Raw genomic sequence first — 57290 nt, forward strand, 5'->3', positions numbered from 1 at the left:
AGTCCCGGACAACGGGCCAGGTCCTGGCCGACAGCACGGTCGACCTCGGCGCGATCCCCCTCGCGGAGGGTTCCACGGTCATCCGTGCCGAGGCCGTCGCCACCAGCGCGTCCGGTCAGGCAGCCCGGTGGACCGTCCAACAGGGCTTCACCAGGAGCGGGACGACTATCACCCCGTGGGCCCTTGCCGCCGGCCCCCTCGAAGCCTTCGGCTCCGCGGACGGGGCACCCCCACCCGGCTGGTGCGCCCCGACGATCGAGAATCCGAAAGACACCACAAACGCAGTCGTCCGGTCCAAGGCACCGGACGGCCAGAACCTCACCTTCACGGTACGGCTGCGCGCACTCGACGCCCTGACCACCGCCCCGTAGCCACACACGGATACCAGCCTGCGGCACCCCGGCAGTCAGCCGTTCCCGCAAGTGGCGAGGCCATTCGCACTGACCATAGCGCTTCAAGCGCCCAGGCTGGCGGAGGGGACTGGGAGACCTTCGGCCTGGAGTCCTTCACCGGCTACAGCGTCCGCAACCGCACCACCCGGACCGTTCCCACCCGCGGGCTGCAGAAGCGATTCAAACGCCTCGCGGACCGCCACGACGCCGGCGGACTCGTCTGCCGCCCCGACAGCCAGCTTCCCGACCGGATCCAGGAACTCACCGGCCACCACTGACACATGCCACCTGGTGGAGCGATTGCCGCCCTGCCGGGTCCGGCTGGCCACCCCTCAGCCAAGAAAAGAATGCTTCACCATGAAGCAGACAGGCCGCCGCAATGCCGACCAGAGGTCGAGGTTCAGCCGATTCGCCGGGAGCCTCCGCATGGCTCCGCATCGTCGGCCTCATCTTCTGGTGGATCCAGAACACGTAGTCCGACCATGTGGGCAAGGCCACGCCCTCAACGGGGGCGCGGCAGCAGGTGGCGGAAGGGCCGGGCTGCCGTGATTTTCACCGACGACTCCGGCCAGTAAGAGCGGGGCCAGAACATGTCTTGATCCAACGTGGCAGCGAGGAGAGGGACTATGTACGCGGCAGGGCGCCGGAGACTGCTCGGGGATGAAGTGATCGCATACATCGATCGCCGGGTAGCTGGCGCGGCCTCGGGATGCTCGCGGAGTTGGTCAAGGGCAGGCGGGATCAGCGATCCCCCGGCCGATCAACCTGGCAGACCGCCATGAATCGGATGCCCGGCGACTACGCCGAAGCTCTGGTCCGTCGGGGGTGCCGAAGCGGCAATGTCGCCGCCGGTGGCAGCGAGGAACTCGGCATCGAGGATGGTGCCGCGACCGGGCACACTCCGTCGCGAACTACGCAGAACCCAGAACAGGCCCCACCTCATCGACGGCTGCCTCACCGCCACCGGCCTCACTCCCGCTGTGCCTGCCGTGCGCCCGAGTCTCCGTACGGGACTGCCCGCACCTTCGCACGGGGCACCTGGCCGCATGGGTCGGCGGACCGCAGGTCTGGGGCGTCGCAGGAGTCGTCTACGACCTGAAGACGCTGCGACCCGTCGGGCCTGCCCGACGACCACCCCACGGCGGAGATCGCCTACGACGACCCCGCAGGCCCGCGCCCCCGTAGCGGACCTGCGGAAGAGCAGCGCCCCGCCCCCGAACTTCCGGGTGGCGGGGCGCTGTTGCGCGCTGCTTTAGAGGTCCAGTACCGCGCGGAGCGCCTGACCGACGCGCTCCATAGCCGCCGAATCGACGGTGCCCAGCAGTTTCGCGCCGTCGAACCGGGCAACCCTCAGTTGCTGGATGTTGACGGCGACCGCGGTGCTCGGCAGCAGCTCGTCGAGCACGACCGACATCGCGGTGTCCGGGAAGCGGCCGGAGGGGTGCAGCACGATCGCGAGGACCGCGCCGTACGACTGCTCCAGGCCGTCGAGCGACACGACGAGCACGTTGCGGCCGTCGCCGAGTGTCCAGATCTCCCCACGCTTCACAGAGTGTCGCCCTCGCCGCACAGGTCGTCGCCGAGCCCGAGCTCGGCGAGCTGCTGGGCAGCGTCGAGCACGGCCTGACGACGTGCGGCGCGAACGATGTACGCGTTCAGGGACAGGCCCGCCGCGGTCGCGCCGGCGCGAATCGACGGGTCGAGGTCATCGGGGATGCGGAGCGTCATCACAGCCATGCCACCACTTTAGCAACCGAATTCCGGTTGCATCAGATGGTTGCCGCTTCGCATGTACAAGCGAAGCGGCAACCACGGGATCACCACGGGGGCGCGTACGGCATGGACGTGCCGATCGGCAGCCGGTCCGAGGGCTCGGAGGCGCTGCGGTGCCCCACCCGTAGCCCGGGCTGCGGCCAGGCGTACAACCGCGTGGTGACCGAGGCGGAGCCCCCGAGGTCCACCGCTACCTGATATACCACCTGCCCGTCCGCGCGGTCTTGGCGAGCCGTGACGGTTGCCCAGCGCCACCGGCCACGGGAGCGAACGAGAAGCGCCGGCGGATCGGTCCTCGGCCATGTCCAGACATGTGGGGGAGGGCCGTCGGGGGCTTTCCCGTGATCGTGGACACCGGTTGTCATGCGGCGGTGGCCAGCGTATGCAGTTGCTCGATCTCCGGGACGGCTACGAGGAAGGCAGGCTGCCGGATGGCGAGGTGGCGCCGGTGTAGGCGATGCGGAGGTGGGTCAGCTCACCGGGCCAAGGTCGCCAAGGCCCTCGTCGGCCTGTTCGGTATCGACAACCTCGGCGAGGAATCCGTGGTCGCCACCCCGCACGCCCGCACCGGCGACCTCCTGGCCGCCCTGCACGCCCAGGCCCTCGAAGGCTCCCCACGCGTACCTCGCCGCTGACCCCGCACGGCGAGGCCGACAGGCGGTGTCGGAAGGCACCGTCTTCGCCGCGGCCGAGCAGATCGAGGAGTCGGGCGGCTGTGCACCATAGGACTCGCCGAGGAGCTGGTCGCCTGAGGGGATCGTCGCCGACTCCCTGTGGCCGCGCACCCTGCGCGAGGCTTTCCAACGGCAGACAGCGGTTCCGTACAGCCGCTTGCCCTGATGGGCTCTCCTCGTCATCCCAAGACCACGTCGCGCGGAGGCTTGGCGTCCAGGTATGCCGTGGTGTTCTCCATCGCGGCCGTGACGATCCGGGGCACGGTGTCGCGGGTGGCGCCCGCGATGTGCGGGGTGAGCACGACGTTGGGCGCGCGCAGCAGCCGAAGCTCCGGTCCCGGGGGCTCGGGGTCGAAGACGTCGAGGCCGGCGCCGGCGATCCGGCCGGCCTCCAGCGCCTCCGCGAGGGCCTCTTGGTCGACGAGGGCGCCCCTGGCCGTGTTGATCAGGAACGCGGTGGGCTTCAGCAGCGACAGCAGGTCGGCGTCGAGCAGCTGCCGGGTCTCCTCGGTGAGGGGGACGTGCAGCGACACCACGTCCGAGCTCCGCAGCAGTTCCTCGAGCGGCGCGCGGCGCGCGTCGTACCGCTCGGCTGCCTCGGCGTGCTCGCTGCGCGCCGTGTACAGCACCGTCATGTCGAACGCGGCGGCCAGCCGGGCCACCTCCTGGGCGACCACCCCGAAACCGACCAGGCCGAGAGTCCTGCCCGCGAGTCCGGTCAGCGACGGCCGCAGGCGGTCCATGGCCCAGTCGCCGGCGGCGAGCGCGGTATGGGCCGGGACGAGCTGCTTGGCGAGGGCGAGCAGGAGCGCGAGGGTGTGCTCGGCGACCTCCCGGTGCTCGGCGCCGGTGGAGCCGATGTTGCACACCGTCACCCCCCGGGCGCGTGCGGTGTCCAGGTCCACGTAGTCGAAGCCGTGGCTGGAGCACTGGACGAACTCCAGGTGCGGCGCGGCCTGGATGTCCGCCCCGGTGACCGGTGCGAGGGCGGTGACCAGGACCTGGGCGCGGGACAGCGCCTCCGGATCCTCGCCGGTGGTCTCCACCACCGTCACGTCGGCCCGGTCGGCGAAGGCTGCGGCGAAGGCGGCGCCGACCTGGCGTCCGCCGACGTGCGGCGGTACGACGACGAGGACGGTCTTGCGGTCGGTCATGGCTGGCTCCTGCGAAGGTTGGGTGGGCTGGGCTCGGTATCGGACTCGGCCGACCGTCACCAGGGGCTATCCCCGGCGCGGACCAGGACGCCAGGGGTGAGCTCGGCGGGCCGGGTCCAGCCGGACAGGGCCGGGCTGAGCCGAACTCGGCGAGCAGGCCGCGCAGTACGTGGCTGACGCCGGCCACACCGTCGAGGCCGTCCCTCCAGGCGTACGGGTGGCCGCAGCACACGGCGGGCGCCGCTGTGTCGCATGTGGGGGCCGTTCGCCAGCTCATTCGAACAGATCCGGATCGGTTCGCGAGATCTGTTCGAAGCGGTGGCGCCGCTCGGTGGCCGCATTGTCGAAGACCGGCGGCCGGGGGAAGATCAGGTCCGCTTCGGGGACGGGGGTCAGCCCGGTGGGCGGGATGCGCTCGGCGGTGGGGCGACCGGTGGGGGTGGCTGCGGCTGACAGGGTGCTTCTCCTTGGGGTAGGGGGAAGAGGCTCTGGGCCACACGCTCGCCATCGCTAGTGCAAGGTGTCGAACGCCATCGCGAACACGCCCCAGGCGTATCTGCGGGTCGCGCCCGGTTGGGTGTGTCGGGAGGCGGGTTGTGGGGGTGGGGGGTGGCGGGGTGTGTGTTGTGTGGTTGGGGGTGGTGGTGGCTGGTGGTGGCTGGTGGTGGCTTTGGGGGGGTGGGTTCAGCTGTTGGTCTGTGGGTTGGTCATGTTTGCTGGTGCTTTGACGTTGCGTCTGAGGATTTTGCCGGTGGGGGTTTTGGGCAGGTCCGGGACGATCCATATGTGTCGGGGGTATTTGTATGCTGCGGCCTGGGCTTTGATGTGCTCGCGTAGTTCCTCGGGGGTGGCGGTGGTGCCGTCTTTGAGTGCGACGGCGGCGCAGATCTCCTCGCCGAGTTCGGGGTGTGGGATGCCGATGACGGCGGCTTCGCGGACGGCGGGGTGGGTGTAGAGGAGTTCTTCGATCTCGCGTGGGTAGACGTTGTAGCCGCCGCGGATGATGAGGTCCTTTTTGCGGTCGACGATGTAGTAGTAGCCGTCCGTGTCGACCCGGGCCAGGTCGCCGGAGCGGAACCAGCCGTCGGTGTCGATCGCTTCGGCGGTGGCCTCGGGGCGGCCCCAGTAGCCTTTCATGATGTTGTGGCCGCGGATGGCGATCTCGCCGATGCCGTCTGCGAGGTCCAGCAGGGTCATCTCCACTCCGTCGACGGGCTGGCCGATCGACCCGGGCTTGCGGACCCGGTCGGGGTGGTTGAACGAGGCCACGGGCGAGGTTTCGGAGAGGCCGTAGCCTTCCACGATGATGCAGCCGAACTCGGCCTCGAAGGCGTGGAGTACCTCCACCGGCATCGCTGAGCCGCCGGAGACGCACAGCCGCAGGCTGTGCGTGTCGAACGTCGACCGTTCCGGGTGGCTCAGCAGTCCGACATACATCGTGGGCACGCCCTGGAAGATGCTGACCCGGTGGCGTTGGATCGTTTCGAGTACTGCGTGCGCGTCGAAGCGCGGCACCAGTGCCAGGCAGGCGCCGGCGGTGATCGAGGCGCTCAGGCCGCAGGTCTGGCCGAAGACGTGGAACAGCGGCAGCGCGCCGAGCACCGTGTCACCGGCGGTGAGGGAGAACAGGTCGATGGAGACCTTGGTGTTGCTGGTCAGGTTGGCGTGGGTCAGCTCGGCGCCTTTGGGGGTGCCGGTGGTGCCCGAGGTGTAGAGGATGACGGCGGTGTCCGACGCGTCGCGCTCCACGACCGCGGGCTGCGCGGTGGTGATGGCGAGCAGGGTCTCGAAATCGCCTGGTGTCACCAGCAGGCACTCGGTGCCCGCGGCCGCTGCGCCGGCCTGGGCGTCCTGGGCGAACCCGTGCCAGGCCAGCACCAGTTTCGCTTGCGAGTCACCCAGGTAGAACGCCACCTCACGTGCCTTGAGGAGCACGTTCATCGGTACCACCACGGCGCCGGCGCGCAGGATGCCGTAGTACACCGCGGCGAACTGCGGCACGTTGGGCAGCATGATGCCGACCCGGTCGCCGGGCTGCACGCCCCGGTCGCGCAGCAGTCCCGCCACGCGGGCACTGGCTTTGTCGAGCTGCGCATAGGTCAGCAGCGTGTCGCCGAGGCGGATCGCGGGGGCGTCGCCGTCGCGTGCCGCCGACGCGGCCAGGCTGTGCGCGAGGTTGGTCATGACCAGGTCTCCCTGTCGTTCGGGATGGCAATTCGGGATGGCAATTCGGGATCGGGATGGAATGGGAAGTTGGGAAGTGGTGGGGAGGTTTCAGTTCGCTGCGGGTGTGACAGCGGCGGTGGTGGTGGTGCGCAGTTCGTAGGGGGCGGGGTCGGGTTCAGTTCGTTGCGGGTGTGACGGCGGTGGTGGTGGTGCGTAGTTGGTAGGGGGCGGGGTCGAAGCGTCGGGTCAGGCGGCGGTACTTCCAGGTCGTGTCGGGCCAGTTGCCCCAGGCCACGCCGTCTGTGCCCTGGTAGAAGCTCTGGCAGCCGCCGACCGACCAGACCGTGCGCGCCAGCTTTGCTGTTTGCTGCCCGACGTAGGCGCGCTGTTCCGCGGCGCGGACCTCGATGCTGGTGATGCCGCGTGCGCGCATCAGGCGCAGCGCGTCCATGGCATACGCCACCTGGCACTCTTCCTGGAACACGTGGGAGTTGTGGCCGGTCGCGCTGCCGGGGCCGCCGAGGCGGAACAGGTTGGGGAAGTTGGTCACGGTGACGCCGAGGTAGGTGTGCGGGTTGCCGTTCCAGCACTCGGCCAGGGTCCGTCCGTCGCGTCCGCGCAGGTGTTGCGCGATCGGCGGGTCGCTGACGTGGAACCCGGTGCCGAAGACGATCACGTCGGCGGGGTGCTCGCGGCCGTCGGTGGTGACCACCGAGTCCGCCCGTACCTCGCGGATGCCGGCACTGACCACCTCGACATTGGGTGCCGACAGGGCCGGATACCAGTTGTTGGATATCAGGATGCGTTTGCAGCCCAGCTCCCAGTCCGGGGTCAGCCGCTTGCGCAGTGCCGGGTCGGGCACCTGGCGGCGCAGCTGCCACAGTGCGGCCCTGGTCGCGGTCCGCCGTACCCGCGGCGACACCATGATTTTCCACATCACCAGCTCACGCATCCAGTACTGCCGGCGGCGCACCAGCCGCTGCAGCCAGGGCACCACCGCGTAGAGCCGCCGCTCGATCCGGGTTGTCGCACGGTCCATCCGCGGGGTGACCCACGGCGCCGTCCGCTGCACCACCGTCATCCGCCCGACGACCGGCTGGATCGCGGGCACGAACTGGATCGCCGAGGCACCGGTACCGACGACCACCACGGTGCGGCCGGCCAGATCGAGGTCATGGTTCCAGCGGGCCGAGTGGAACACCTCACCGGCGAAACCGTCCAGGCCCGGCAACTGCGGGAGCGAGGGCTCGGCGATGGGGCCACTGCCGTCGATGAGCACATCAGCGGTCAGCGGTCCGGCGCTGGTCTCGATCCGCCAGCGCTGCGCGGTGTCGTCCCAGGCTGCCTCCAGCAGGCGGCAGCCGAAGCGGATGTGGGGGAGCAGCCGGTGCTTGCGGGCGACCCGGTGCAGGTAGTCGCGGATCTCGGACTGCGGGGAGAAGGCGCGGGTCCAGCGCGGGTTGGGTGCGAAGGACAGCGAGTACAGGTTCGACGGGATGTCGCAGGCGCAGCCCGGGTAGGTGTTGTCCCGCCAGACGCCGCCCACCTCCTGCTCGCGTTCCAGTACGGCGAAGTCTTCCCCCTGGTGTTTGAGCGCGTGGGCCGCGGCCAGCCCGCCGAATCCGGCCCCGACAACGACAACGCGCAGATGCTGCGGCTCGAACTCAGCGGTCATGCGTGCCAGCCCCTCTAGAAAAGCTAACGTGATTCGCGTTAACCTCCCATTCATGGCAGCAGTCGTCAAGAGCCCAGAACCCGAACCGTCCAGCCCCGAACCGTCCAGCCCCGAACCGTCCAGCCCCGAACCGTCCAGCCCCGGGCCGGACCCGGCCGGACCCGGCCGCCCGCGCCGCCGGCAGCCGGTCCAGGCCCGCAGCCGCGAGACCGTCGAGCGGATCCTCGACGCCGCAGCCGCCCTCCTGGAGGAGGGCGGCGTCGACGCCGTCACCACCCGTGCCATCGCCGAGCGCGCCGGTATCACCGCACCGTCGCTCTACCGCTTCTTCGCCGACCGTGACCAGGTCCTCGACGCGCTGATGGAACAGCACCTCGAACGGCTCAGCGCCTTCCTCGCCGGGGCGGAGGAGAGCTGGTCGCCCGCGTCACTGACACAGCTCGTGGGACGCGAGCTCGACTCCTTCGCCGCCTACTTCCAGGCGAATCCCAACGCCGCCCGGCTGTGGTTCGACGGGCGGGTCTCACCCACCGTGCGGGCCGAGGTCCGGCGCTACCACCACCGCACCGCCGAACACCTGCACAGCCTGGCCGTCACGGCCGGCCTGACCACCCCACAGACCGAACTGCTCCCCTTCGTCATGACGGTCGAACTCGGCGACCGAACCCTGGACCTCGCCTTCCGCGAGCGCCGCGACCCCGACCCCGACGTAATCCGCCACGGCCGGATCGCACTCACCGCCTACCTGGAGGCCGCACTACCGCAATAGCACCCACCACCCGACACAAACACCGCACAGCAACCACCGCACCATCGGCACCATCGGCACCACCGCACCATCGGCACCACCGGACTCGGCGGCACCGGTCACCGGAGACGAGTGGCCGGCGGCGCCGGTGCCGTCACCGGTCCCAGACAGATCCGGCCGCATGGCCGCGCTGTTGGTGGACCCGGCGAACTCTCGGTGTGCCACAGCACACCCCAGAAGCCCAAGTATGTGCGTACGGCCATTCCCTCCGGCGCACCACCGCCCTACGTTGGTCGCCCAACGCCACGACGCAGCGCCGGACAGAGCGCGCGCTCCGGCCGGCGGCCCCCCGAACGGCCACACCCTCACTCCCCACCGACCAGGAACGGAACCATGTCCATGTACGAGATCACCTTTCCCAGCGGCAAAGACCACTGCTCCGCCTGGCATCTCCCGGGGACCGGTGACGCGTTCGCCGGCGCAGGCGGACGGCCGTGCGTCGTCATGGCGCCCAGCTTCGGGGGCACCCGCGACGGCGGCCTCCAGGCTTACGCCGAGGGCCTCGCGACTGCCGGCCTTGACGTCGTGCTCTTCGACTACCGTGGATTCGGCGGTTCGACCGGAACCCCACGACAGGACGTCTCCTTCCTGCGCCAGCGGCAGGACTATCACGCAGCCATCACCGCGGCTCGTCGGCTGCCGGGCATCGACCCAGCCCGGATCGTGCTCTGGGGCAATTCCTACGCGGGCGGCCACGTCGTCGCGGTCGCTGCCCGGGACCAGCACGTGGCGGCAGTCATCTCGATGACGCCGGCGATGGACGGCATCACCGTCGTCCGGCAACTGGCACGCAACGGCGGCCCGTTGCACCTGATCAGGGCCACCGTCAACGGTCTCCGTGATGCACTGAGGGCCGTCACCGGCCGCACCCCTCTCCTCGTTCCGGTGGGCGGAGAGCCCGGCTCGAACGCCATCATGGTCAAGCGAGGGCTCCTGCCGGCCTACCGCGCCGTCGCCGGCCCGGCCTGGCGCAACGAGGTATGCGCACGCACAGCACTCCAAGTGGCGTTCAACCGACCGATCAAGTTCGCCTCCCGTGTCTCCTGCCCGCTGCTCATCCAGGCCGGGACCCACGACCAACTCGTGCCACCGGCGCCCGCACGCCGGGCCGCCGCGAAGGCGGGCAGCCGGGCCCAGCTGGTGGAGTACCCCATCGACCATCTCGACGTCTACACCGGCCCGGCGCAGGCACACGCGCTGGCCGATCAGCTCACATTCCTGCGCCACACCCTCGCACCGAGCCCCACTCGCCACCAGACGTCTGCCCCCCGTCACAAAGAACCCTGATCCCGGACTCATCACCCGAGCGCAGTCGCGGAAGCCGGGCGCGCCTGCCCCCACCGCATCAGCCATCGCCTTCGACTGGAGCCACCCATGAAACTCAAGAACCTCAACGGCAAGGTCGTCCTCATCACCGGCGCCGGCAGCGGCATCGGCCGCGCCACCGCCCTGCTCAGCGCCCAGCGCGGCGCCATACTCGTCCTCTGCGACCGCGACGAAGCCGGACTCAACGAGACCGCGGCGGCTGCCCGCGCCCTCGGCAGCGAGGTGTTCGCGCAGACGGTCGATGTCGCCGACCCTGCGGCCATGGACGAATTCGCCGACGCCGTTCACGCCCGGTTCGACACCGTCGACGTACTCATCAACAACGCCGGCATCGGCGTCTGGTGCGGTCTCCTCGACACCCGGCCCGAGGACTGGGACCGGCAGCTGGCGGTCAACGTCAAGGGCGTCGTGCACGGCTGCGAACGCTTCCTCCCCCGGATGATCGAGCGCGGTCGCGGCGGCCACGTCGTCAACGTCTCCTCGGCGGCCGGCTACATGGCCGCCCCCTCCATGTCCTCCTACTCCGTCACCAAGTTCGCGGTCTTCGGGCTCTCCCAGGTCCTGCGCATGGAGATGCGCCCCCACAAGATCGGCGTCACCGCCTCCTGCCCGGGGCCGACCAACACGCCGATCATCCGCACAGGCCCGGTCCGCGGGGCAAACGCCGAGGAGCGGGCAGACAACGTCCTCAGCTTCTTCCAGAGGACCGGCGCCCGACCCGAGAAGGTCGCCAAGACCATCCTGCGCGCCGTCGCTCGCAACCGTGCCGTCGCCCCCGCCGGCTTCGAGGCCCACGCCCTGTACTACGCGAGCCGTATCTCCCCGCCCGTCGGACGTTGGATCGCCGTACGCTGGGCCGTCATGGCCAACAAGGGATGAATGCTTCGTCGAGAGCGCGTGTCCCACCGTCCGCGTGCACGACCAGGAACCGGAGCCAGCCATGAAAGTCAGAAACCTCAACAACCATGTCGTCCTCGTCACCGGCACCGACCCCGACGGACGGTCCACCCGGGCTCAGAAAATGTACGAGCGTCGCGGCTACCCGCCCCAGCATGTCGCGCTGAACGTCCTGCGTGCGGTGGGGCGCAACCGCACCGTCGCGCCCGAGGCCCAACTCATGTACGGGCTCACCTGCATCTCCTCGCCCCCCGCCCGCCGGTTCGGCTGATCATGATGAACGCGAAGCCGAATTTCGGCGATTTCCAGCTTGAGGTCTACATGCGCGGCCTGTCGGGTGTGCGCGAGAACCTGCCGTTCACCTATGCGGAGCTCGAGGCCCGCGCTCACGCTGCGCTCCCGCCGGACATCGTGTCCTATGTCGCGGGCGGGGCCGGTAACGAGTACACCCAGGACGCCAACGTCACCGCGTTCGACCGCTGGGGCCTGATCCCGCGGATGCTGAGCGGCGCCGCCCAGCGCGACCTCTCGATCGACCTCTTCGGGATGTCATTGCCGACACCGCTCCTGCTGGCTCCGGTCGGGGTCATCGGCCTGTGCGCGCAGGACGGCCACGGCGACCTCGCGACCGCGCGCGCCGCGGCGAAGTCGGGCGTGCCGATGATCGCCTCGACACTCTCGGTCGACCCGCTTAAGGACGTCGCCGCGCAGCTCGGTGACACGCCCGGGTTCTTCCAGCTCTACACCCCCAAGGACCGCGAGGTCGCGCAGTCGTTGGTGTCGCGCGCCGAGGCGGCCGGCTTCAAGGGCATCGTCGTCACCCTCGACACCTGGCAGCTGGGCTGGCGCCCGCGCGACCTGGGAATCGGCAACTTCCCGCAGCTGCAAGGCCACTGCCTGGCCAACTACTTCTCCGATCCGGTGTTCCGGGCCAAGCTCGCCAAGCCCCCGGAGGAGGATGTGCGGGCCGCGGCGCTCGTATGGGCCTCGGAATTCGCCGACCCGACACTCAGCTGGGACGACCTGGCATGGCTGCGGTCGATGACCACGCTGCCGCTGCTGCTCAAGGGCATCTGCCACCCCGACGACGCACGGCGCGCGATCGACGGCGGCGTCGACGGCATCTACGTCTCCAACCACGGCGGCCGCCAGGCGAACGGCGGCATCCCCGCGATCGAGCTGCTCCCCGCCGTGGCGGAGGCCGCAGGCAGCACCCCGGTCATCTTCGACTCCGGTGTGCGCAGCGGGGAACACATCGTCAAGGCCCTCGCTCTGGGCGCGACGGCCGTCGCGGTCGGCCGCCCCTACGCATACGGGCTCGCGCTCGGCGGCGACGACGGCATCGTGCACGTCCTGAAATCGCTGCTGGCCGAAGCGGACCTGCTGATGGCCATCGACGGCTACCGGTCGATCGCCGACCTGGGCCCTGACGCGCTGCTCAGGCGGGTCTGAACCACGCAGCCGAACCCTCACCCCGGGCGCCGACCAGCGCCCAGGGCGAGTCCTTCGTCAGCAGTTCGCACGGAGCCGATGCCAACCTCCCCTGGTCGACGGCACATTGACTGCCCCGGAGGTGTCGGTACGAAGACAGCGGTGTCGGTACGAAGACAGCGGTGTCGGTACGAAGACAGCGGTGTCGGTACGAAGACAGCGGTGTCGGTACGAAGACAGCGGTGTCGGTACGAAGACAGCGGTGTCGGTACGAAGACAGCGGTGTCGGTACGAAGACAGCGGTGTCGGTACGAAGACAGCGGAGCCTCGGTCCCCAGATCGCGCGGACCAGCACGCCCGCCGCGCAGCCACCGCCGTCGCGCCGCCGACCAGGTCCCAGGCGCGAGTCCTTGCCGCCATGGCCGACCCCGGCGCGCTCAGCCGGTGGGCGGTCCGAGGCGGCGCCTGAGCTCGAGCGCCAACTCGACTGCGAGCCGTCGCTCACCCGGCTGGTAGCCGAGCAGCTCGGTCGCCCGCGCGATGCGCTTGAGGATCGTGTTCCGGTGGGTGTACAGGCGGGCGGCGGCACGCGGCGCGTTCTCGGCCTCCTCGAGATAGACGCGGAGCGTCTCGCGCAGTCGCGCCGCCGCAGAGTCCTCCTCGGCAAGCGGCCCGAGTGTGGTCGCGACGAACTCGGCGGCATGGCGTGGATCCTGCGCGGCAAGCACGGTGACTTCGAGCTCCCGGTAGGACGCGAGCCGTTCGCTGTCGGGGTTGCCGAGGAGCAGACGGTGCACGGTCAGAGCAGCCTCGTGGCTGGCACGAAAGCCGGCGATGCCATGACCGGTGGGGCCGATCGCGGCCCGCAGGCCGTCATGCGTCCGATCCATCGCCGAGCGCAGCTCCTCGATGGGTGGTTCGTCGTCGATACTCATCCAGGCCCACAGCGTGGTTGTGCCCGCCGGAAGCGTCAGGGGCTTGCGTGCGCCTGCAGCACGGGCGAGCACCGACGCTGCCGACTCCAACGCTCCGTGCGGCGCGCCGGGCGACTCGGCCCAGACGACGACTGCAGTGTGGCTCCGGTCGAGCGCGTAAGCCATCCGCTGACCGGCGACCGCAGGGTCGACGGGCGCGCCGTCGAGGATCAGCCGGACGGTCTCGGTGCGCCTGGCGAGCGCGCCGCCGATGATCTCCTCGCGCTCGCGCTGGGCCTCGGCGAGCGTGATACGGAGCGTCTGGTCGACGTAGCGGAAGGCGAGCGAGAGCGAGAGTTCGGTGACGCCGATCAGTTCGGGCCCGGGACCGACGACCTCGTACGCGCAGGCCATCCAATGTTCGAGCGCGACCTGCTGGCCGCGCCGAGCGCTCTCGTAGATCGCGTCGAGGGCGATACCCCGACGCGCGATCGTGCGGGCGCCGTCGAGTGCTTCGGGTGGGATCCCGATCGGCAGGGGTGACTCCGCGTCCCGCGCATAGCTGAGGAATCGTTGCAGGTGGCTGCGGTGGTTGGCGGTCAGTTCGGCCACGATCGCGGCGTCGGCCCCGAACGCCGGGACCGCCTCGATCGCGGCAGCATCCATCTCGGCAACGGTCTCGTCGAACTCGAGGGCCAGGCGATCCGCGATCACGGCGACAAGCTCGAAGGTCCGCGTGGTCGGCTTCAACGTCCTCATGCGTGCAGTGTGCCGTCGCACACCATCACCCCACAAGCCAGGGCATGCGACGCATCCTGGTGGCAGCGGTGATCGGTTCCACTCGATCGTGCCGCGCTCGTCGCGTCAGGTTCCAGGGGCGATCCTGCCGTAGGCGGACTGGGTACTGCTGGTGGCCGTCCACCATTGCACGAGCCTTACCGTGCGGCAGCTTGTGCTGCTCTGTGGCTGTTCACCTGCGGCTGCGTTCCGGTCACCCAGGGGCTGCGGCCTCTCCAGGCCATCGATCAGGCCCGTCGGCTCCGCCGCTGCCGTAACGAAGGCGCGGCGGAATTCGGGCCCGCGCTCCTCGACCCCCAGCTCCTCGGCCGGCGGTGCGGTCGATCGCCTGTCACTCCGCAGCTCGCCGGCCAGGCTCCAGCCGGTCGAGCAAGGTGTGGAAAGCGGCCTCTGCCCGGTCCCAATCCGCGCCACGGCCCGTCCGCGGCCAGCGGGCGGGGCAAGAGGTCGAGCAGCCATCGGAGCAGGCCGCTGCGGTCATCGTGTGGGCGCTGACGGGCCGTCCTCAGGCGCAGTCGTGTGCCCGGCATGCGTTGCGTGACCGATTTCGACGTGCGGCTTCAGACCGGAGCGCAACACGCGGCCGAGCGCAATGGACAGTGCGATGCGCAGCAGGCGTCCGCTGCCAACTACCTTTGGCCGGAAGCGGATCGTCCAGGTGAGCTCAGTCTCCTCTCCATCGGCGCGAAGTGAGATCTCGCCCTGGTGACAGATGAACGGCGATCCATTGATCACCCGGTACCGATATGTGGTCGGTGGCTCGAAGGTCACGACCTGTTCTGTCGTTGTTGTCCCGGGCAGCTTCAGCAGCCGTTGCGATCCGCGGCCGTCTCGACCGGGCGTGCCGTCGACGATGCGTCGCGCAGAGCCGATGCCGAGCCAGCTGGCCATGTTGTCGTGGTCGGTGATGACGTCCCAGGTGGCACCGACGGGTGCGGCGATGCGCACCGTCTGCTCGATGGCGTGGGTGTCGGCCTTCGGTCGCCGGTCGGCCCGCTTCGCGGTGAATCCCCAGTGCTTGTCGGACTTCGCCGACATCCACATCAGCTCGACGGAGAACTGCTGAGGATCATTGACGTAGACGACGCCGGCGCCGGGCAGGTGACGCGGCTTGGTGTTCGGCACCGCTCCGGCACGGCGTGCCCGTTGGTACAGGTCGTCGTGGTCGCGTCGCGAGCGCGCGCCGAAGGCCATGTTGAGTATGCCTTGATCAGAGATCCGGTGATCCGCCGGGCGGTCCCGCCCGACCGGATCGAGGTACTGGACGACCTCCACCAGGAAGTCGCCGGCGAGGTACACGGCGCTGCGGGTCTGCGCGCCTGGCAGGCCCCACAACGACTCGTGCTCGGGTGTGCGCAGCGCGTCGGTCGAGCGGGCGAGGCCAAGTCCGTCGAAGAACGCGGCCGAGCGGGCGAGATCCGGCACCGACAGGGTGACCGACCGCAGCGCGACCGAACACGTCGCCCGGGCAGCACTCCGTGCGGCACCGCCCAGCGGGTCGTCCTCCATGATCTCGACGAAAACGCCGTCGGGGTTGCGCACGCAGGCTCGTCGCGCACCGGGTGGGCCGACCGGGGCGGTGATTGGCGGTGAGGCGAGCCGCGCCAGCCGAAGCAGGGTCTCGTCGAAGTCGGCGACCCAGACACCGATGCGCGAGTACCCGATGTCATTCGGCGTCCGGTCGGGCGGCATCAGCCGCGCCAGCGGGCGCTCGAACTGGAACATCTCAAGCTGAAACCACTCGTTGCGATCGACCAGCCACCGGCAGGTCGAGGCGACGCGCGGCAGGCCCTGCACCGCCGACGCCAGCGGGCCGCGCATCACCGCTCGCGCCCCACCTGCCGGCCAGAAGCCGAGCCCTTCGCGGAACCACCGCTCGGTGCGCGCGAGGTCGATGACGGAGAAGGCCACCTGACACAGCGATGGGTGTTCGGAGGTGGGACGGTACGAGGTCGGAAGTGTGGTCGACATGCTGCTCTCCCTGCTGAGATCGCGAAGTGTCTAGCGGGGGTGCGACGTTGGTGTGGACACGGCCAGGCCACCGAAGCCGGTCCCGACAATCACGACACCGAGGTGCGGTGGCTCGAACCGACCAGGCACGTCTGACACCCTTGAAAAACGAACGCGAGTTGCGTTAGGTTTTCAGTTATGCCAAGATCCGTCAAGAGCAGTCAGGTCGCCGGTTCGCCCCGACCAGGAGTGGACGGGGCCGGGGCCGATCGGCCGCGGCGACGGGAGCCCGTGCAGACCCGCAGCCGCGAGACCGTCAAACGCATCCTGGACGCGGCGGCCGGGCTCATCGACGAGGGCGGCGTCGATGCCGTGACCACCCGTGTCATCGCCGATCGCGCCGGCATCACCGCAGCGTCGCTCTACCGCTTCTTCGCCGACCGTGAGCAGATCCTCGACGCGCTGGTCGAGCGCCACCTGGAACGGCTCACGGCCCACGTGGCCGCGGTTGAGGCGGACTGGGCGCCGACGTCAGTCGCGGAATTCGTCGAGCGCGAAATCGACGCCTACGCCGACTACTACCGCGACCACCCCAACGGCGCCCGGCTGTGGCTGGGCGGAAGGGTGTCGCCGACCGTGCGTGCCGAGGTACTGCGCTACCACCGCAGCACCGCCGAGCGCTTGCATGGCTTGGCCGTCGCAGCCGGACTGATCGCGCCGCAGACCGACCTGCTCGTATTCGTGGTGGCGGTCGAACTCGCGGACCGGGCTCTCGAACTCGCGTTCCGGGAGCGTACCGACCCTGACCCCGACGTGATCGCCTACGGCCGAGTCGCGCTGATCGCCTACCTCGAGGCCACGCTGCGGCAATAACCCCCCATTCCCGCCCACGGCCCGGCGTCGCAAGCATCGACGTCTGCCCACATCGAGCAGGAAGCCAACCATGCACGAGATCACTTTCGCCAGCGGCAGCGATCGCTGCGCCGCCTGGCATCTCCCCGCCGGAAGCGACGCCTTCGACGGGCCGGGCGGACGTCCGTTGTGCCGTTATCGCGCCGGGCTTTCTCGGCCACCCGTGACAACAGCTTGCTCGGCTATGCCGAGGAGTTCGCAGCAGCCGGCATCGATGTCCTGCTCTTCGACTACCGCGGGTGCGGCGAGTCCGGTGGGCTCCCCCGTCAGCTCATGTCGGTGCGGCGTCAGCGGGAAGACCTGCAGGCTGCGATCGCAGCATTACGCCGGCTACCAGGCGTCGATGCCGAGCGGATCGTGCCCTCGGGATTCTCATACCCGGGCGGGCACGTGGTCGCGGTTGCCGCCCAGGACCGACGCGTCGCGGCGACGATCTCGGTGACACCCGCGATGGACCGCATCCCGGTGCTGCTGCTGCAGCTCGCCCGTACCGCCGGCTTGCGTCATATCGCTCGTTCGCCGGCACACGGACTGCGCGATGGGCTACGCGCACGGACCGGCCGCCCGCCGTACGTCGTGGCAGTGGTGGCGGACCGGGCTCGCGTGCGATCTTCGCGAGGGAGGGCGGCGAGCACCTGTACAGCGCGGGCGCGGGGCCGAGCCGGCGCAACGAGCTATGCGCGCGCATGGCACTCCATACGGGGTTCGATCGGCCGATCAGGTTCGCGTCGTGCCTTGCCTGCCCGCTGCTCGTCCAGGTCGCACCGTGCGACACCATCGCCCCGGCCGCCACGGCCCGCCGTGCGGCCGCGACGGCGGGTGCGCACGCCGAGCTGCGGGAGTACCCGCTCGACCCTAGGGATGTCCACCTCGGCACCGCGCAACAGCAGAGAGCCGCCGATCAGCCGGAGTTCCTGCGCCACGTTCTCTGACGGGTCCGCGACCGCCCCAGCGCGGAGACGCCATCAGGCAGCCGATGGACACCGAACTGCGCCGCGTCACACGGCCCCATTTCAAACAACGTCCGGCACAACGGAAGCGGAGTGAGTACCTTGTCGAAGCGAGCGCAGCGAATCCTGATCTGGTGGGCCGTGACCCTCCTGCTCATCTACTCCCTGAACCTCGGGCTCCTGTTCAACATGATCCCGCCGCCGAGGGCCACACTCTCGATTGAGCAGATCTCGGACTGGTACGCACACCGGCACACCCGCATCCGCCTGGGCGCGGTGATCGCCTCATGGACCAGCGCGTTCCTGCTGCCGCTGTCGGTGGTGATCGCGGTGCAGCTCGGCCGGCTCGAGGGCGGTCGCCGGGTTTGGTCGATAGCGGCGGGCGCCAGCGGCGTCATGTCCTCGATCTTCATGGTGCTGCCGCCCATCTTCTGGGGAGTCGCCGCGTACACGCCGTCGCGCGATCCACAGGCCACCGCCCTGATGCACGAACTGGGCATGCTGACCCTGGCGACGACGGTCCAGTACTTCATCTTCATGTTCGTTGCGGTCGCCGTGTTCTGCCTCCGCACACCGACGATGCCACACTCCCCATTCCCTCGCTGGTTCGGCTATTTCACCGCTTGGGTAGCCGTGATGTTCGAGGCCGGCCCCATCGCCTTCCTGACCAGAACCGGGCCATTCGCGTGGGACGGCCTGCTGGTCTTCTGGGCACCGCTCGCTCTCATCGTCACGTGGGTTTCAGTCATGGTCTTCCTGCTGTTCAACGCGATCAAGCATCAGGAAGACGACGACGAGGCGACCACGACCGCGCCGATCCTCGCCGCGACGGCCTGATCTTGCGGGCACAGATGGCGACCACGACAGACGTTCCCGCCGAGCCGCCACCGCGGGCCTCGTCCGCACGGCACATTCCCGGCGAGACCGGTCTCTGGATCATGCTGCTCGGCGACATGACAGTCTTCGCGGTCTTGTTCCTCGCGTACCTGCAGCAGCGCGGCCAGCATCCTGCTCTGTTCGCAGCCTCGCAGAGCACCCTCAACGGTAATCTCGCCACGATCAACACCCTTGTGCTGCTGTCCAGTTCCGTCCTCGTCGTCCTTGCGACCCGTGTCGTGCGCACCCCACAGCGCCGCTACGCACCGTGGCTCCTCGTCGGTGCGATCGCGCTCGGACTGGCCTTCGTCGGAATCAAGGCGATCGAGTATCACCACCTGTTCAGTGCCGGCATCACGTCGCACATGAACTCCTTCTTCGTGCACTACTTCACGCTGACCGGCCTGCATCTCGCGCACCTGTGCGCGGGGCTGATCCTGCTCGCGGTGCTGCTGACACTGTCGAGAAAGCACGAGCTCACCACCGCTCAATACAAGCTTTTCGAAGGCGGCGCATGCTTTTGGCACATGCTCGACCTGCTCTGGCTCATCATCTTCCCGCTCGTATTCCTGGTGAGGTGAGTGACAATCGTGTTGCTGCGGACGAAAGCCACCGTTGTATGGGCAGTCCTGGTCGCGCTCACGACGCTGTCCTGGATGCTGGGTACGACGCACGGATTTGGCACTGGCGGCCATCGACCCGCGAGCGTCGTCATTCTCGTCTTCGCGCTCTTCAAGGCCAGGCTCGTCGGTCTCCATTTCATGGACCTACGACGTGCTCCGACTGTACTTCGTGCCCTGTTTGAGGCTTGGTGCGCCGCAGTCTGCGCAGCGACCATCGGCCTGTTCCTCTTCGCATAACCGAGCGTCTTCAAGATGGCCACCGATCGGGTGACGGCCGCCGGACGTGACAGACGAGGCCCTCGGGCTGTTGAACGAGATGTCTCACGTCTCAAGTCACCAGCCAGGGGGCCTCAATGGTCGTCTGTCCTGCCACACTCGACCTCCCGCACGCCCTCGTGGAGTGGGTCACGATGCTCATGCATGTACTCGGAGATCGCCGCCAGGTTCGGGATCGGCGAGGGCGGCACCACTGAGTGTCGGGTCGGTGAACGCCCAGGCCCACACGAGTGCCTCGCGGGCGTCACCCGCGACACCGTGCCCCGGATCGCCACGGCCGCGATGGAGAGCACCACGGCATACCTGGACGGCAATCCTCCGCGCGACGTGACCTGCGGGGCGATTCGGCGCCCGGGCGGGCCATCGCATCCGAGGCCCGGTCGGTCCAGCAGCATGGGCCGGCGCACCGCACGGTGTGCCCGCCCATGCTGTGGGCAGATGGGACCGTCCCCTTCACCGCATCACGGAACACCTCACCGAGCTGACTGGCGATCAGGCCGGGTCGACGAAGATGTCGAGTGCGAGCTCGCCGCTGAAGCCGTCGGGGGTGTAGACGGACAGGTCGGTGACACCCTCGGCGGCCAGCACCTCGTCGTCGATGTACAGGTTGCCGGTGGACTCCCGGGCGTTGCGGGTGAGGATGGCGTACGCGGCATCGGCCATGATCTGGGGACTGCGGGCTTGCCCGGCGCCGCCGACCACGTTGCGTACGGCGGCTGTGTCGATCAGGGTTCGCGGCCACAACGAGTTGGCGGCGATGCCGTCGGCGGCGAGTTCCTCGGCGAGCCCGATGGTGCACAGGCTCATGCCGTACTTCGACAGCGTGTAACCGAGATGCTTCCCCACCCAGTACGGCGCGAGGTTCAACGGCGGGGAGAGCGTGAGGATGTGTGGGTTGTCCGCCTCGCGCAGGTGCGGGACCGCGGTCTTGCTCAGCAGGAACGTGCCACGCGTGTTGATGTCCTGCATCAGGTCGTACCGCTTCATCTCCAGCTGCTCCGACGGCGACAGGTCGATCGCGCTGGCGTTGTTCACCACGATGTCGATGCCGCCGAAGGCCCTGACCGCCTCATCGACGGCGGTGCGCACATCCTCCTCGTTGCGGACGTCGCCGACGACGGCCAGTCCCTTGCCGCCCGCGCGCTCAACCTCTTCGACCGCCGTGTACACCGTGCCTTCGAGCTTCGGGTGCGGCTCCGCGGTCTTGGCGAGCATCACCACGTTCGCACCGTCGCGGGCCGCGCGCAGGGCGATGGCGAGTCCGATGCCGCGGCTGCCTCCCGACATCAAGATGGTCCTGCCGACCAGCGTCTGTGTCATGGTCGAACCTCCAAAATCAATTGGGGAGCTAATGATATGCATTGCTAATGATATAGTCTACGCATGACTTTGACTCCCACACGCCAGAGCGACCGGCTCTACCACGAGCTCCTCGCCCCTGAAGAGACGCAGTCCGTTCGTGCCGCCGTGCGCCGGATCGCGGAGCGCGAAGTGGCTCCGCACGCCGCGGCGATCGCGGGAGGCGACGAGCGCACGGACGGTTTTCCCCGGCAGGTGTTCGAGGCGCTTGCACAGGCAGGGGTCTTCCGGATCCCCTTCCCCGGCGACGTCGGCGGCGACGGGCTGATCCATCCGGCGACCGCCACCGCTGCGGCTATCGAAGAACTGGCCTACTACTCCAGCAGCGTCGCGGCCGTCTTCGACGTGCACTGCATCCTGGCGGGCAACGCGCTCAACCAGGGCACCGAAGCACAGCGCAAGCGATGGCTGCCCAAGGTGGTCGACGGAACGCTGGTCGGCGCGTTCGCCACCACCGAGCCGGATGCTTCCAGCGACCTGTCTCCGCAGGCGGTTCAGACCGAGGCCATACGTACCGAGGCTGGCTGGGTACTGAACGGCCACAAGCGGTGGATCTCCAACGCTCCGGTCGCCGGGTTCGTGGTGGTTCTCGCCCGGACCGGCACGCGGCTGAGCATGTTCATCGTCGACACGGCACTTCCGGGCGTGGAAGTCGGTCTCGCCGACCGCAAGATGGGCAACCGCGGCCAGCTCACCGCGGACATCCGCTTCACGAATGTGCACCTGTCCGACGACGATCTCCTCGGTGGCGCCGAGGGACACGGACTGCGCCACGCGCTGTCCACTCTGACCTACGGCAGGATCGGCATCGCGGCCGCCGGAGTCGGCATGGCACAGGCCGCCTTCGACCTCACCGTGGCCCATCTGTCGACGCGACACGCCTTCGGCAAGCCGGTGGCCGCCAACCAGCACTGGCAGTTCCTGCTTGCCGAACGGGCCACCGAGATCGACAACGCCCGCACCCTCTACACCAAGGCCGCCCAGCGCCTGGATGCCGGCAACCCGTCTCCGGAGCCCGAGGCCGCGATGGCGAAGTACTACGCCACCAAGCTGTCGGTGGACATGGCGCGCGATGCCGTCCAGGCTTTCGGCGGTCTCGGCTTCGCCCGCGAACTGGGCGCCGACGGCAGCCCCGGTCCCGTCGAGGCGATCTACCGGGACAGCAAGATCGGTGAGATCTACGAAGGGACCAACGAAATCCAGAAGTGGGTCATCGCCCGCCAGATCTTCGGCCGCGACGTCATCGGCTGAACAGCCCGCAGCATCGCTGTGGACGTCACGTGTGAACGATGTGGTTCCTGCGGGCCGGGCAGATCGCGTATGCCCAGCCGGCGTCGCGGTCTGGTGGCACCCCGGACATCGCGGTCTGGTGGCACCCCGGACGTCGCTGCACACCCGCTCGCCGGCCGGGCGCACCGCGGGATGGAGAATGCGTTCCCGGTACGATGGACCACATCGTATGCACAGCTAATTATGGGTGGGGTGAACGATGTCCGAGGCGCCGCTGGTCCCCGGGACTGTGGCCGAGCACACGATCTGCCTGTTGACCAAGATCGGGCAGGTGGCATTCCGGATTGCCGACGACGGCCTCGGTGATCTCGGGCTGCGGGTGCGCCACTACAGCGTGCTGCAGGCGTTGGCCGACAACGGCTCCATGTCGCAGCTGGCACTCGGCACGTACCTGCGCATCGACCCGGCCACCATGGTCACCAGTCTGGACGACCTGGAGCGGGCTGGATACGCCGTACGGGAGAGGGATGCCCGCGACCGGCGCCGGTACGTGGTGAGGACCACGGACGCCGGCCGCGAGATCCTTGCCGGCGCCAACCGAAGGCTCATCAGTCTCGATTCGGACGTCCTGGCCGACCTGAGTGCCGCCGACCGCCAGGCGTTGCATCGGATGATGAACGAGCTGGCGTCCGGCCCCACTCTCCCCCCTATGTTCGACGCTGTCCGCGACCAGGCCGGGGCAGGGAAGATGCAGGGCGCTGGTTCACGGGTGGGGCCCTCGGAGGACAGCTAGGAGCGCGGCCGGTGAGGGCAGGCGCAGACGGTCTGTGCGGCTGCTGAACAGGTGCGCGCGACGGCGGCAGACAGCGGCCCCGAGGTCGTCCGTCCACCGACCCGGGGCGCATTCGCCGACTGGAGTGGGTGTGGTCGGCTGTCCTGAGCGGCGCTTGGTGGCTGTCTGCGGTGGAATGGGGCTGTTGGCCTCGCTGCCTGGGGCGGCGGGGGGAAGCGGCCTGGAGGAGTCGATCATGAACGCGCGACCGGGCAGCTCTGAGCTCCGTGGGTGGTCTGCGGCGGGTGGTGCACGGGTTGTGCTGGATGGGCGGGGTGTTATCGCCGAGTGGAGTGTGCAGGCGCAGGAGCTGCTTGGCTATCCGGCGGATGAGGTCGTGGGCCGTCCTGTGACGGCGCTGCTGTCTGCCGGGGAGCGGTCGGCGTCCGCGGGCCTTATCCGGGAGGTGCCGGGCCCTGGTGAACGGTTGGCTGCCCGGCATCGGGACGGGCGCCTCCTTGATGTCCGGGTGCAGGTGCGTCTCCTGGTGGCAGAGGGCACTGTGGGCTGGGCAGTGGTTCTGAAGGCCGTGGACGGCACCGATGAGCAGGTGCTTGATACGGCGCTGCTGAGGGCGCTGCTGACCGAGTCCCCGCTGGGTGTGCAGGTCCTCGACCCCGGGCTGCGGGTTCTGCGGCTGACTCTTGCCGGGCCGGGGGCACAGGGGGCGGTGGGCCAGGAGGCCATCGGGCGCCTCGCTCGTGAGGTGGCACCGGGCGTGATCGATGACGCTGCGGAGCGCGTCATCCGGTCGGTGCTGGAGACCGGTGAGCCGGTGACCGACTACGAACACATCGGCCGCCCCCCGTCCGATCCTGATCACGATCACGTGTACTCGGTGACGCTGCTGCCGCTGAAGGATGAGAACGGAAGCGTTCTGGGGGTGTGCCTCACGTCGGAGGACGTGTCCGAGCGGCACCGGGCACAGATGCGCCTGGCTCTGCTGGTGGAGGCGGGCACCCGGATCGGTACGACGCTGGACGTGATGACGACGGCGAAGGAGCTGGCCGTGGTCTCGGTGCCGGGCCTTGCCGATGTCGTGGCGGTCGACGTCCTGGACGATGTGCTCCACGGTGAGGCGTCCCCGCCCGGGCCGGTGAGCGCCGAGGCGCTCGTGCGCCGCGCCGCATTCCATGCTGCCGAAGGGCTGGACGTCCAGCCGGTATACGCTCCGGACGAACTGGTCCCGACCTACCCGCCGTTCTTCACCGCGTGCCTGACAGACCTGCGGCCCCGCCTGCTGCGCGACCTCAAAGCCGACCGCCAGTGGTCCACCCTTGAGCCTCACCGGGCCGAACTCGTGCGCAGGGCCGGCACCCACTCCATGATGGTCGTACCACTCACCGCCCGCGGTGTGATGCTCGGCATCGCCAGCTTCTACCGGACCACCAGGACCACCGATCCCTTCGAGGAGGACGACCTCACCCTCGCCACCGAACTCGCCGCCCGGGCGGCCGTCTGCATCGACAATGCGCGGCAGTACACACGCGAGCGAAGCGCCGCACTCATCCTGCAGCGCAGCCTGCTGCCGCGGCGCGTCCCGGCCCAGAACGCGGTGGAGGTGGCCTGGCGCCACGAGCCCTCCCGCAACGTCGGGGACTGGTTCGATGTCATCCCGCTCTCCGGCGCGCGGGTAGCACTCGTGGTGGGCCGCCTGGTCGGGCAGAGCATGCAGGCAGCGGCGGAAATGGGCCGGCTGCGCAGCGCCATCAACACCCTGGCCGCACAGGACCTGGCCCCCGACGAACTCCTCGCCCAGCTCAACGACCTGGTGACCGGCCAGGCCGATGCCCGGCCTCCCGACGACACCCCGGCAGGGACACCTCTGGCAGGAGCCACCTGCCTCTACGCGGTCTACGACCCCATCTCCCGACGCTGCACCTTCGCCCGGGCCGGCGGCCTGGCACCCGTGATCATCAAGCCCGACGGCACGGTGGAACTGCCCGACGTCCCGTCCGGCCCACCACTGGGCAGCGGCCGTCCGCCCTACACGACCCTCGAAGTGGAACTACCGCAGGCAAGCGCCATCGTCCTGTCCACCAGCAGCCTCGTCCAACACGGAGACCCGCAGACCGTGCCGGCCGGCCTGCAGCAGATCCTGGCCAACCCCCACCGGCCCATGGAAGACACCTGCGACGCCCTGGTCCGCGCACAGCAGGACAACGGGCAGGACAGCATCACCCTGCTGCTGGCACGCACCAAAGACCTCGGCGAAGACCAAGTCGCGGCCTGGACCCTGCCAAACGACCCCGCAGTCGTCACCACCGCCCGCACGCTGACCCGCCGGCAACTCGCCAACTGGAGCCTGCAAGAACTGGAGCCCACCACCGAACTGATCGTCAGCGAACTGGTCACCAACGCCATCCGCTACGCCGACGGCCCCATCCACCTACGCCTCGTCCGCGACCTCACCCTCATCTGCGAAGTCACCGACAACAGCAGCACCGCCCCACACCTGCGCCACGCGTACGACACCGACGAAGGCGGCCGGGGTCTCTTCCTCATCGCCCAGCTCACTCGCCGCTGGGGCACCCGATACGCCGCACGAGGCAAGACCATCTGGGCCGAACAGACCCTCCCCCCGACCAAACACGATGAAGCCCAAGCCGCTTGATCACCCGCGAGTTCCGTCCAGCTGGCCACGCGGGACCAGGACGCCCCGGGATCCTGCTGTCGTCGGCAGTGTCATTGCGCACAGCTCAAGCAATTGGACGGCGGCACCCCTGTTGCCATGGGCTGGTCAGTCCGCGCCCCAGATGTCCTCCAAGAAGCGGTTCGCCTGGCGCAGTCCGGTGAACCAGGCATCTGCGTCGCCGGCCGATGTGCCGGTGCGGCTGGCGAAGATGCCGGTGAGGGCACGCCGTACCTCGGGCGCCATCCTGGTGGCGTCGCCGCAGACGGGGACCACGGCCTGATCCTGCAGCAACGTGCGGGACCTGGCGCCCGGCCATAGGTACCACTGGTGGGGCGGTACTGGCCTTCGCCGCCCCCGCCGTCGTCAAACCTCACGCCTGCCAACCGGTTGACGCTCGCGGCGGGTCGCGGATCCTGCTCAAGTGCAACTGGGATGATCCGCCCATGCCGCCGAGGACACGCACCCCTGAAGGCTCGACCAAGGCGCGACTCGTTCTGCTGACACTCGCGGCCGGTCAGTTCCTGATGGCGCTCGACAGTTCTGTCATGAACGTATCCATCGCGACAGTGGCCGACGACCTGGACACCACGGTGACGGGCATCCAGGGCGCCATCACGGCCTACACCCTCGTGATGGCAATGTTCATGATCCCCGGCGGCAAAGTCGGGGCGCTGATCGGCCGCAAACGCGCGTTCATGGTCGGCTGCGTCATCTATGGCTGTGGCTCCCTCACCACTGCCCTGGCACCCAACCTGCCCGTGCTGCTGCTCGGCTGGTCGTTCCTCGAGGGCGTCGGGGCGTCGCTCATCCTGCCTGCGATCGTGGCGCTCGTGGCCGGCAACTTCCCCGCTGAACGCCGTCCCGCCGCCTACGGACTCGTCGCCGCAGCGGGGGCCGTGGCGATCGCGCTCGGGCCGCTCATCGGGGGTGTGGCGACGACCTACTTCTCCTGGCGGTGGGTCTTCGCCGGTGAAGTTCTGGTGGTGCTCGGCATCCTGGTTCTCGCCCGCCGCATCGTTTCCGTGCCGATCGGCGAACGCCCGCGCATCGATCTCGTCGGCGTCATCCTCTCTGCCCTTGGACTCGGGATCTTCGTCTACGCGGTACTCCGCTCGGACGAATGGGGTTGGTTCCGGCCCAAGCCCGACGCGCCGTCATGGCTAGGGATTTCACTGGTCGTGTGGCTGATGCTGGCGGGTCTGCTTCTGATCTGGCTCTTCCTCCGCTGGGAAGCCCACCTCGTGGAACGGCGCAGGGAGCCACTCGTAGACCCCGCCATGCTGGAGAACAAGCAGCTCACCGGCGGCCTGACGATGTTCTTCTTCCAGTACCTCGTGCAGATGGGCGTGTTCTTCGTCGTACCGCTGTACCTGTCGGTCGCCCTGGGACTGTCCGCACTCAAGACCGGTGCCCGCCTCCTGCCGCTTTCGCTGACGCTGCTCGCGGCCGCGATCCTGATCCCACGCTTCCTCCCGGACATCTCACCACGGCGGGTGGTGCGGCTCGGGATCCTCGCACTGCTCACAGGGGCGGTGGTCCTGATGGCCGCGCTCGACGCGAACGCCGGTGCGGAAATCGTCACCATCCCCCTTCTGTTGATTGGCCTCGGTGTGGGCGCACTGGCCTCCCAGCTTGGGTCGGTCACTGTGTCCGCAGTGCCGGAGAAACAGAGCGCAGAAGTCGGCGGCGTCCAGAACGCCGTCACCAACCTCGGTGCCTCGATCGGTACGGCACTCGCCGGGTCGATCATGATCGCGACGCTCACGTCCTCGTTCCTCACCAGCGTCGAACAGAATCCGGCGGTCCCGGCCGACGTCAAGAGCCAGGCGACCGTGCAACTCCAAAGCGGCGTGCCTTTCTTGTCGGATGCCCAGCTCAAAGCCGCCCTCGATGAAGCGGGCATCAGCGCCGAGGTGACCCAGGCCGCGCTCGACGCGAACGTCGAAGCCCGGCTCGACGGACTGCGTGCCGCACTCGCCATCCTCGCCCTCACCGCTCTCCTCGCCATGTTCTTCACGCACCGGATCCCGACGACCCAGCCCCGTTCGACCGAGGCGTAGTCACGGATGGCCAAGTCAAGTGCCGGACGTATGCGCCAAAGCGTGGCACCGGCTGCGCCGACGGACGCCGCACGTTCCCGAACCGAAAAGCTCAGTAGTGCCGTCCTGCCAAAGGCTCGCTACGCGCGGACGTGGTGCTGAGCGCACCGGAGGACGAGCTGCCGGTGCTGTTCCATTTGTCCACGGACAGTGGGACGTCCGGGTGAGCGGACAGCCCGTACTTCAAGGCCATTGACATCGGAGGCACATCTGCCCCGACGAGGTGTGTGGTGCCGTTGCCCGCCCGCACCTGCGTCGGGAGTGCGCCCCAATGCCGACGGAATACGGTGCTGAAGTGTCGGGCGTCTGAATAGCCGCAGGAGCGGGCGATTGCCGCGACGGACAGCGAGCGCAGGGCGGGATCAGCCAGACGCTGCGCGGCGACGCCGAGCCGATAGCGGGTCAGGTAGGCGTTGATCGTAAATCCGGCCGCCTGGTGAAACAGCCGTGCCGCGTGACGTTCGCTTAGATGGACCTGGGCGGCGACGTCTCGCACCCGCACCGGGCGGTCGAAGTTGTCGTCGAGGTAGCGGGTCATCCTTGCCACGGCCGCCGCCGCGCGTCCGCCTGGTGGTGGGACCGGGTGCGGGGCGGCGGAGTGGTCGGCAATGGCGCGGGCGCTGCCGAGTATCAGTGCCGAGCCGAGGGCGGTCAGCAGGTCGGTGCTGCCGGGTCCCTGTGTCGCGGCCTCCTCGGCGAGTGTCGCCAGCAGTCGGGGGAGGGGGGTTGCGGCGGCTGGGACGACTTGGCGCGGGCCGGTCGCGAAGGCGTCCAGCAGGGCGAGGGTGTCGGAGGAATCTGGTCTGGTGCCGCGTGGACCGCGTTCGGGGACCATCGTCCAGGACCAGAAGACGATGCCGAGCGGGTCGAGGGCGTCGGTGGTGATCTCGTGGATGTCGCCGGGGCGGGCCACGAACAGCTCGCCGGTCCCGACCGGGTACTCCTGCACCGCGGTCCGGAATGTTCCGCGCCCGGTGTAGGCGTAGCAGAGCTCGTAGTAGGAGTGGCTGTGCCAGTAGTTGCGCCATGGCTCGGGCGGGTAGAAGCCCCAGTCGAGGAACTCGATGCGCTGTCCGGCCAAGGTGACACCCAGCCGCACGGTGTTGAGCAGGGGAATGGTGGCGCCCGCCCGGGCCAGTTCGGTCACCTTGGCTCGTCCGTCCCGTCTGTCCTGCGCGCGCTGGGGTCGATCCCGCGCAGCATCATGCCCTGGCCGAGGGACCAGGTGTGCTCGTCTGCGGTGGGCCGGTCCTGCGGATCGCGGAACTGTACCAGCCAGGTGGTGCGGGCCTCGGAGGAGGTGTTCAGCCCCGAGCCGTGCACGGTGAGGTAGGTGAAGAACAGGACGTCTCCGGCTTCGGCCGGGCATGCCTGGGCGTCCTGAATCCGCCAGGTGTCGGGTGGCAGGTGCCAGCTGCCGCCCTCGATGTGGGGCAGCGGTCCGTTGCGGTGGCTGCCGGGGACGGCCCGGATGCAGCCGTTTTCCTCTGGAGCGTCGTCGAAGTGGAAGACCGCGGCGGCGACGGTGTGCTTGGCGTGCGGAAAGAAGGGGTGGTCCTGGTGCAGGGGGAACGGCGAGCCGGTCTCCGGCGGTTTGATGAACATCTTGGTGTGGTGCAGTTGGACGTTGGGCCCGCCGAGCAGCGCCGCCGCGACATCGGTGAACCGGGGGTCGACCAGCAGCCGGGCGAATGCGGCCGAGTGGAACTGGGTGTCGTGGGCGTGCTTGAGGGCAGTTCGTGCGGCGGGCGTGCCCGCGATGGCGCGCGCACTGGCCCAGGTCGCGTCGACATCGGAGTTGAGGCGGGCGGCAAGAGCATGGCACTCCTCCCGCATCGCCCGCGCCTCCTGCTTGCTGATCAGGTTCTTGACGAGGAGGAAGCCGTTCTCGTGGTACGTAGCGAGGTCGTCTGGGCTAAGGGGTTCGGTCATGGCCTCGACGGTAGGCGCGGGGGACGGGCCGGGCCGAGGGGCGATGCGGACAGACCGGTGGGCTATCCGGACATTGGCACCCGCCCGAACGGTCCCCAGGCGGCCGAGTCGCCTGTCCCGTCGAGGTACCGCTCCCGACGAGCTTCTCCAACTGCTTGATGTGCGGGGTGGTGACCCTCACGCAGCCCTCGTCATCGGGCGCTCGATGATCCGGCCCAGAGGGTGCCACTCGCCCTGGGCTAGGACCGAGGCTCGACCGATCGACGCTGCACCACCTGCCCCCGCAGGAGGCCTTCTGCGACGAGCTGCTCGCCGAACTGCTGACCGTCGATGGTGACGATGACGTGGCCGTGGTGGCCGTGCGGCTGCCCGCCGCTCCCTGACGCCCGCGCCGTCGCCGTGGCCCGGCCCGGGGGTCAGGCCCGGGGAACCGGCGTCGGCGTCACGGTCGCCGTGAACGCGCAGGCCTCGTTCTGCACCGCCGTGACGCGCACCAGTGCCGTACCAGGGCCGTCGTCCACGGGTCCGCGGCCGTCGCCGGGCAGGCCGCCGTCGCCGCGGCCGGACTCCACACCGGAGGGCCCGACGTGGATCCAGCAGGGCGCGTCGAGTTCCACGTACTGGGCGAACTCAGCCTCCATGGCCGTGGCGATCACCGGCCGTGGGTGGGCCTGGGCGTGGGTGGCCTGTCGGGCCGCTTCGAGCAGGAGCATGCCCGGGGCGTGGTCGACCGGGTGGTCGAAGAGCGCCGGATGGGTGAGGTCGACGCGCAGCTGATGGAGTGCGGGGGAGTTGGTCGGGGACAGCACGACGTTCGCGAACCCGGTCCGGGCGACCGAGGCCGGCGCGGTCGGCGGGGCGAGGGGGATGGCGCGCCGGTAGGCCTCGTCGATGTCGGCGTAGGGGCCGCGCAGCCGTGGGTAGACGGCCGGCGGCAGGTCGGCGAAGCGGGTGAACGCGGTGCCCAGCGGGCGGTCGTCGACGGACAGGTCGACCCGCATGTCGACGGAGACCAGCCGGCCGGCGCGACGGACCACATCCGGGCAGGTGACCCGCATTTCCACCTCGGCCGGGGCGTCCGACACCGCCAGCGCGGCCGCGTCGATCTCGTACCGGAAGCGGCTCCACACCTGCCGGTGGCCGAAGGGGACGCCGTAGGCGACGTGGCTCAGCAGCGGCACGCTCTGGCGGACCGACTCCGCCACGAGCATCGGGTTGTGGAACCCTCCCACCGGCCCGTAGAAGGGGTGGGTGGTCGGCCACCGGGCGGTGACGCGGTGGCGGTCCGGTCCGGCGGGGCTCCAGCCGGTCAGCAGGACCTCGGACTGCGCCGACTTGTGCACGTACTCGCGAGGAACCGCGGTGGCGAACGAGGTGTGTGTCGCCGGGTTCGAGGCGGTGATCGACATGTGGAATCCCCCAAGGAAGTGTGTGCTGTGCACCGTTGTGACGTGCGTACAGGTGTTCGTCCCTCGAAGAAAATAAAGAGTGCTCGTTTTGTTTTAGGCTTTCTTGCAGCAAAGGAACAGTCAGCGATGAGTAAAACGCTGAGGAGAAAGTACGAAGGGTCCGTTCATCGCGGGCAAGTGGGAGGCGGCGTTCCGATGCGGCTGGCCTGGTGGCGATCAGGCGGGTAGCGTAGGGAACGTTCTGTTTCTTTGGGGGTTCCGATGGCTCAGCGGCCGAAGCAAGAGCGTGCTGTCCAGACCCGTGAGTCGCTGCTCCGCGCGGCTGCGGAAATCTTCGACGAGGTGGGCTTCGCCGGCGCCAGCATCAGCCGCATCCTCAAGAAGGCCGGACTGACCGCCGGGGCCCTCTACTTCCACTTCGACTCGAAGGAGGAACTGGCGCGCGCGGTCATGAACGCGCAGCCCCAGTCGATCATCCCGTGGCTGGAGTCCGAGGGACTGCAGCGGCTCGTCGACATCACCATGGTCTGGGCGTACCAGCTCCGGGTGGACCCGCTTCTGCGGGCAGGCGTGCGCCTCACCGGCGAGCAGGGCTCGTTCGGCGTGAAGGACGCCACTCCGTACCACGAGTGGAGCCAGATCATGACCGAGTGCCTCGAATCGGCCCGCGCGAAGGGCGAGTTGCAGGCCGGCGTCGAGCCCGCCGAGCTGGCCGAGTTCGTGGTCGAGGCGTGCACCGGCATGCAGATGTACTCGGCCGTCGCCAGCGAGGCGCGGGCGGACCTCGCCGGCCGCGCGGTACGGATGTGGCGGTTGCTGCTGCCCGGGGTCGCAGTCCCGGCCGTCGTCGCCCGCACCGAGGTGAACCCGGACCGGATCCGGGACCTGCTCCGGGCGGCGAGCACCGCGGCCGCCGCCGCGAACGGGAAGGTCCCGGAGGGCGTCGAAGAGTCCGCAGGCGGGGAGAGCACCGGCGCGGCCGGCTGAGGCCGTGCTTCCAGTACCGCGGCCGAGCCCGCGGTCTCACCGAGGGGGATCACATGAGTCAGGGTCTGGCGCATCTGCGCCTGGGCGCGGTGAACATCGACGGCGTCATGCTGAACGACACCTTCAGTCCGGTCCTCCACCACTTCCTGGTGAGCCGCGGCTGCGTGTACACCGCCGAGCTGGAGCGCACGATCTTCTCCCAGCCCCGCGCGGTCGCGGGGCGGCTGCTCGCCGAGGCGGGGGGTGGCTCGATGAGCGGCGAGGAAGCGCTGGAGGCGTACTTCGAGGAACGGGCGCGGTATCTGAGGACCCGTCCGGTGCGGGTGAACGAGGGCGCTGTCGCCCTCGTGGGGCTGCTGCGCGGCCTGGGGTTGCGCACCGTCTGTTACGGCGGTCTGGGCAAGGACCACTTCGACGCCTTCCTCGGCGAGCACGCGGCACTGTTCGACGCGCCCGGCTACATCTGCACCGATTCCTTCCGGCCGGGCCTGCACGAGATTGCCACCGAGTACTTCGGGGTCGAGCACGACGAGGTTCTGATCGTCGACGACGTCGCCCGGGTCGCCGAGGAGGCGCGGCTGCTCGGCATGCCGTTCGTCGGCCACCCGAGCCGCTTCGAGCACAGCTTCCAGCGGCAGTTGATGCGCGAGGCCGGGGTGCGTCACCTGGTGGATTCGCTGCACGCGATCGACGAGGACCTGCTGCGGACGCTCGACAGCGAGGCGGCGGCCGGCACGGCTTGGGCCGCCTGACGGCCGGCACCGCGTTCCACGAGGCACACGGCGAGGTCCGTGCCCGCGCGGGGCGCGGACCTCGCGCGCAGGCAACCGACTTCACGACGGCAAGGGGGCACAGTGGGCATGAGTGGTGCAGGGCGGCTGCTGGACGGCAAGGTGGCCATGATCACCGGGGCGTCCAGCGGCATCGGGGCGGCGGCCGCCCGGCTGTTCGCCGAGGAGGGGGCCGCGGTGGTGGTCGTCGCCCGGCGCAAGGACAGGCTGGACGACCTCGTCGCGGAAATCCGCGCAGGCGGGGGGCGGGCCGTCGCGGCGGCCGGCGACGTGACGGACCCGGACGACGCCGAACGGGCGGTGGCGGTCGCCGTCGACGCCTTCGGCACCCTGAACGCGGCGTTCAACAACGCCGGTTACGCCACCGCGGGGACGCCGCTGCACGAGATCGACGACGCGACGTACGAGCGCACCGTCGACGTCAATCTGCGCGGCGTATGGAACTGTCTGCGGCACCAGATACCGGCGATGCTCGCGGGTTCGGGGGGCTCTGTGGTGAACACGTCCAGCGTGGCCGGGATGAAGGCCACCGGCGCCTCGGCCGCTTATGTCGCCGCCAAGCACGCGGTGATCGGACTGACCAGGGCGGCCGCGCTGGACTACGGGCAGCGGGGCGTCCGCTGCAACGCGCTGGTCGTGGGCAGCACTCGCACCGAGATGATGGAGGGCGTGCTGCAGGCGTGCCCGGAGCTCGAGGAGGTCTTCATGGCCGACTCGGTGCAGCGGCGGATCTCCGCGCCGGCCGAGGTGGCCCAGGCCGCGGCCTGGCTGTGCAGCGACCGTTCCTCGTTCGTCACCGGCACGGCGATGGCCGTCGACGGCGGTTCGACCGCGGTGTAGCCGTGCGACGCCGTGCGCCTGTGGCCGGGCCGCCCAGCCGGGCCAGGCGTACGGGCTGGCACCCGCACCCTCGGATCCCGAAGAGTCCCTGTCTCGGGGATGGCAGCGCCCCCTTCCCGTGAAAGAATAGCGAACGATCGCTTTTCTTTCTGCGGAAAAAGTGGGGATGTCTCCGGCAGGCCCACACGGCCCGGCCGGGGCTCGGCCCCCGAGGGAGGAACGAGGAGATGGTTGTCCAGGAGAGGGCGGTGCGCACACGCAGAGGGCTCGTCCAGGCCGCCGCCCTGGAGATCGACCGGGTCGGCTACGAAGGAGCCCGGCTGTCCCGGATCTGCGCGTCGGCATCCGTCTCGATGGGGGCGCTGACCTTTCACTTCCCGTCCAAGGCCGCCCTGGCGGACGCGCTCCAGGAGGAGGGCCGGGCGATCGCCCGGACGCTCGTGGGCCGGGTCCTGGAGTCGCGCGAGCCCACGCTGCGCGCGGTGGCCGAGCTCACTGTCGGGCTCGCCGGACTGCTGGAGGAGAGCGTCGTCGCCCGCTCGGCCGCGCGGCTCGCCAGGGAGCGGCCGGAGGAGCCGGACCGGTGGACGCAGGTCTGGCTGCCGGCCGTGCAGGACCTGCTGGAACGCGCCCGCGAGGGTGGCCGGCCACGGCTCGCGGTCCGCCCCGAGGCGGTGACCGCCCTCGTCAGGTACCTGCTGACGGGCGCTGAGGCGCAGATACGCGGCGCGGGAGCGCCGGTGGTCGGTGCGGGTGCCGGGAAGGTGGCCGACCAGGTGGAGGGGATCTGGCGGCTGGTCCTCGACGGCGCGGCGACTCAGGGCGGCTGACCCGGCTCTCGATCGTTCTGTTTCAGCAAGAAACGACCCAGCCTAGAAAAACATAGCGAGTATTCGGTATGGTTTCCTGGTGTGAGGGCGCGCACCGCCCTCGCATCGCGTATCGACAGATACGCGTCAATCGAGGCAGGGGGAGCGTGAGATGCCAGCAGTCGTGAGCGCCGTCGGCCGGCCCGCCGAGGCGGCGGTGGACGTCGCAGTCGTGGGCGCGGGACCCGCCGGGCTGTACGCCGCGTACTACGCCGGGTTCCGCGGCCTGTCGGCGGTGGTCGTCGACGCGCTCGACGAGCCCGGCGGCCAGGTGTCCGCTCTCTATCCGGAGAAGCTGCTGTACGACGTGGCCGGCCACCCCGCCGTCAAGGGGCGGCAGTTGATCGACAACCTGCTGGAGCAGGCCGCCCCGTTCGGTACGCGGTACCTGCTCGGCCGGACGGTGGTCGGCCTCGCCCGCCGAACCGGAGGCTGGACCCTGAGCACCGACGACGGCGGCAGAGTGGACGCCGGAGCCGTGGTGGTCGCCGCCGGGCTCGGCAGGTTCGTGCCCCGCAGGCTGCCCTGCTCGGTGCCGTACGAGGGCAGGGGCGTCGCCTACCACGTCCCGCGCCCGGAGGCGCACGCAGGACGGGACGTGGTCGTGGTCGGCGGCGGCGACAGTGCCGTCGACTGGGCACTGGCCCTGGCCCCGCTGGCCCGCAGCACGACCCTCGTCCACCGGCGCGGCACCTTCCGCGCCCACGAGTACAGCGTGCGGCAGCTGTACGCCTCCGCCGTCCGAGTCGTCACCGAGGCCGAGGTGGTCGCCTGCCACGGTACCCAGCGGCTCGAACGGGTCGAGATCCGGCGAGGCGACGAGGCGTTCACGCTGCCGGCGCAGGCGCTGGTCGCCGCCCTCGGCTTCACCTCCGGCCTCGGTCCCGTCGCCGAGTGGGGAATCGACCTGGAGCACCGCAGGATCCGGGTCGACCGGTCCATGAGCACCAACCTGTCCGGCGTCCACGCGGTCGGCGACGTGTGCGCCTACCCGGGCCGCGTCCCGCTGATCACCGTCGGCTTCGGCGAGGCCGGCAACGCCGTGAACCACGCGGCCGTGGCCCTGCGCCCCGGCGTACGGCTCGCGCCCGAGCACTCCTCCGACGCGTTCCCCGGTGCGCGCGACCTCGCAGCCGTCCCGTCCGCGTCGGCCGCGTAGCACCGGCGCCTCGGTCACCGCATCGCGTCCCGCGCGCCGGGATGTCCGACCCGCCTCAAGGGGGCCGCACAGCAATGCCGCTCAACAAGCTCACCCTCATGCCCGACAGGGTGGAGATCCTGCTGCCCGAGGGCTCCTGCCTCACGGACATCGAGTACGAGAGGCCGGAACAGCTGATCCCGTTCGGCTGCCGCTCAGGGGCCTGCGGCGCCTGCGTCATCGAAGTCCTCGACGGCTCCGCGTCGCTCGGGGAGGCCGATCCCGACGAGACGGACTTCCTCGAGGACCTCGGCAGGGCCGACGGGAACCACCGGCTCGCCTGCCAGTGCCGCCTCCTGGGCGCCGCGACCGTCCGCGTGGCACAGCAGTGAGCGCGGGCCGGCACGACACCGCCTCGCCCCACCACCTCCGTCGAGGAATCCCCTGCACCAGCACACCGTGATCCCCGGCGTCGTGGACGGCACGGTCACGTCCTCCGTGGACGCCGACGGCACCGTCTCGTTCCGGATCGCGATCCGCGAGACCGGCCTGCGGCCCGAGAAGGCCGACCACATCGAGGTCGTCCTCACCCGGCAGGACGCCCGTGCCCTCATGTCGGCCCCCGACCGGTCCGCGCCCGTCGCCTGCTCCGTCGGTGTCCGGCTGAACAGCGCGCCCTTCCCCACTCTCTCCTCCCTCTAGGAGCCCCGATGGCACTGCTCGACCAGCAAGGCACCTTGGCCCCGCCCGCCGCCGCGGCCCGTGATCCGCGCGAGTCCATGACCGTGCTCCCGGGATTCCTCCAGTTCCCGCTGACGATCCTCACGGGCAAGGCACTGCCCGGCCAGCGGTCCCCGGGCTGGACGCCCACCTTCCACCTGGTGACGGCCACGACGTCGATGGTCGCCGGTGTCCTCGTCAGCACGCTGGCCTACGTCCTCGGCGGGCCGTTCCTGCTGCTGCTCGCGGCCGGCTGGGCGGTGACGCTGCACGGGATGCGCAACCTGCGGATGATGATCTACCACCAGTGCTCGCACCGGAACATGTACCGCCGCCGCAAGCCGGACCGGGCCATAGGCCACGCCGTGTCCAGCCTCCTGATCATCCAGAACTTGCAGCGCTACAGCCGCGAGCACGTCAGCGACCACCACGCGCTCGACCACATGACGCTGAAGGACCCCACGGTCCAGGCCTTCCTGGTCAGCCTGGGCCTGCACCCGGGCATGCCCCGCCGCCGGATGTGGCGCCGGCTCCTCGGCAAACTGGTATCCCCGCGCTTCCACTTCGCCTTCGCCGTCTCCCGTGTGCGCTCCTTCTGGAGCGAGTCGGCGCGCACCGAGAAGGTGGCGGCCCTCACCCTCTACGGCACACTCGCCCTCGTCACGGCGGCGACCGGCACCTGGCCGGCCCTGCTCGTCGTCTGGTTCGTGCCGCTCGTCCCGCTGTTCCAGGTCAGCAACACCCTGAGGCTGTGCGTCAAGCACACCTTCCCCGAGCCCGGCCTCGAGGACCGGCGCAGCCGGGCATACTTCGCCTCGCTGACCATCGCCATCTTCCTCGGCGACCCGACCCCCGCGCCGCAGATGCCCGCCGGGCGCCGCGCCCTGGCGTGGACGCGCTGGACCCTGCGGCTGCTGTTCCTGCACGCCCCGTCCCGCTACCTCGTGCTGACCGGCGACACCGTGGTCCACGACTTCCACCACCGTCACCCGCGCGCCGTCGACTGGCCGAACTACGTCTTCGCCCGCCAGGAGGACGCCGCACGCCTCGCGCCGGGGCAGCCGCCCTACCACGAGGTCTGGGGTCTGGTGTCCGCGATCAGCCACGTATTCGACTCGCTCGCCGCCGCCGACCCCGAGGAGTTCGACGTCGACCGGCTGAGGTCCGTGAGCAAGCGGGAGCTCTTCGCCGCCTTCGACGACTGACCGCACAGCCACCCGCACCCCACCAACGACCCCGAACCAGGAAGCTCGATGCGTACTCCGCCGAACCAGCACTCCGCACCTCGTACGGTCGTCCTCGGCGTGGCGGCCAGCGACAGCCACGCGGTCGCCAACCACCTCATCGCCCACTCCCTGCGCGGCCTCGGCTACCACGTCGTCAACCTCGGCACCTGCACGGCCGTCGAGGAGTTCGCCGAGGCCTGCGAGCAGTACCCGCACGCCGAGGCCGTCGTCATCGGCAGCCTCAACGGCCATGTCCACGAGGACCTGCGCGGACTCGACCAGGCCAAGCGGTCGGGCCGGATCACCTGCCCGGTCGTCGTCGGCGGCAACCTCTCCGTGGGCAGCCACAAGGACGCCTCGGCCCACGACCGCCTGTACGCCGCCGGAGTGGACCACATCCTGTCCGACGCCGCCGAACTGCCCCGCCTGCTCGACCGGTTGCGGATCGCCCGCCGCGGTGCCCGGCTCACCGACCTGGCGGCGTCATGAGCGTCACGTCCGTCCCGTCCGCCGGCGCGACCTCGCTGCCCACGCCGTCCCAGTCCGCCGCGTACATCGCCGCACTCGGCAAGCCCACCGCCGCCGAGATCCTCCAGGACTGCAAGGACCGGGGCCGGGTGGCCCTGCAGCCGCGCTGCGGCGTCGGCGGCCACGAGGAGATGAAGCGGCTTCTGACGACCTTGGAGGAGGAAGCCCGCCCCGACATCCTGACGCTGACCATCGACTCCCACACCCGCCTCAAGCGGTTCGGCGAGGCCCGCCGCACCCTGCACCTGCGGCCGGCCGACCTCAACGGCTACCCGCTGGTCGCCCACGGCTGGCAGCGCGGCCGTGAACTGAACGAACTGGTCGACGCGCCGCTGGAGATCCGGCACGGATCCCCCGACGCCCGCCTCCTCTTCGACGTCTCCGTCGCCTCCGGCATCACCTCGTTCGAGGGCGGCGGCATCTCGTACAACCTGCCCTACTCCAAGGCCGTGCCGCTCGCCGAGTCCCTGACGGCCTGGCAGGACGTGGACCGCGCCTGCGGCGAACTCGCCGAGCACGGGGTGATCGTCGACCGGGAGCTGTTCGGCACCCTGACCGCGGTGCTCGTGCCGCCGTCGATCAGCCTCGCCGTCAGCGTGCTGGAGGCGGTGCTCGCCACCCGGGCCGGTGTCCGCTGCGTGTCCGTGGCCTACCCGCAGGGCGGGCACCTCGTCCAGGACGTCGCGGCCCTGCGCAGCATCCCGGTCCTCGCCGAGCGCTACCTCCCGGCCGGCGTCCAGGTCCACGCGGTGCTGCACGAGTTCATGGGTGTCTTCCCCCGCAAGCGCGACAACGCCGAGGACCTCATCCTCTACGGGGCGCTGGCGGCCCGGCTCGGCGGGGCCTCCAAGCTGATCACCAAGACGTACCAGGAGGCGTACGGCATCCCCGACACCGCGGCCAACGTGGCCGGTCTGCGGCTGGCCGGCCGGGCCAACTCGCCGCTGCTGGACTTCGTCACCGTCGACGACGGCCAGGTCACCGAGGAGCAGGGGTGGATCCTCGACGAGGTCGCCGATCTCGTCGAGCCGCTGCTGCAGCGCCCCGATCTGATCGAGGCGGTCGTCGAGGCGTTCGCCGAGGGGCGGCTGGACATACCGTTCAGCGCCAGCCGTTCCGCCCGCTCCGACGTCATCCCGCGGCGCGACGCCACCGGTGCCATCCGCTACCGGACCGTCGGCGCCCTGCCGTTCGCCCCGGCCCGGCTGCGCCGCAACGAGGAGTTGCTGCACGCCGTGGACGGCCCCGGCGAACCGGGCATCGACACCCTGATGGCGGGCCTCACCGGCGACATCAACTACTTCCGCGGGCTCTTCCGCGAGTCCGAGCCGCACGCCGGCGCCCACGGACCCGAGCGGTCCCGGAACGCGACGGCCGCCACCCCCACCGCACCCGGCGAATCGAGGAACTGATGCGTGCCCTGCAGGTGACCCGCCCCGGCGGACCCGACGCCCTCGCCGTCACCGACCTGCCCCGTCCCGAGCCCGCGCCCGGCCAGGTCGTGGTCCGCAACGAGGCCGTCGGCCTCAACTTCATCGACGTCTACTTCCGCGACGGCACCTACCCGACGGCCTGCCCGTTCGTCCCCGGCCAGGAGGCCGCCGGAGTGGTCACCGCCGTGGGCTACGGCGTCACGGACTTCGCCCCGGGCGACCGGGTCGCGTACGCCACCCAGCTCGGCGCCTACGCCGAGTACACCGCCGTCCCGGAGCCCAAGCTGGTGCCCGTTCCCGACAGCGTCACTCTGCCCGACGCGGCAGCGGTCCTGCTCCAGGGGCTCGCCGCGCTGTACCTCAGCGGTACCACGCACCCTGTGGCGGTCGGCGAAACCGTGGTGGTGCTGGCCGCCGCCGGGGGGCTGGGGCAGCTCCTGGTGCGGCTGGCCGCACACCGCGGCGCGCGGGTCATCGCCGTCGCCTCCACCACGGAGAAGCGAGAGGCGGCCCTGGCCGCGGGCGCCCACCACGCCCTGCCCTACGGGGACTTCTCGGCCGGGGTGCGCGAACTCACCGGCGGCGAGGGCGCGCACGCGGTCTACGACTCGGTGGGCGCGGCCACGTTCGAGGAGAGCGTCAGGGCACTGCGCCGCCGGGGCACCCTCGCCGTGTGCGGGCTGTCCAGCGGCCCGGTCCCGCCGGTCGACGTCGAACTGCTTCGCACGGCGGGCTCCCTGTACCTGACCCGGCCCACCCTCGCCGACCACGTCCCGGACGCGGCCTCGCTCAGGGCGGCGGCCGCCGAGCTCTTCGCGCACGTCGCCGACGGCGTGGTCCGTCCCGGCGCCGGCGAACGGCTGCCGCTGGCCGAGGCGGCGCGGGCCCACACCCTGCTGGAGAGCCGGGCCACCACCGGCAAGGTCCTCCTCACGCCGTGACGCACCGACCGGACCCCGCCACCAGCCGTACCCCGAGCCGTACCCACAGCCGCTCCCGAAGCGGAGGAAGGACGACATCATGAGCGTCGACTTAGGCACCGAGGTGACCGCGGCCCCGTCCGGCGGCACCGCCCGCCGGGGCATCGGGGCGGTCCCGGCGCCGATGCTGATGCTGGTCGGGATGGTGAGCACCCAGCTCGGGGCCGCCTTCGCCAAGCAACTGTTCGGCACCGTGGGACCCGCCGCTATGACCGTGCTACGGCTCGGCTTCGCCGCAGTGGTGCTGCTGCTGTTCTGGCGGCCGTCGCCGCGCCTGGACCGGCGCACGGCGAGTGCGGTCGCCGTCCTCGGCATCGCCATCGCCGGCATGAATCTGTGCTTCTACCTGGCCATGGCCCGGATGCCTGTCGGGGTCGCGCTGACCGTCGGGATGGCGGGGCCCCTCACCGTCGCGGCCCTGTCCTCACGTCGGGCCCGCGACCGGCTGTGGGCGGTGCTCGCCGGGTGCGGCATCGCACTCCTCGGCTGGCAGGGCGGCGCCGCCGGGATCACCGGGCTGCTCATCGCCCTGGCCTGCGCGGTGTTCTGGGGCGCGTACGTGCCGCTGTCGGCCAGGGTCGGCGCGCTGCTGCCCGGCGGGGACGGACTCGCGCTCGCGATGGCCTTCGGCACGCTGTGCGTGCTGCCGGCCGGGCTGTCCGAGGGCGGCTCCGCGCTGGCCGACCCAGCGGTGCTCGCCTTCGGCTTCGGCGTCGCGATGCTGTCGTCCCTGGTGCCGTACACCTGCGAGATGGAGACGCTGCGCCGGGTTTCCGCGCTCGTCTTCGGGGTGCTGCTCAGCCTGGAACCGGCGATCGGCGCCCTGGTCGCCCTGCTCGTCCTGCACGAGACCATCTCGCCGCTGCAGACGCTGGGCCTCGCGGCCGTCGTCGTCGCGTCGATCGGCGTCATCCGCGGCACGCGCGGCGCCCCTCGGGACGCCACTTCACGAGACATACCGGACTCACGAGAGCAAGGACTCCGCCAATGATCGACACGGGCAGGAACGCGGCGCTGGCCGGCCGGCCTGAAGGCCTCGAACAGCTGAGGACGCTGGTGGACTCCGCGCTCGGCGCGCTCCACGACGCCTCTCTGAAGCGGGGCGGGCCGGTCGCGGCCGGCGGCCCCGGGGCGGCGGCCGACGCGATGGGCCGGTTCCTCGACGGGGGAGCGTTCCTGGCCGAGAGCCCGAGCGCCCGGCGCGTAACCGAGCTGTTCGAGGCGTACGCCGCCGGGGCGGCCGACCTCGCACACCCGGCCGCCGTGTCCCGCATGCAGTGCGCGCCCACGGCCGCCTCCGTCGCCGCCGAGCTGCTCGCCGCCGCCCTCAACCAGTCCCTGCACTCCTGGGAGAGCGGTCCCTTCGCCCTGCAGCTGGAGCGGCGGCTGATCGCGGAGATGGCGTCGTGGGCCGGCTTCGGCGCCGGGGCCTCGGGCACCCTCACACCGGGCGGCAGCATCTCCAACCTGATGGGCCTGCTGGTCGCCAGGGAGCACGCGCTGCGGGAGAGCGGCGAGGTGTCCCGCTCGGGCCTGCCGGGTCTGCGGGTCGGGCCGAGGATCCTGTGCTCGGCGGCCGCCCACTTCTCCGTGGCCCGCGCGGCCGGCTTCCTCGGGCTCGGCCAGGACGCCGTGGTGCCCGTGCCGGTGGACGACCTCGGCCGGATGCGGGTGGCCGAAGCGCGCCGCGTCCTCGACCGGTTCGGCCCCGACGAGCTCCCGCTGGCCCTGGTCGCGACGGCGGGCACGACGGACCGCGGTTCCTTCGACCCGTTGCCCGAGCTGGCCGACCTGGCCGCCGAGCGGGACGTGTGGCTTCACGTCGACGCGGCGTACGGCATCGGAGCGCTGTTCTCCCCCTCGCTCGCCCCGCTCCTCACCGGGCTGGACCGCGCCGACTCCGTCGCCTTCGACCTGCACAAGTTCGGCTGGACACCGGCCTCGTCGAGCGTGCTCCTGGTCCGCGACGAGCAGCACCTGCGGTGCCTGGACCAGCAGGCCGTGTACCTCAACCCGGCGGACGACGAGGCGGCCGGTTTCACCGCGCTGCTGGGCACCTCGATGCAGACCACGCGTCGCTCGGACGCCTTCAAGATAGCCGCGTCCCTGCTGACGCTGGGCCGGGAGGGCATGGGCGCCTGGGTAGACCGGTGCCACGGCCTGGCCCGGTACGCGGCGGCCCGTATCACGGCCGGCACGGACCTGGACCTGCTGGTCGAGCCGCTGCTCAGCACGGTGATCTTCCGCTGCCGGCCGCCCGCGCGGGGCGTGGCCGACGAGAGCGCCTGGAACGCCGCGGTCCGGCGCACGCTCATGGCGCGGGGACGCGCGCTCGTGGCCCGCACCAAGGTGGCCGGCCCGGACGGCGAGCCCCGGGTCCACCTCAAGCTCGTCTTCCTCAATCCGGCGACGACAGAGGCGGAGATCGACGAACTGCTGGCGGACGTCGCCGCCGTCGCCCGGGAACTGGCGGAGGCCCGCCCAGGCGAGGGCGGCGACGGGAGCACGTACGGCGACTGACCGGCAGGTGAGGCGACTTCAACCCCGGAGGACCACGTGGACATCCGCCAGCTCACGGCCGTTCAGAAGGCTGCCACCCTGCTCAGCTTCAGCCGGGCGGCAGCGGAGCTCAACTACGCCCAGTCCAGCGTCACCGGCCAGATCGGGGGCCTGGAGAACGCACTCGGCGTCGAGTTGTTCGAGCGGCTCTCGGGCCGCGGCGTCCGGCTTACCCAGGCCGGGGAACGATTCCTGCCGTACGCCGAGCAGTTGCTCTCCCTGGCCGACGAGGCCCGCAGTGCGACCAGGGGCGGCAGTGAGCCGGCCGGCCGGGTCCTCGTCGGAACCAAGGAGAGCATCGCGACCTACCACATGCCCCGATGCTGGAGTTCCTCCATCACCGCCACCTGGGAGGGTGCAAGTGGTGCTGCGGCCGGGTTCCGGCGAGGAGACCGTCCAGGCACTCGGCCGGGGCGCCCTCGACCTCGGACTGGTGATGGACGTGGAGACCCGGCACGCCAGCGTGGAGGCGTCGTGCTGCGCACCGAGCCCCTGGCCGCCGTCGTCTGCCCGGACCACCTGCTGGCCGCACGCCGGCTGGTGACCGCGGACCAGTTGCGTGAGACGCCCCTCCTGGTGCGGCAGGGCGGGGCCGCCCTGCCGCAGGCTGCTGGAACGGGAGCTGTGGGGCGGGCGGGAGCCCATGCCGCTGCTGGAGTCAGGGACCGTGGAGTCCGCGAAGCGCTGGGCGGCAGCCGGGCTCGGGATCGCCCTGCTGGCCGCCGTGGCCGTGGCGGACGACATCGACTCTGCGCGAACGGCACCGAGTTTCCCTCAGAGTTATCCACAGTCATCAGGTCGGTGGATCAAGGCTCAGCCCTCGTCCACCGCAGTCCCTTCCCGCCATGCGGTTGCTTCAGACCTAGACTGAGCTGCGGGAATACGACGGGGGGAGCAGAAGCATGGGTACGGGTCCCGGTAGGGATACGGGTGTGAACGGTGCAGCGGACGCCGAGTCTCCGCTGATCTGCGCGGTCCGGGCCGCAGACACCGCCTTGGTGGAGAGGCTTCTCCGGGAAGACAGCGGCCCCAACGTGGACGACGCCGCGTTCTGCCTGGCGGTCCGGGCGCACTCCGGAGCCATCGCCCAACTGCTGCTCCAGTACGGCGCGGATCCCCGCCAGAGCGCACCGGGCAGCCTGCTGCCGCTGCGCGAGGCAGTCGATTCGGGCTCGCCCGCGTTGGTCCAGGCCCTCCTGGACGACAGGATCCGGGGACGCTACGCCAAGTCGGAGCTACTGCACATGCTGGACATCGCCCGCCACTGGCGCGAGACGGGGGTCGAGGCCGAACTGCGGCGGCGCACGGGTTGCGAGGATGTTGTCACTCGGACCCGAGTCCAGGACGACGAGTTCAACAGCGTCGACGAGTTCACCCTTGACGGCATTACCGTGCGGGACGGGCATGGGGCGATCCTCACGCGCCTGGAGGAACTGCTCGGCGTCCGCACCTCGTTCGAGGAGCTCATGGACCGGGCGTTGGCCCACGCCGATCAGAACCACACGGCATGGGCAAGTGCCACCATGGTGCTGGCTCACCGGCGGGACCAGGCGACCTGGACGGCTGCTGCGGCACTGCGCACGCACACGGACCCGGTTCACCGTTTGTTGGGTGCCGAGGTGCTGCGGCTGACCCATCTCTTCGACGACAGTGACGAGGATGCGTTCGCCGGCCCGGCCCTGGACACGTTCACCGACTGGTCGGCCAAGGAGACGGACCCCGCCGTCCTCGCCGAGGTGCTGGTCGCTCTCGGAGAACACGCCGACCCCCGAGCAGAAGCGGCTCTCCTGCCCTACGGCGGCCACCATGACACCCGAGTCCGGCGCGCGGTGGCGCGCGGACTCAGTGCGTGGCCCTCGCCACCTGCCTTTTCCGATGCCGTTCGCAAGGCGCTGCGAGAGCTCATACGCGACCCGGAAGCAGGGGTGCGGCAGGACGCCTGCCTCACGTTTGCTGATGGCAAGGACCACGATCCCGTCCTCACCGAGGCCATGGCTGCTCTGCTGGACGACGAGGACCGCCGCGTCCAGGTCATCGCGGTGTACGGGCTCGCCCTCCACGACGACGAACGGTGCGTGGAAGGTGCCCGCCGACTTGGCCCGCCGCAGCCCGCCTACCCGGATGAGGAGCACTACCTCGGTGCGGCATGGCGTTACGCGCGGCGACGAGACGGTCGCTGACTCCCCTCCGCCAAGGCCGGTCAGGCGCACCGGAGCGGAAGGAATACCGCAGGGTTCGAATGACGCTCCCCACCAGATGGGGCGTCGCAGTGGACGCCGGCCCGGCGCGAGGCGTACGCCTTCGACCAGGGCCAGGCGTCCCATCGATAGCTGCGCTGTCCATGCGGAACAACCTATGCGGCGACCCTCACACCGGCCCGGTCGGGCGCGGTGGCCAGGCGGCGCTTGCGCTTCGGCATGCCGAAGGTCGGATGGGCGACGCCCCACCCGGCCCCCTTGAGTACGCCCGACTTGAGCCGCGCGGCGGTACGGCCGCCCAGGTACCAGGACTTCGACCGGACGTCCCCGTCCACCATCTGGAAGATCGCGTCCCGCCGCCCGAGGCTGATGTGGTTGCCGTGGTACTTCAGCCCGGTGGTCGGGACCTCGCAGCCCGTCAGGCGAGCGATGATCGCGGCGGTCGCCTGCATGTTGGTGAAGCCGGCCGAGGCGCAGGACATCGGCAGCGGCCGGCTGTTCTCGCCGATCGCGTGGGCGCAGTCACCGGCGGCGTAGACGTCCGGGTGCGAGACCGAGCGCATGGTGCGGTCGACGACGATCTGGCCGGTCTCGGCGACCTCCAGACCGCTGGCGGCCGCGATGGGGTGCACGGCGAACCCGGCCGACCACACGGTCACGTCGGCCGGGATGGACGTACCGTCGGCGGCGATCGCCCGAGTCGGCTCGACGGCGTCGATGCCGGTGTGCTCGTGGACGGTGACGCCGAGCCGGTCGAAGGCATGGCGCAGGTGACGGCGGGCCTTCGGAGAGAGCCAGGCGCCCAGCTCGCCGCGGGCGGCGAGCGCGACCGAGAGGTCGGGCCGGGACTCGGCGAACTCGGTGGCGGTCTCGATCCCGGTCAGCCCCTCACCGACGACCAGCACGGTGCCGCCCTCGCCCAGGTCGGCCAAGCGCTCGCGCAGACGCAGCGCCGAGGACCGGCCGGTGACATCGAAGGCATACTCGGCCACGCCGGGGACGCCATCGTGGGCTACGGAGCTGCCGAGCGCGTAGAGAAGCGTGTCGTACGCGAGCTCGCCGTCGCCGTCCTCGCCGCTCGTCACGGCGACGGTCCTGCGCTCGGGGTCGACGCCGGTGACGCGCGCCAGGCGCAGCCGCACCCCGGTGCCCGCGAATACGTCGGCGAGCTTGCGGAACGCGATGTCCTGGCCGACTGCGAGTTGGTGGAGCCGCATCCGCTCAACGAAGTCGGGCACGGCGTTGACGACGGTGATCTCGGTGTCGGCGGGGGAGAGCCGGCGGGCCAGGTTTCCGGCGGCGAAGGCCCCGGCGTATCCGGCACCGAGAACGACGATGCGGTGCTTCATGGCGTTGCTCCTGTCTCGTTCGCGTGCCCCTTGAACGAGACGGCGCCCCGATTGCTGACAGGAGCCGGGTGTGACGCGGGTCACCGAACCAAGACGAGCGGCTGAGCCTCCGACAGACGCTTGGGGCTGTCTTGGGCAGTCGAAACGGGGCGGTGGTCAACTATCGGTGACAGAATGTGTCGAAAACCGAATGAATGTTTGTATTTGGTGGCCGGCGTCCGACGTGCCCCAGGCCCCTATGTCGTCGGCCAGTACCTCGGGTTGGAACTGCACGCCCCAGACGGCCGACCCGATCCGGTACGCCTGGTGGGCGCAGCGCTCGCTGCTCAGCAGCGCGCCCTCGGGCAGCAGCCCGGGCTCCTCCCAGTGCCACTGCACCGCGCGCAGTGGCACTCCCTGACCCGCGTGGGTCGCAAACAATTCGTCGGCGACCGCGCTGTGAAGGACGGTCAGTTCGCACAGCCCACCTCCGGTCGTGCCGCATGGCGGACCTCGCCGCCGCAGGCCACCGGGGGCAGCTCCATGCCCAGGCAGATGCCCAGGGTGGGAAGGTCCCGTGCCACAGCCGAGCGCAGCAGTTCCCGCACCGCCGGCAGCCAGGGAGCGCGCTCCTCGCCGTTCGATAGGATGCGCGCCGCGCTGCACAAGGTCTGGGCGAGCAGGGCCCCCGGCGCCCGTCCAGCGCGGCTCGGTCGCCCTGATGACGCAGGAGTCCGCGCCGCCGTCGCACAGACCAGCGCCTGACCGCTCACGGCAGCACGCGCTGGCAAGCCATCCGACAGGGGTTGCATGGGTAGGTCACGCCGCTGACGTGCGGTTTGGCCGATGGCGGGAGACGGATCGTTCACGCCGGTCCTGGTGACCGGTCATGCGATCGGTCGCCCGGTCGGCAAGTCTCAATTCGCCATTTGAGTCAATTTTGAGCGATCGCCGGGAACTTGTTGATCACTCGACTTATTTAGCGGGTGCAGCTCAGGTTGCTGATCGCGGCCGTGCCGATGTATCGGACCACGCTCCTTCGCTGGTTGGCGTTATGGCGAAATCAGATTCTTTACCACGGGCCGGGCAGGAGGAAAGCTGTCCGGCGGAAGGTTGCGTCGGTAGCGTTCGCCGTGGCCGCAGCCGTTGCTCGTGCTTATTTCACCGATCGAATCGAAATAGGGGACTGGCCGATGGTGAAGCTGAGAACGGTGCTGGTCGCCTTCGAGTACGAGACCCTTCTGGCCGAGCAGGGAGCAGCATGCCCCCGTAGTCCGCCTGAAACATCGATATCGCCGGGCTCTGTGAGAATTGGAATTCATCAACTCCAGCCGATGACGCCCTTCCTGGAATGCAGGCGGCCACGTCGCCGACCCGGCGGGCAGAGATATTGCCCACTGGCACCGCCTGCGCGTTCCTCGTGCGCCGGTAGCCATCCGGTGCTGGAAAAAAGACACTGTGTGCTCGCTGAACCAACTGACGTCCGTCGGGCACACGTTGTACGTCTTTCTTATCGAAGGCATATTCCACCAGCGGTTTTCGCCGTTGAGAGGAACACGCATGACTAGCCACGCAACTGAAGTTGACCTCGAAGGTCTGCTCCGCCAGGCACTGCACGCCACAGGTACGGGTGCGCGTTGGACCTCCGGCGCGGACGAGATGTGGTGCCGTCTCACACCCGTGTCCGCGACACAGCCCGAGCAGGGTTGGAAGCTGCACGTGTCGGCGACGTCCGCCTCTGCACCGGCGGTTCTCGCGAAAGCCTTGGACGTGCTGCTGCGGGAGGGATCGGCGTTCAAGTTCGCCCGGTCTTTGGAGAAGGTGAGCGCGCTCAACTCCCGTGCCACGCCGCGGGGAAGCTCGGGCAAGTTCATCACCGTCTACCCGTGCTCCGATGAAGACGCGGCCCGGATCGCGCGGGAGCTGCACAAAGCCACGGCTGGGCTGGCCGGCCCCCGGATCCTCTCGGACCAGCCCTACACGGTGAACAGTCTGGTGCACTACCGCTACGGCGCCTTCGTCGGCCGGCGGCGGCTGTCGGACGAGGGTCTGCTGGTGTGGTTCATCCAGGATCCCGACGGCAATGCCGTGGAGGACAAGCGCACTGGCCAGTACTCTCCGCCTTCTTGGGCGGTCAGCCCCTTCCCCCCCTCGGTGCCGGCCCCGCCGGCTACGGAGAAGGCGGCGATCGGCCCGGTGGTGCTCGGAGGCCGGTTCTCGGTACGTGAGGCGATCCGGCACACGAACAAGGGCGGGGTCTACCGGGGTACGGACGTCACCACGGGCGCACCCGTGGTGATCAAGGAGGCCCGTCCGCACGTGGAGGGTGACGCGTCCGGCTGCGACGTCCGCGACTGGCTGCGCGCCGAGGCCCGGACACTGGAGAAGCTGAGCGGCACGGGGCTGGCACCAGAGCCCCTCGCGATGTTCGAGCACGGCGGTCACCTGTTCCTGGCTCAAGAGGAAGTTCCTGGCATCCCCCTGCGAAACTGGGTCGCCGAGCACTTCCGCGATGCCGGAAGCGAGCGCTACCGCGCCGACGCGCTGGCCCAGGCCGGGCGTCTGGTGGACCTGATCGCCGCGGCTCACGCCCACGGCTGCGTTCTGCGGGACTTCACACCCGGCAACATCATGGTCCGACCGGACGGCGAACTGCGCCTCATCGATCTGGAGCTCGCCGTCCTGAAGGACGACGCCGCCCTCCCGACGCAGGTGGGAACCCCCGGCTTCAGCGCCCCCGAGCGTCTGGTGGACGCGCCCGTCTCCCCGACTGCCGACTACTACAGCCTCGGCGCCACCGTGTGCTTCGTCCTCGCAGGGAAGGTACCGAACCTGCTGCCCGAGGAGCCCGCCACCAGGACCGCGGAGCAGCGGCTCGCCGAGTGGCTGGCCGCCTGCACCGCTACGCTCCGCCTGCCGGACGGCATGCCCGAGATGATCCTGGGGCTGATGAAGGACGATCCCGCCGAGCGCTGGGACCCGGCCAGGGCGCGCGCGGCCCTCCGCCGGACGGAGCGGGCGCTCCCGGACCACCCCGCCGCCGGCCCGGCCCGGAAGGACCCGTGGCACGACGCGACACAGGCCGCAGTGGCGGGGATCGCGGACCACCTCGTCGATTCGATGACCCCGCAGGACGAGCGGCGGCTGTGGCCCGTGTCCACCATGGCGGGGGAGACCGACCCCTGTACCGTGCAACAGGGCGCGGCCGGTGTCCTGGCGGTGCTGACACGGTACTTCGAGCTGACCGGCGACCCGCGCCTGCCGGAGCTGATCTCCACCGCGGGCCACTGGATCGCTGCCCGCACGGACACGCGCTCCACGCGCCCCGGCCTGCACTTCGGCGGCAGGGGAACCGCCTGGGCGCTGTACGATGCCGGACGCGCCGTCGACGACCGCGCTCTCATGGATCACGCGATGCTCCTGGCCCTGGCCCCGCAGCAGTCGACGCCCAGTCACGACATCACCCACGGCTCCGCGGGCAGCGGACTGGCGGCCGCCCACCTGTGGCACCGCACGGGTGAGAAACGCCTCGCCGAACTCGTCGTCGACGCGGCCGACCGGTTGGCCGCCGCCGCGCAGCGCGAGCCGTCCGGGGTGAGCTGGCCGGTCCCCGCGGAAGCCGTTTCCAAGGAGGCCGGCAAACGCTATCTGGGCTTCGCGCACGGAACGTCCGGCATCGGATGCTTCCTCCTGGCCGCCGCGGCCGTCTCGAACAGCCGGGAGTACTTGGAGCTGGCGGTGGCGGCGGGCGAGCACCTGGTGGCCAACGTCGTGATGGTCGGCGGTGCGGCCCAGTGGCCGGCCCAGGCCACCGACGTGCCCACGGCCCCGTACTGGTGCCACGGTTCGGCGGGCATCGGTTCTTTCCTGGTCCGTCTGTGGCAGGCGACCGGGGACGACCGGTTCGGTGAGCTCGCCCGTCGTGCCACGCAGGCCGTCGTCGAGCGTGCCTCCCGCGCCGCCCTCACCCAGTGCCACGGACTGGCGGGCAACGGTGACTTCCTCCTCGACATGGCCGGGGCCACGGGGGATCCCGTCTACCGAGTGATGGCCGAGGACCTGGCCCGCCTCATCGTCTCCGAACGGGCCCACCGCGAAAGCCACGTCGTCTTCCCCAATGAGTACGGGGACATCTCGACGGGCTGGAGCGACGGATCCGCGGGAATCCTGGCCTTCCTCCTGCGGATCCGCCACACAGACCCCCGGCACTGGATGGTTCAGCAGCCGGGCTGAACGGCAGAGACCCTGCCGCCACCTCACAGAGAAGGAGAACGTCATGGAGAACCGCGACCTCGAACTGCTGGCTCACCTGCATGCCCTTCCGGAGACCGACCCGGTCGGCGTCGACGGAGCGCCGTTCGCCGCCACCTGTCAGTGCGTCGGCCTGCTGACGCTCCTCAACACCGTCTGTGTCGGCATCAGCTGCGCCTAAACAGGCAGTAAGCCCTTTTCAGCAGTGCTCAGAGAGACAACGACAGGCTCGTTGACGAGGCGCTGAACACTGGCCCCCGCAGGGAAGAGACACCACGGTGCTCCCTCTTCGGCATTCGACCTGGGGCAAGTTGAAAGGGCTCAGAAACCTCCGGCCGGTGGCTGCCCCAGGGCAGCCACCGGCCGGAGCGAAGGCATGATTCCCACATCGGGAGCCGCACATCGAGCACAGCCCCCGACTGCGCTCCTGGACGACGCGAGTAACACCGAGGCCGCAGGCCTGTCAGGCACAGGCGTGCACAGTGGTTGGCCGCCCCGGTGCAAGCCTGTGCCCGCAGATGACCACCCGTAGACGAGGACCCGACCACATGGAGCCACACGCCGGTGCTGACGCTCTCGCTCAGGCAACCCTCCTGTCAGCCGCCCCCATGAGCCCGCACGCCACGCAGTCTGCTGCCGAGCCGGTGTACGCCATCAGCACGCGCGGTCTGGTCAAGAGCTACCCAGGCCCGAACGGCACCACCACCCATGCCGTTCACGGCTTGGACTTGGACGTGCGCCAAGGCGAAGCCTTCGCCTTCCTCGGCCCCAACGGCGCCGGGAAGTCCACCACCATCGCCTTGCTGTGTGCCCTGGCCCGCCCCACCGCCGGACAGGCCACGGTGGCGGGCGCCGACGTGCTCAGCCAGCCGGACCAGGTACGACGACGGGTCGGGATGCTCTTCCAGCACAGCGCTCTGGATCCGGATCTCACAGCCGAACAGAACCTGCACATCCACGCGCGTCTCTACGGGATGCGCCGCCGCGACGCCCGTCGCCGCGCCGGCGAGACGCTCGAGGCGGTCGGACTGACCGACCGGCGGCGTTCCCCGGTACGCACCTTGTCGGGCGGCATGCGACGACGCCTGGAGCTCGCCCGCGGCCTGCTGCACGCGCCCCAGGTCCTGTTCCTCGACGAGCCGACCACCGGACTCGACCCTCACGCCCGTGCCCAGGTCTGGGAGCACCTGCGGGCGCTGCGCGAACGGCACGGCAGCACACTCTTCGTCACCACCCACTACCTGGAGGAGGCGGAGAACTGCGATCGCCTCGCCATCATTGACGGCGGTCGACTGGTGGCACAAGGCACGCCCCTTGCGCTGAAGGCTGCGATCGGAGACGACCGGGTAGTGCTGCGCACCGGCGACGACGCCGCAGCGCGACAGGTCGTACGCCGTACTGCGCCGTCGGGCCACAGCGTTGCCCTGGACACCGACGGGGTCTGCCTGCGAGTGCCCAACGGCAGCGCCTGGATTCCCCGCCTTTGCGCGGCATTGGAAGCCCACGGCATCTCCGTGCAGGCCGCTTCCGCGACCCCGCCGACGCTCGACGACGTCTTCTTCCACCACACCGGCCGCAGCATTCACGCCATCCGGCCCCACCAGACAACGGCCTCTCCTACCCCGAGCGGAACCACGGCAGGAACCGAGGGGGGCCTGTGACCACACCTGCCCTCCAGGCTCTGAGCGCCTCTGGCACTCCTCGTGTCCCTGGCAGCTCCGGCCGTGAGCCGCTGACCCGCCTGCGCTGTGAACTGCGCGCGATCCACGCTCTGGTCTACCGCGACTTGCTGCGCCTGTCCGCTCAGCCCACCCACACTGCCCTGATGCTGCTCCAGCCGGTGCTCTACCTATTCATTCTCGGAGGCGGTCTGGCCGCCCTGATCCCCAACTCCTCGCTGGGCGTCGGCTACCAGACCTACCTCTTCCCTGGCATGCTGATGATGACGGTCCAGACCCCGGCCATCATGGTCGGCATCCGTCTGATCACCGACCGGCAGAGCGGCTACCTACGCGAGCTCCTGATGGCCCCGGTCAGCCGCTCCACCCTGCTCCTGGGAAGCTGCGCCGGTGGCACCTCGGTCGCGGCAGTCCAGGGCGCCGTCCTGCTCTGCCTGGCCGGCGCAGTCGGCCTGCCCTACGACCCGCTCCTCCTGTCGCTGCTCCTCGCCGGCATGATCCTGGCCTCCTTCACCATCACCGCCCTGGCCTTGGCCCTGGCCGTGAGCCTCCACCGGGCCGAGGCGTTCCACATGCTGCTCGGCCTGGTGATGCTGCCACTGCTGTTCCTTTCCGGCGGCTTCTTCCCGCTGGAGAACCTGTCGGGCTGGGCTCACGCACTGGCCGCTGCCAACCCGCTCGCCTACGGGGTGGACCTGCTGCGCCGCTGCATCACGCTACGGGTACCCGACACGGGAGCCGCAGCGGGCATCGAATGGTTCGGCTGGCAACCTCCGCTACCCCTCGAAGCCGCCGTCCTCCTGATGACCGGCGTCATGGCCCTGCTCTGGGCCGCCCACCGCTTCAGCCGCCCTGAATGACACCAAGATGCGGGACTGAAAGAAGTTCAGGTCCTCCAAGAGCCTCGTAGCCGTTGATCTCCCGGCCGGCCCGGAGATCAACGGCGACGAGGTTGCCTCCCCCGTCCGATCCGACAGATGTCTAGGTCGCTGTCGCCGCGGACGTTGGTGCGGTCGGGGTAGGAGCCCTTCGGCATGCGCTCGCTGCGCTCCAGCCGGAGCTGCTCGGAAGCGCCTGGCGGGTTCTTCCACTTGTCGCTCAGCTGGGGGTCACGCCGCCGCCCACTCAAGCCCGAAGGCGGTGAGCGCGGCGAGTTTCTCGGGGGTGAGTTGGCGCGGCGGGTCTTGGTGTTGGACAGGAATGCGCGGGCAACTCATCCGCCTCTGCGCAGGCGACGACTTGATGTGCTTCTGTCTGCGGCGTCCGCCACGGGATGGGGAGCCAGAAGGCGGCACAGCGCCGTTTTGGCAGGGGAGGGGCACAGCATTTGGGGACAGCGCTGTTGATGGCGTTAGCCGCCGCGGTCGTTGTGGTCGTCGTCAGGGGCCTGGTACGTGCCGGGCGACGTGAAGCGAAGGCCGAGAAAATGCGCCTGGCGGAAGAAGCGCGGCGGCAGGCGCGCCGGTCGCTGGACGCGGGCTGGGCGATGGACGGCCGCGAGTTCGAGGAGTACATCGCCCAACTGTGCCGCCGGGACGGCTGCACCGATGTGAAGCGGGTCGGCGGTGCGGGCGATCTGGGCGCGGACATGATCGCCTGCCTGCCTGCCTGCCTGCCTGCCCGACGGACGGACGGAAAATCGTCATTCAGTGCAAGCGCTATGCGAAGCACCGCACGGTGGGCAGCCGCGACATCCAGACGTTCAACGGCACTGCCCGCGACGCCGAACACGGCACTGACGTTCCCGTATTCGTCGCCTCCTGTGTCTTCAACGACCCGGCCCGCAAGTTCGCCGCCCGCCAGCACCTGACGCTCATCGACGTCAACCTGCTTGGCTTCTGGAACAGCGGCACCTCGCTGGCTTCCTTCCTGGACCTGGACATCGGCCGGTCCGGAACCAACCGCCGACTCCACCCGGACCACGACTCCAAAGGTGCGGTCGGGCCGGGGAGGGAGCCAGGGGACCAGGACGCTGCTGGGCTCGGCTCCCCACGGGGCTGGCGTGTCCGGGCAGGCAGAGCCGGGGCATCCGCCGCGCTCCTGCACGCTTTGCGTGAGCGCCCTCTATGCCCCGTGTTCGCCCTATCGAGTCGTTTACGTAGGTTCCTTGCTTGATCGCTGGTCAGTGTCGTGAGGATGGTCGCCGAGAGGGCTCCAATGCTTGGGGTCCTCCGGGATGGAAGGACATGTGTATGCGAGCCAATCAGGCGATCGGTGCGGGCGTTCTGGCCCTGGCCCTGGTGTCCGGGGCCGGCTGGGCAGCTCAGGCCGCCACCGGCGAGAGTGCCGCCGGCCAGGCTGCAGCGGCCAAGTCACCGGCGCGGGCCGCGGTGGACGGGTACCAGATCGTCAAGCTCCCCAACGCCAACGTGCCCAACTTCCAGCGCCGGACCGTCTACTGCCCGGCGGGCAAGAGGGTCATCGGCGGCGGCGGGGAAGCCCAGGGCAACGGCGCGGTGCTGGTCGGCAGCTTCCCCACCGACGACGGGACTGGCTGGATCGCACTCGGCCGACAGGACGGCTACTCCTCCGTCGGCATCAGCGTCTACGCGATCTGCGCCAACGCCTGACCGACCGGCCTTGACCGGCGGTGGCTGCTGCCAACCGGCAGCAGCCACCACACGCGTGACCGCCCGTATCGACCAAGACCGTGTCCTATGTGGTGATCCGTCATTGGTTTGTTCATGGGGCGGGGTATGTGGAGTTGGAATTGTTCCGGACGGCTTGTGGGAGCTTGCCAGATCCCGGAGGACCGAGTGTGGCCGCAGGGTGGCGGAACGCCGAACACGCCTGATGAGACGCTGTTCGCAGCGATCATCTACGTGCTGGTGAGCGGACCTGCCTGACCGTCACCGTCCCACGCGACCGGGGAAGGAAAACACTGGTCGCCCGCTTCGGCGGGATGCCGCTCAAACGACAGCGCACGGCCGTCCTCACCGGCAGACGGCCGGTCATGGCCAGTGCGAAGCGAAGCGAGCTGCTCCACAGGCTCATTGCCGAGTGCTGCGAGATCTGCGGAGCCCGGACGAATCTTGAGGTCCGCCACGTCCGCAAGCTCGTCGGTCTCAACCGGCCCGGACGCCGGGACGAACCCGGCTGGGTGCACCTCATGGCCAAACGGCGGCGCAAGACCCTGGTGATCTGCCGTCGCTGCCACGACGACATCCACGCCGGGCGAGGCGCCGCATCACCACGGAAATGATCACTGGAGAGCGGGATGCCGGGGAACTGGCCCGTCTCGTTCGGGAAGGGTCCGTTGGAAAAGGTCCCGAACCACGGGCACCTCTTCGGCGCTCTACTTCACTTGAAGGGGCGGGGACTGGAAACGGAGCGGAAGCCACCGCGCCAGTCCCCGGCCCTGCTTAAGGATTTTGCCGGGAGCCCTGGCTCCGGTGGTGGCCGGCCGGTAGGTCTCGCGCGGCGTTGAAGCAGGTGGTGGCGGTGGTCACTTGAGCATAATGCTGGCTCCGAAAATGTTGCCGACCTCCGCGCATTCCTTAACATCGTTGCGACTGAACGCTGGAGTGCTGGCGGAATCTTGCCGGAATCTTGACAAGTATCTTACGCAGAATTGCGATGATCCGGTCAGCCGTGTATTCGCGGGTGGAAGAACGAAGTCACCACATGCTCGATCTGTTGGGTTTGGACGCCTCATGTGAGGCCGTCTACCGCACGATGCTCGCTCGTCCGCAGGCTTTGCTGCCCGAGGTTGCGGCGGCCGTAGGACTGACCGAGGACGAGGTGCGCGCCAGTCTGGACCAGCTGGCGGAGCTCTCCTTGCTGCGTCCGTCGTGGGAGGACAGCGGCCGCTTGCGGCCGATCAGTCCGGAGATCGGCCTTCAGGCGCTGCTCGCCCGGCAGCAGGCGGAAGTGGTAGCACATCAGCACAGGATCGAGGCGTCCAAGTTGGCTGTAGCCAGTCTCATCGCAGAGTTCGCCGACGCTGTGCCGGGCAGCCCCGGCGAGACCGTGGAGCAACTGACCGGGCTCGACCACATTCGTGACCGTCTCGCCGAACTGACGCGCCAGGTTCAGGGCGAGGTGTGCACCTTCTCCCCCGGCCGTGGCGCGAGTGCGGACAACATCGCCGCCGCACGGCCGCTGGACGAGCAGTTGCTGCGGCGGGGCGTGCTCATGCGGACCATCTACCTGGACAGCGCGCGCCACCACCCGCCGACTCTCGACTATGCCCGCTGGCTCACCGGCCTGGGGGCGCAGGTGCGCACCGTCCCATCACTGCCCATCCGGATGACCTTGGTTGACCGAAGGATCGCGGTGATCCCGGACGACCCCGACAACAGCTCCGCTGCCGCGGTCGTGCTGCACGGGCTGGGCATGGTCACAGCTCTGACAGCCCTGTTCGACCAGACATGGCGCACGGCCGCACCGGTCGGTCCCCGCAAGGTGCGCGACAGTCGGGGTCTGACGAGTCAAGAACGCGAGGTGCTCCAGTTGCTCACTTCTGGCCACACGGACGAGACCATCGCCAAGCGCCTTGGGGTGTCGGTGCGTACCGCCGGTCGGATGGCATCCGAGCTGATGGCGCGGCTCGATGCCACCAGCCGCTTCCAGGCGGGATACCGGCTTGCCCAGGCCGGCTGGCTGAACGAGGCCGAACTCAGCTGACCTGGCCTCGGTGATCTGACACGGGTGGCGGCGGCCGAACCTCCGA

General features: G+C 69.8%; 55 protein-coding genes and 5 pseudogenes (2 of these 60 running past the window's edge). 44 read left to right on the forward strand and 16 right to left on the reverse strand.

Annotated features, from left to right (window positions below; genetic code table 11):
- Window positions 1–371, forward strand: the 3' end of a protein-coding gene (locus OG293_RS37780) for a glycosyl hydrolase family 28-related protein (RefSeq protein WP_406003254.1). It extends 2272 nt beyond the left edge of the window; only the last 371 of its 2643 coding nucleotides appear in the window; the start codon falls outside the window, past its left edge; its stop codon occupies window positions 369–371.
- A gap of 1273 nt (window positions 372–1644) precedes the next feature.
- On the opposite strand, the gene OG293_RS37785 is transcribed toward OG293_RS37780, so the two are convergent.
- The 7 genes from OG293_RS37785 to OG293_RS37815 form a co-directional block, all read right to left on the reverse strand.
- Window positions 1645–1941, reverse strand: coding sequence for a hypothetical protein (locus OG293_RS37785; protein ID WP_406003255.1), 297 nt, complete (start codon window positions 1939–1941; stop codon window positions 1645–1647).
- Window positions 1938–2129, reverse strand: coding sequence for a toxin-antitoxin system HicB family antitoxin (locus OG293_RS37790; RefSeq protein ID WP_406003256.1), 192 nt, complete (start codon window positions 2127–2129; stop codon window positions 1938–1940). Before OG293_RS37790 ends, OG293_RS37785 begins: the two co-directional genes overlap by 4 nt.
- An 80-nt stretch (window positions 2130–2209) precedes the next feature.
- Window positions 2210–2371 (reverse strand): hypothetical protein, encoded by a 162-nt coding sequence (locus tag OG293_RS37795; protein ID WP_406003257.1) that lies wholly within the window; start codon window positions 2369–2371, stop codon window positions 2210–2212.
- Between the two features lie 264 nt (window positions 2372–2635).
- Window positions 2636–3022 (reverse strand): hypothetical protein, encoded by a 387-nt coding sequence (locus tag OG293_RS37800; RefSeq protein ID WP_406003258.1) that lies wholly within the window; start codon window positions 3020–3022, stop codon window positions 2636–2638.
- The gene (locus OG293_RS37805) at window positions 3019–3993 is read right to left on the reverse strand and encodes a 2-hydroxyacid dehydrogenase (RefSeq protein WP_406003259.1); all 975 of its coding nucleotides are present in this window, start codon (window positions 3991–3993) and stop codon (window positions 3019–3021) included. Before OG293_RS37805 ends, OG293_RS37800 begins: the two co-directional genes overlap by 4 nt.
- A gap of 684 nt (window positions 3994–4677) precedes the next feature.
- A complete protein-coding gene (locus tag OG293_RS37810) occupies window positions 4678–6177 on the reverse strand; it encodes a long-chain-fatty-acid--CoA ligase (protein ID WP_406003260.1) in 1500 nt (499 codons plus the stop codon).
- A 157-nt stretch (window positions 6178–6334) separates the two neighbouring features.
- Window positions 6335–7834: a flavin-containing monooxygenase gene (locus tag OG293_RS37815; RefSeq protein ID WP_406003261.1), complete on the reverse strand. Its 1500-nt coding sequence runs from the start codon at window positions 7832–7834 to the stop codon at window positions 6335–6337.
- A gap of 52 nt (window positions 7835–7886) precedes the next feature.
- On the opposite strand from OG293_RS37815, the gene OG293_RS37820 reads away from it, so the two are divergent.
- The 5 genes from OG293_RS37820 (at window position 7887) to OG293_RS37840 (ending at window position 12317) form a co-directional block, all read left to right on the forward strand.
- Window positions 7887–8603: a TetR/AcrR family transcriptional regulator gene (locus OG293_RS37820; protein WP_406003262.1), complete on the forward strand. Its 717-nt coding sequence runs from the start codon at window positions 7887–7889 to the stop codon at window positions 8601–8603.
- Window positions 8604–8975: 372 nt separating this feature from the next.
- A complete protein-coding gene (locus OG293_RS37825; RefSeq protein WP_405997193.1) occupies window positions 8976–9929 on the forward strand; it encodes an alpha/beta hydrolase in 954 nt (317 codons plus the stop codon).
- Window positions 9930–10016: 87 nt separating this feature from the next.
- Window positions 10017–10847 carry an SDR family NAD(P)-dependent oxidoreductase gene (locus tag OG293_RS37830; protein ID WP_406003263.1) on the forward strand — a complete coding sequence of 277 codons (831 nt, stop codon included), beginning with the start codon at window positions 10017–10019 and terminating at the stop codon, window positions 10845–10847.
- Between the two features lie 61 nt (window positions 10848–10908).
- On the forward strand, window positions 10909–11136 hold the full coding sequence (locus OG293_RS37835; RefSeq protein ID WP_406003264.1) for a hypothetical protein: 228 nt from the start codon (window positions 10909–10911) through the stop codon (window positions 11134–11136).
- A gap of 2 nt (window positions 11137–11138) precedes the next feature.
- A complete protein-coding gene (locus tag OG293_RS37840; RefSeq protein ID WP_406003265.1) occupies window positions 11139–12317 on the forward strand; it encodes a lactate 2-monooxygenase in 1179 nt (392 codons plus the stop codon).
- A gap of 416 nt (window positions 12318–12733) precedes the next feature.
- On the opposite strand, the gene OG293_RS37845 is transcribed toward OG293_RS37840, so the two are convergent.
- Window positions 12734–13969: a PucR family transcriptional regulator gene (locus tag OG293_RS37845; protein ID WP_406003266.1), complete on the reverse strand. Its 1236-nt coding sequence runs from the start codon at window positions 13967–13969 to the stop codon at window positions 12734–12736.
- Window positions 13970–14485: 516 nt separating this feature from the next.
- Window positions 14486–15919, reverse strand: a complete 1434-nt coding sequence (locus OG293_RS37850; RefSeq protein WP_406003267.1) for an SRPBCC family protein — start codon at window positions 15917–15919, stop codon at window positions 14486–14488.
- A 330-nt stretch (window positions 15920–16249) separates the two neighbouring features.
- Between OG293_RS37850 and OG293_RS37855 the strand changes: the two genes are divergently transcribed.
- The 7 genes and pseudogenes from OG293_RS37855 to OG293_RS37885 all read left to right on the forward strand — a co-directional run.
- A complete protein-coding gene (locus tag OG293_RS37855) occupies window positions 16250–16831 on the forward strand; it encodes a TetR/AcrR family transcriptional regulator (RefSeq protein ID WP_406003268.1) in 582 nt (193 codons plus the stop codon).
- A 168-nt stretch (window positions 16832–16999) separates the two neighbouring features.
- Window positions 17000–17320: pseudogene (locus OG293_RS37860) on the forward strand (alpha/beta hydrolase); the annotation flags it as partial.
- 236 nt (window positions 17321–17556) lie between these two features.
- Complete coding sequence (locus OG293_RS37865) at window positions 17557–17802, forward strand: hypothetical protein (RefSeq protein WP_406003872.1); 246 nt, start codon at window positions 17557–17559, stop codon at window positions 17800–17802.
- 159 nt (window positions 17803–17961) lie between these two features.
- The gene (locus OG293_RS37870) at window positions 17962–18657 is read left to right on the forward strand and encodes a hypothetical protein (protein WP_406003269.1); all 696 of its coding nucleotides are present in this window, start codon (window positions 17962–17964) and stop codon (window positions 18655–18657) included.
- A 14-nt stretch (window positions 18658–18671) separates the two neighbouring features.
- Complete coding sequence (locus tag OG293_RS37875; protein WP_406003270.1) at window positions 18672–19277, forward strand: cytochrome c oxidase subunit 3; 606 nt, start codon at window positions 18672–18674, stop codon at window positions 19275–19277.
- A 9-nt stretch (window positions 19278–19286) separates the two neighbouring features.
- Complete coding sequence (locus tag OG293_RS37880) at window positions 19287–19556, forward strand: cytochrome C oxidase subunit IV family protein (RefSeq protein WP_406003271.1); 270 nt, start codon at window positions 19287–19289, stop codon at window positions 19554–19556.
- Between the two features lie 116 nt (window positions 19557–19672).
- Window positions 19673–19759 (forward strand): annotated as a pseudogene (locus OG293_RS37885) (IS5/IS1182 family transposase); the annotation flags it as partial.
- A 328-nt stretch (window positions 19760–20087) separates the two neighbouring features.
- On the opposite strand, the gene OG293_RS37890 reads toward OG293_RS37885, so the two are convergent.
- On the reverse strand, window positions 20088–20915 hold the full coding sequence (locus OG293_RS37890; protein WP_406003272.1) for an SDR family oxidoreductase: 828 nt from the start codon (window positions 20913–20915) through the stop codon (window positions 20088–20090).
- A 63-nt stretch (window positions 20916–20978) separates the two neighbouring features.
- Between OG293_RS37890 and OG293_RS37895 the strand changes: the two genes are divergently transcribed.
- From OG293_RS37895 to OG293_RS37905, 3 genes are all read left to right on the forward strand, one after another.
- Complete coding sequence (locus OG293_RS37895) at window positions 20979–22205, forward strand: acyl-CoA dehydrogenase family protein (protein ID WP_406003273.1); 1227 nt, start codon at window positions 20979–20981, stop codon at window positions 22203–22205.
- A 238-nt stretch (window positions 22206–22443) separates the two neighbouring features.
- The gene (locus OG293_RS37900; RefSeq protein ID WP_406003274.1) at window positions 22444–22977 is read left to right on the forward strand and encodes a MarR family winged helix-turn-helix transcriptional regulator; all 534 of its coding nucleotides are present in this window, start codon (window positions 22444–22446) and stop codon (window positions 22975–22977) included.
- A 235-nt stretch (window positions 22978–23212) separates the two neighbouring features.
- Window positions 23213–25630, forward strand: a complete 2418-nt coding sequence (locus OG293_RS37905) for a SpoIIE family protein phosphatase (RefSeq protein ID WP_406003275.1) — start codon at window positions 23213–23215, stop codon at window positions 25628–25630.
- Window positions 25631–25756: 126 nt separating this feature from the next.
- Here OG293_RS37905 and OG293_RS37910 read toward each other — a convergent pair whose 3' ends face one another.
- Window positions 25757–25942, reverse strand: a complete 186-nt coding sequence (locus tag OG293_RS37910) for a hypothetical protein (RefSeq protein ID WP_406003276.1) — start codon at window positions 25940–25942, stop codon at window positions 25757–25759.
- A 152-nt stretch (window positions 25943–26094) separates the two neighbouring features.
- Between OG293_RS37910 and OG293_RS37915 the strand changes: the two genes are divergently transcribed.
- Window positions 26095–27711, forward strand: coding sequence for an MFS transporter (locus OG293_RS37915; protein WP_406003277.1), 1617 nt, complete (start codon window positions 26095–26097; stop codon window positions 27709–27711).
- A gap of 91 nt (window positions 27712–27802) precedes the next feature.
- Here OG293_RS37915 and OG293_RS37920 read toward each other — a convergent pair whose 3' ends face one another.
- The 3 genes from OG293_RS37920 to OG293_RS37930 form a co-directional block, all read right to left on the reverse strand.
- Window positions 27803–28897, reverse strand: coding sequence for an AraC family transcriptional regulator (locus OG293_RS37920; protein WP_406003278.1), 1095 nt, complete (start codon window positions 28895–28897; stop codon window positions 27803–27805).
- On the reverse strand, window positions 28894–29682 hold the full coding sequence (locus OG293_RS37925) for a phytanoyl-CoA dioxygenase family protein (protein WP_406003279.1): 789 nt from the start codon (window positions 29680–29682) through the stop codon (window positions 28894–28896). The genes OG293_RS37920 and OG293_RS37925 overlap by 4 nt, the downstream gene beginning before the upstream one ends.
- Before the next feature lie 416 nt (window positions 29683–30098).
- Window positions 30099–31091 (reverse strand): ScbA/BarX family gamma-butyrolactone biosynthesis protein, encoded by a 993-nt coding sequence (locus OG293_RS37930; protein WP_406003280.1) that lies wholly within the window; start codon window positions 31089–31091, stop codon window positions 30099–30101.
- Window positions 31092–31352: 261 nt separating this feature from the next.
- Between OG293_RS37930 and OG293_RS37935 the strand changes: the two genes are divergently transcribed.
- The 16 genes and pseudogenes from OG293_RS37935 (at window position 31353) to OG293_RS38010 (ending at window position 45342) form a co-directional block, all read left to right on the forward strand.
- Window positions 31353–32078 (forward strand): ScbR family autoregulator-binding transcription factor, encoded by a 726-nt coding sequence (locus OG293_RS37935; RefSeq protein WP_406003281.1) that lies wholly within the window; start codon window positions 31353–31355, stop codon window positions 32076–32078.
- A gap of 53 nt (window positions 32079–32131) precedes the next feature.
- Window positions 32132–32830, forward strand: a complete 699-nt coding sequence (locus tag OG293_RS37940; protein ID WP_406003282.1) for an HAD family phosphatase — start codon at window positions 32132–32134, stop codon at window positions 32828–32830.
- Window positions 32831–32938: 108 nt separating this feature from the next.
- Entirely contained in the window at window positions 32939–33709 is a 771-nt protein-coding gene (locus OG293_RS37945) for an SDR family NAD(P)-dependent oxidoreductase (RefSeq protein WP_406003283.1), read from the forward strand.
- A 248-nt stretch (window positions 33710–33957) separates the two neighbouring features.
- Window positions 33958–34539 (forward strand): TetR family transcriptional regulator, encoded by a 582-nt coding sequence (locus OG293_RS37950; RefSeq protein WP_406003284.1) that lies wholly within the window; start codon window positions 33958–33960, stop codon window positions 34537–34539.
- Window positions 34540–34690: 151 nt separating this feature from the next.
- A complete protein-coding gene (locus OG293_RS37955; RefSeq protein ID WP_406003285.1) occupies window positions 34691–35737 on the forward strand; it encodes an NAD(P)/FAD-dependent oxidoreductase in 1047 nt (348 codons plus the stop codon).
- 74 nt (window positions 35738–35811) lie between these two features.
- Window positions 35812–36108, forward strand: coding sequence for a 2Fe-2S iron-sulfur cluster-binding protein (locus tag OG293_RS37960; RefSeq protein WP_326750727.1), 297 nt, complete (start codon window positions 35812–35814; stop codon window positions 36106–36108).
- A 67-nt stretch (window positions 36109–36175) separates the two neighbouring features.
- On the forward strand, window positions 36176–36418 hold the full coding sequence (locus OG293_RS37965; RefSeq protein ID WP_406003286.1) for a hypothetical protein: 243 nt from the start codon (window positions 36176–36178) through the stop codon (window positions 36416–36418).
- Window positions 36419–36426: 8 nt separating this feature from the next.
- Window positions 36427–37641, forward strand: coding sequence for a fatty acid desaturase (locus OG293_RS37970; protein WP_406003287.1), 1215 nt, complete (start codon window positions 36427–36429; stop codon window positions 37639–37641).
- 48 nt (window positions 37642–37689) lie between these two features.
- Window positions 37690–38151 (forward strand): cobalamin-dependent protein, encoded by a 462-nt coding sequence (locus tag OG293_RS37975; RefSeq protein WP_406003288.1) that lies wholly within the window; start codon window positions 37690–37692, stop codon window positions 38149–38151.
- Window positions 38148–39602, forward strand: a complete 1455-nt coding sequence (locus tag OG293_RS37980; protein WP_406003289.1) for a methylaspartate mutase — start codon at window positions 38148–38150, stop codon at window positions 39600–39602. Before OG293_RS37975 ends, OG293_RS37980 begins: the two co-directional genes overlap by 4 nt.
- Window positions 39602–40564, forward strand: a complete 963-nt coding sequence (locus OG293_RS37985; RefSeq protein ID WP_406003290.1) for a quinone oxidoreductase family protein — start codon at window positions 39602–39604, stop codon at window positions 40562–40564. Before OG293_RS37980 ends, OG293_RS37985 begins: the two co-directional genes overlap by 1 nt.
- A gap of 79 nt (window positions 40565–40643) precedes the next feature.
- Window positions 40644–41594 (forward strand): EamA family transporter, encoded by a 951-nt coding sequence (locus OG293_RS37990; RefSeq protein WP_406003291.1) that lies wholly within the window; start codon window positions 40644–40646, stop codon window positions 41592–41594.
- Window positions 41591–43123, forward strand: a complete 1533-nt coding sequence (locus OG293_RS37995; protein ID WP_406003292.1) for a pyridoxal phosphate-dependent decarboxylase family protein — start codon at window positions 41591–41593, stop codon at window positions 43121–43123. Before OG293_RS37990 ends, OG293_RS37995 begins: the two co-directional genes overlap by 4 nt.
- Window positions 43124–43159: 36 nt before the next feature.
- Window positions 43160–43336, forward strand: a pseudogene (locus tag OG293_RS38000) (LysR family transcriptional regulator); the annotation flags it as partial.
- Between the two features lie 187 nt (window positions 43337–43523).
- Complete coding sequence (locus OG293_RS38005) at window positions 43524–43706, forward strand: hypothetical protein (protein ID WP_406003873.1); 183 nt, start codon at window positions 43524–43526, stop codon at window positions 43704–43706.
- Window positions 43707–44094: 388 nt separating this feature from the next.
- Window positions 44095–45342, forward strand: a complete 1248-nt coding sequence (locus OG293_RS38010) for a HEAT repeat domain-containing protein (RefSeq protein ID WP_406003293.1) — start codon at window positions 44095–44097, stop codon at window positions 45340–45342.
- 173 nt (window positions 45343–45515) lie between these two features.
- Here OG293_RS38010 and OG293_RS38015 read toward each other — a convergent pair whose 3' ends face one another.
- Entirely contained in the window at window positions 45516–46709 is a 1194-nt protein-coding gene (locus OG293_RS38015) for an NAD(P)/FAD-dependent oxidoreductase (protein WP_406003294.1), read from the reverse strand.
- A gap of 449 nt (window positions 46710–47158) precedes the next feature.
- On the reverse strand, window positions 47159–47356 hold the full coding sequence (locus tag OG293_RS38020; protein ID WP_406003295.1) for a glutamine amidotransferase-related protein: 198 nt from the start codon (window positions 47354–47356) through the stop codon (window positions 47159–47161).
- 892 nt (window positions 47357–48248) lie between these two features.
- On the opposite strand from OG293_RS38020, the gene lanL reads away from it, so the two are divergent.
- The 11 genes and pseudogenes from lanL to OG293_RS38075 all read left to right on the forward strand — a co-directional run.
- Complete coding sequence (gene lanL / locus OG293_RS38025) at window positions 48249–50921, forward strand: class IV lanthionine synthetase LanL (RefSeq protein WP_406003296.1); 2673 nt, start codon at window positions 48249–48251, stop codon at window positions 50919–50921.
- A gap of 43 nt (window positions 50922–50964) precedes the next feature.
- Complete coding sequence (locus OG293_RS38030; protein ID WP_406003297.1) at window positions 50965–51120, forward strand: VenA family class IV lanthipeptide; 156 nt, start codon at window positions 50965–50967, stop codon at window positions 51118–51120.
- 427 nt (window positions 51121–51547) lie between these two features.
- Window positions 51548–52600: an ATP-binding cassette domain-containing protein gene (locus tag OG293_RS38035; protein WP_406003832.1), complete on the forward strand. Its 1053-nt coding sequence runs from the start codon at window positions 51548–51550 to the stop codon at window positions 52598–52600.
- Entirely contained in the window at window positions 52597–53478 is an 882-nt protein-coding gene (locus OG293_RS38040) for an ABC transporter permease (RefSeq protein ID WP_406003298.1), read from the forward strand. Before OG293_RS38035 ends, OG293_RS38040 begins: the two co-directional genes overlap by 4 nt.
- Before the next feature lie 626 nt (window positions 53479–54104).
- Window positions 54105–54161 (forward strand): annotated as a pseudogene (locus OG293_RS38045) (hypothetical protein); the annotation flags it as partial.
- A 134-nt stretch (window positions 54162–54295) separates the two neighbouring features.
- Window positions 54296–54733, forward strand: coding sequence for a hypothetical protein (locus tag OG293_RS38050; protein ID WP_406003299.1), 438 nt, complete (start codon window positions 54296–54298; stop codon window positions 54731–54733).
- Between the two features lie 77 nt (window positions 54734–54810).
- Window positions 54811–55188, forward strand: a complete 378-nt coding sequence (locus OG293_RS38055) for a hypothetical protein (RefSeq protein ID WP_406003253.1) — start codon at window positions 54811–54813, stop codon at window positions 55186–55188.
- A gap of 114 nt (window positions 55189–55302) precedes the next feature.
- Window positions 55303–55461, forward strand: a pseudogene (locus OG293_RS38060) (IS5/IS1182 family transposase); the annotation flags it as partial.
- A gap of 59 nt (window positions 55462–55520) precedes the next feature.
- Window positions 55521–55820 (forward strand): hypothetical protein, encoded by a 300-nt coding sequence (locus tag OG293_RS38065; protein WP_406003300.1) that lies wholly within the window; start codon window positions 55521–55523, stop codon window positions 55818–55820.
- A 422-nt stretch (window positions 55821–56242) separates the two neighbouring features.
- A complete protein-coding gene (locus tag OG293_RS38070; protein ID WP_406003301.1) occupies window positions 56243–57244 on the forward strand; it encodes a LuxR C-terminal-related transcriptional regulator in 1002 nt (333 codons plus the stop codon).
- Window positions 57245–57268: 24 nt separating this feature from the next.
- On the forward strand, window positions 57269–57290 hold the start of the coding sequence (locus OG293_RS38075; protein ID WP_406003302.1) for a hypothetical protein. It continues 509 nt past the right edge of the window; 22 of the gene's 531 nt are visible here — the first part of the coding sequence; its start codon is at window positions 57269–57271; its stop codon lies off the right edge, out of view.

Source organism: Streptomyces sp. NBC_00829 (assembly GCF_045161795.1).
Taxonomy (GTDB): domain Bacteria; phylum Actinomycetota; class Actinomycetes; order Streptomycetales; family Streptomycetaceae; genus Streptomyces.

Coding starts and splice junctions, on each gene's coding strand:
- OG293_RS37790 (WP_406003256.1), bottom strand. CDS start 2,129: ATGGCTGTGATGACGCTCCGCATCCCCGATGACCTCGACCCGTCGATT.
- OG293_RS37800 (WP_406003258.1), bottom strand. CDS start 3,022: ATGACGAGGAGAGCCCATCAGGGCAAGCGGCTGTACGGAACCGCTGTC.
- OG293_RS37805 (WP_406003259.1), bottom strand. CDS start 3,993: ATGACCGACCGCAAGACCGTCCTCGTCGTCGTACCGCCGCACGTCGGC.
- OG293_RS37810 (WP_406003260.1), bottom strand. CDS start 6,177: ATGACCAACCTCGCGCACAGCCTGGCCGCGTCGGCGGCACGCGACGGC.
- OG293_RS37815 (WP_406003261.1), bottom strand. CDS start 7,834: ATGACCGCTGAGTTCGAGCCGCAGCATCTGCGCGTTGTCGTTGTCGGG.
- OG293_RS37820 (WP_406003262.1), top strand. CDS start 7,887: ATGGCAGCAGTCGTCAAGAGCCCAGAACCCGAACCGTCCAGCCCCGAA.
- OG293_RS37825 (WP_405997193.1), top strand. CDS start 8,976: ATGTCCATGTACGAGATCACCTTTCCCAGCGGCAAAGACCACTGCTCC.
- OG293_RS37830 (WP_406003263.1), top strand. CDS start 10,017: ATGAAACTCAAGAACCTCAACGGCAAGGTCGTCCTCATCACCGGCGCC.
- OG293_RS37835 (WP_406003264.1), top strand. CDS start 10,909: ATGAAAGTCAGAAACCTCAACAACCATGTCGTCCTCGTCACCGGCACC.
- OG293_RS37840 (WP_406003265.1), top strand. CDS start 11,139: ATGATGAACGCGAAGCCGAATTTCGGCGATTTCCAGCTTGAGGTCTAC.
- OG293_RS37845 (WP_406003266.1), bottom strand. CDS start 13,969: ATGAGGACGTTGAAGCCGACCACGCGGACCTTCGAGCTTGTCGCCGTG.
- OG293_RS37865 (WP_406003872.1), top strand. CDS start 17,557: ATGGCACTCCATACGGGGTTCGATCGGCCGATCAGGTTCGCGTCGTGC.
- OG293_RS37875 (WP_406003270.1), top strand. CDS start 18,672: ATGGCGACCACGACAGACGTTCCCGCCGAGCCGCCACCGCGGGCCTCG.
- OG293_RS37890 (WP_406003272.1), bottom strand. CDS start 20,915: ATGACACAGACGCTGGTCGGCAGGACCATCTTGATGTCGGGAGGCAGC.
- OG293_RS37895 (WP_406003273.1), top strand. CDS start 20,979: ATGACTTTGACTCCCACACGCCAGAGCGACCGGCTCTACCACGAGCTC.
- OG293_RS37900 (WP_406003274.1), top strand. CDS start 22,444: ATGTCCGAGGCGCCGCTGGTCCCCGGGACTGTGGCCGAGCACACGATC.
- OG293_RS37905 (WP_406003275.1), top strand. CDS start 23,213: ATGAACGCGCGACCGGGCAGCTCTGAGCTCCGTGGGTGGTCTGCGGCG.
- OG293_RS37915 (WP_406003277.1), top strand. CDS start 26,095: ATGCCGCCGAGGACACGCACCCCTGAAGGCTCGACCAAGGCGCGACTC.
- OG293_RS37925 (WP_406003279.1), bottom strand. CDS start 29,682: ATGACCGAACCCCTTAGCCCAGACGACCTCGCTACGTACCACGAGAAC.
- OG293_RS37930 (WP_406003280.1), bottom strand. CDS start 31,091: ATGTCGATCACCGCCTCGAACCCGGCGACACACACCTCGTTCGCCACC.
- OG293_RS37935 (WP_406003281.1), top strand. CDS start 31,353: ATGGCTCAGCGGCCGAAGCAAGAGCGTGCTGTCCAGACCCGTGAGTCG.
- OG293_RS37940 (WP_406003282.1), top strand. CDS start 32,132: ATGAGTCAGGGTCTGGCGCATCTGCGCCTGGGCGCGGTGAACATCGAC.
- OG293_RS37945 (WP_406003283.1), top strand. CDS start 32,939: ATGAGTGGTGCAGGGCGGCTGCTGGACGGCAAGGTGGCCATGATCACC.
- OG293_RS37955 (WP_406003285.1), top strand. CDS start 34,691: ATGCCAGCAGTCGTGAGCGCCGTCGGCCGGCCCGCCGAGGCGGCGGTG.
- OG293_RS37960 (WP_326750727.1), top strand. CDS start 35,812: ATGCCGCTCAACAAGCTCACCCTCATGCCCGACAGGGTGGAGATCCTG.
- OG293_RS37970 (WP_406003287.1), top strand. CDS start 36,427: ATGGCACTGCTCGACCAGCAAGGCACCTTGGCCCCGCCCGCCGCCGCG.
- OG293_RS37975 (WP_406003288.1), top strand. CDS start 37,690: ATGCGTACTCCGCCGAACCAGCACTCCGCACCTCGTACGGTCGTCCTC.
- OG293_RS37980 (WP_406003289.1), top strand. CDS start 38,148: ATGAGCGTCACGTCCGTCCCGTCCGCCGGCGCGACCTCGCTGCCCACG.
- OG293_RS37985 (WP_406003290.1), top strand. CDS start 39,602: ATGCGTGCCCTGCAGGTGACCCGCCCCGGCGGACCCGACGCCCTCGCC.
- OG293_RS37990 (WP_406003291.1), top strand. CDS start 40,644: ATGAGCGTCGACTTAGGCACCGAGGTGACCGCGGCCCCGTCCGGCGGC.
- OG293_RS37995 (WP_406003292.1), top strand. CDS start 41,591: ATGATCGACACGGGCAGGAACGCGGCGCTGGCCGGCCGGCCTGAAGGC.
- OG293_RS38015 (WP_406003294.1), bottom strand. CDS start 46,709: ATGAAGCACCGCATCGTCGTTCTCGGTGCCGGATACGCCGGGGCCTTC.
- lanL (WP_406003296.1), top strand. CDS start 48,249: ATGACTAGCCACGCAACTGAAGTTGACCTCGAAGGTCTGCTCCGCCAG.
- OG293_RS38030 (WP_406003297.1), top strand. CDS start 50,965: ATGGAGAACCGCGACCTCGAACTGCTGGCTCACCTGCATGCCCTTCCG.
- OG293_RS38035 (WP_406003832.1), top strand. CDS start 51,548: ATGAGCCCGCACGCCACGCAGTCTGCTGCCGAGCCGGTGTACGCCATC.
- OG293_RS38055 (WP_406003253.1), top strand. CDS start 54,811: ATGCGAGCCAATCAGGCGATCGGTGCGGGCGTTCTGGCCCTGGCCCTG.
- OG293_RS38065 (WP_406003300.1), top strand. CDS start 55,521: ATGCCGCTCAAACGACAGCGCACGGCCGTCCTCACCGGCAGACGGCCG.
- OG293_RS38070 (WP_406003301.1), top strand. CDS start 56,243: ATGCTCGATCTGTTGGGTTTGGACGCCTCATGTGAGGCCGTCTACCGC.